At 63.9% G+C, this 57357-nt stretch carries 52 protein-coding genes, 1 tRNA gene and 1 riboswitch (2 of these 54 cut by a window edge); of the genes, 28 read left to right on the top strand and 25 right to left on the bottom strand.

What is annotated here, in order from left to right:
- The 7 genes from WD006_RS04290 to WD006_RS04260 form a co-directional block, all read right to left on the bottom strand.
- A protein-coding gene (locus WD006_RS04290; protein ID WP_029308255.1) for a 2-isopropylmalate synthase crosses the window boundary here: on the bottom strand, positions 1 to 962 show its 5' portion. Its footprint begins 580 nt before the window's first position; only the first 962 of its 1542 coding nucleotides appear in the window; the start codon lies at positions 960 to 962; the stop codon falls past the left edge of the window.
- A 309-nt stretch (positions 963 to 1271) separates the two neighbouring features.
- Entirely contained in the window at positions 1272 to 1772 is a 501-nt protein-coding gene (gene lysM / locus WD006_RS04285; RefSeq protein WP_029308256.1) for a peptidoglycan-binding protein LysM, read from the bottom strand.
- Positions 1773 to 1860: 88 nt separating this feature from the next.
- Complete coding sequence (pssA, locus tag WD006_RS04280) at positions 1861 to 2754, bottom strand: CDP-diacylglycerol--serine O-phosphatidyltransferase (protein WP_008643331.1); 894 nt, start codon at positions 2752 to 2754, stop codon at positions 1861 to 1863.
- 25 nt (positions 2755 to 2779) lie between these two features.
- Complete coding sequence (locus tag WD006_RS04275; protein WP_029308257.1) at positions 2780 to 3433, bottom strand: phosphatidylserine decarboxylase; 654 nt, start codon at positions 3431 to 3433, stop codon at positions 2780 to 2782.
- A gap of 212 nt (positions 3434 to 3645) precedes the next feature.
- Positions 3646 to 4662, bottom strand: coding sequence for a ketol-acid reductoisomerase (gene ilvC / locus WD006_RS04270; RefSeq protein WP_011515738.1), 1017 nt, complete (start codon positions 4660 to 4662; stop codon positions 3646 to 3648).
- Between the two features lie 137 nt (positions 4663 to 4799).
- Positions 4800 to 5291 carry an acetolactate synthase small subunit gene (gene ilvN / locus WD006_RS04265; protein ID WP_008643328.1) on the bottom strand — a complete coding sequence of 164 codons (492 nt, stop codon included), beginning with the start codon at positions 5289 to 5291 and terminating at the stop codon, positions 4800 to 4802.
- Complete coding sequence (locus tag WD006_RS04260) at positions 5291 to 7054, bottom strand: acetolactate synthase 3 catalytic subunit (RefSeq protein WP_008643327.1); 1764 nt, start codon at positions 7052 to 7054, stop codon at positions 5291 to 5293. Before WD006_RS04260 ends, ilvN begins: the two co-directional genes overlap by 1 nt.
- A gap of 378 nt (positions 7055 to 7432) precedes the next feature.
- Here WD006_RS04260 and WD006_RS04255 point away from each other — a divergent pair, with 378 nt between their 5' ends.
- From WD006_RS04255 to WD006_RS04220, 8 genes are all read left to right on the top strand, one after another.
- On the top strand, positions 7433 to 7999 hold the full coding sequence (locus WD006_RS04255; RefSeq protein ID WP_011515736.1) for an RNA polymerase sigma factor: 567 nt from the start codon (positions 7433 to 7435) through the stop codon (positions 7997 to 7999).
- Positions 7996 to 8433, top strand: coding sequence for a DUF3619 family protein (locus tag WD006_RS04250; RefSeq protein WP_011515735.1), 438 nt, complete (start codon positions 7996 to 7998; stop codon positions 8431 to 8433). Before WD006_RS04255 ends, WD006_RS04250 begins: the two co-directional genes overlap by 4 nt.
- A 3-nt stretch (positions 8434 to 8436) precedes the next feature.
- Positions 8437 to 9243, top strand: coding sequence for a DUF3106 domain-containing protein (locus WD006_RS04245; protein WP_011515734.1), 807 nt, complete (start codon positions 8437 to 8439; stop codon positions 9241 to 9243).
- Between the two features lie 95 nt (positions 9244 to 9338).
- Positions 9339 to 9884, top strand: coding sequence for an RDD family protein (locus tag WD006_RS04240; RefSeq protein WP_011515733.1), 546 nt, complete (start codon positions 9339 to 9341; stop codon positions 9882 to 9884).
- Complete coding sequence (locus WD006_RS04235; RefSeq protein ID WP_011515732.1) at positions 9881 to 10915, top strand: esterase/lipase family protein; 1035 nt, start codon at positions 9881 to 9883, stop codon at positions 10913 to 10915. The genes WD006_RS04240 and WD006_RS04235 overlap by 4 nt, the downstream gene beginning before the upstream one ends.
- A gap of 72 nt (positions 10916 to 10987) precedes the next feature.
- On the top strand, positions 10988 to 12025 hold the full coding sequence (locus tag WD006_RS04230) for a UDP-2,3-diacylglucosamine diphosphatase (protein WP_029308259.1): 1038 nt from the start codon (positions 10988 to 10990) through the stop codon (positions 12023 to 12025).
- 99 nt (positions 12026 to 12124) lie between these two features.
- Entirely contained in the window at positions 12125 to 13243 is a 1119-nt protein-coding gene (locus tag WD006_RS04225; RefSeq protein ID WP_011515730.1) for a glycosyltransferase family 4 protein, read from the top strand.
- The gene (locus tag WD006_RS04220; protein ID WP_080672710.1) at positions 13170 to 13667 is read left to right on the top strand and encodes a diacylglycerol kinase; all 498 of its coding nucleotides are present in this window, start codon (positions 13170 to 13172) and stop codon (positions 13665 to 13667) included. Before WD006_RS04225 ends, WD006_RS04220 begins: the two co-directional genes overlap by 74 nt.
- 59 nt (positions 13668 to 13726) lie before the next feature.
- On the opposite strand, the gene WD006_RS04215 is transcribed toward WD006_RS04220, so the two are convergent.
- From WD006_RS04215 to WD006_RS04185, 7 genes are all read right to left on the bottom strand, one after another.
- Positions 13727 to 14311, bottom strand: coding sequence for a TIGR00730 family Rossman fold protein (locus WD006_RS04215; protein ID WP_011515728.1), 585 nt, complete (start codon positions 14309 to 14311; stop codon positions 13727 to 13729).
- Entirely contained in the window at positions 14308 to 15018 is a 711-nt protein-coding gene (locus tag WD006_RS04210; RefSeq protein ID WP_011515727.1) for a TetR/AcrR family transcriptional regulator, read from the bottom strand. The genes WD006_RS04215 and WD006_RS04210 overlap by 4 nt, the downstream gene beginning before the upstream one ends.
- A gap of 101 nt (positions 15019 to 15119) precedes the next feature.
- Positions 15120 to 15722 carry a DUF924 family protein gene (locus WD006_RS04205; protein WP_011515726.1) on the bottom strand — a complete coding sequence of 201 codons (603 nt, stop codon included), beginning with the start codon at positions 15720 to 15722 and terminating at the stop codon, positions 15120 to 15122.
- Positions 15709 to 16152: a group II truncated hemoglobin gene (locus WD006_RS04200; RefSeq protein WP_011515725.1), complete on the bottom strand. Its 444-nt coding sequence runs from the start codon at positions 16150 to 16152 to the stop codon at positions 15709 to 15711. The genes WD006_RS04205 and WD006_RS04200 overlap by 14 nt, the downstream gene beginning before the upstream one ends.
- A 15-nt stretch (positions 16153 to 16167) precedes the next feature.
- Complete coding sequence (locus WD006_RS04195; protein ID WP_029308262.1) at positions 16168 to 18723, bottom strand: ABC transporter permease; 2556 nt, start codon at positions 18721 to 18723, stop codon at positions 16168 to 16170.
- 57 nt (positions 18724 to 18780) lie between these two features.
- On the bottom strand, positions 18781 to 19377 hold the full coding sequence (locus tag WD006_RS04190) for a DUF4126 domain-containing protein (RefSeq protein WP_011515723.1): 597 nt from the start codon (positions 19375 to 19377) through the stop codon (positions 18781 to 18783).
- Positions 19378 to 19473: 96 nt separating this feature from the next.
- Complete coding sequence (locus tag WD006_RS04185) at positions 19474 to 20571, bottom strand: substrate-binding domain-containing protein (RefSeq protein ID WP_011515722.1); 1098 nt, start codon at positions 20569 to 20571, stop codon at positions 19474 to 19476.
- Between the two features lie 142 nt (positions 20572 to 20713).
- On the opposite strand from WD006_RS04185, the gene WD006_RS04180 reads away from it, so the two are divergent.
- Positions 20714 to 21568, top strand: a complete 855-nt coding sequence (locus WD006_RS04180) for an extracellular solute-binding protein (protein WP_011515721.1) — start codon at positions 20714 to 20716, stop codon at positions 21566 to 21568.
- 64 nt (positions 21569 to 21632) lie between these two features.
- Here the strand turns inward: WD006_RS04180 and WD006_RS04175 are convergent, their stop codons facing one another.
- Positions 21633 to 22583, bottom strand: a complete 951-nt coding sequence (locus tag WD006_RS04175) for a LysR substrate-binding domain-containing protein (RefSeq protein WP_011515720.1) — start codon at positions 22581 to 22583, stop codon at positions 21633 to 21635.
- A 277-nt stretch (positions 22584 to 22860) separates the two neighbouring features.
- Here WD006_RS04175 and xdhA point away from each other — a divergent pair, with 277 nt between their 5' ends.
- From xdhA to WD006_RS04140, 7 genes are all read left to right on the top strand, one after another.
- Positions 22861 to 24357: a xanthine dehydrogenase small subunit gene (xdhA, locus tag WD006_RS04170; RefSeq protein WP_029308263.1), complete on the top strand. Its 1497-nt coding sequence runs from the start codon at positions 22861 to 22863 to the stop codon at positions 24355 to 24357.
- An 11-nt stretch (positions 24358 to 24368) separates the two neighbouring features.
- The gene (gene xdhB, locus WD006_RS04165; protein ID WP_011515718.1) at positions 24369 to 26720 is read left to right on the top strand and encodes a xanthine dehydrogenase molybdopterin binding subunit; all 2352 of its coding nucleotides are present in this window, start codon (positions 24369 to 24371) and stop codon (positions 26718 to 26720) included.
- A 19-nt stretch (positions 26721 to 26739) separates the two neighbouring features.
- Complete coding sequence (gene xdhC / locus WD006_RS04160) at positions 26740 to 27735, top strand: xanthine dehydrogenase accessory protein XdhC (protein ID WP_029308264.1); 996 nt, start codon at positions 26740 to 26742, stop codon at positions 27733 to 27735.
- A 44-nt stretch (positions 27736 to 27779) separates the two neighbouring features.
- Positions 27780 to 28844, top strand: coding sequence for an adenosine deaminase (locus tag WD006_RS04155; protein ID WP_011515716.1), 1065 nt, complete (start codon positions 27780 to 27782; stop codon positions 28842 to 28844).
- Between the two features lie 83 nt (positions 28845 to 28927).
- The gene (guaD, locus tag WD006_RS04150; protein WP_029308265.1) at positions 28928 to 30262 is read left to right on the top strand and encodes a guanine deaminase; all 1335 of its coding nucleotides are present in this window, start codon (positions 28928 to 28930) and stop codon (positions 30260 to 30262) included.
- 210 nt (positions 30263 to 30472) lie between these two features.
- Entirely contained in the window at positions 30473 to 31654 is a 1182-nt protein-coding gene (locus WD006_RS04145) for a fatty acid desaturase (protein WP_029308266.1), read from the top strand.
- A 91-nt stretch (positions 31655 to 31745) separates the two neighbouring features.
- A riboswitch (yybP-ykoY riboswitch) is annotated at positions 31746 to 31968 on the top strand.
- A gap of 28 nt (positions 31969 to 31996) precedes the next feature.
- On the top strand, positions 31997 to 32572 hold the full coding sequence (locus WD006_RS04140; protein WP_017512374.1) for a TMEM165/GDT1 family protein: 576 nt from the start codon (positions 31997 to 31999) through the stop codon (positions 32570 to 32572).
- A gap of 166 nt (positions 32573 to 32738) precedes the next feature.
- Here WD006_RS04140 and WD006_RS04135 read toward each other — a convergent pair whose 3' ends face one another.
- Positions 32739 to 33947, bottom strand: coding sequence for a urate hydroxylase PuuD (locus WD006_RS04135; protein ID WP_011515712.1), 1209 nt, complete (start codon positions 33945 to 33947; stop codon positions 32739 to 32741).
- A gap of 31 nt (positions 33948 to 33978) precedes the next feature.
- Entirely contained in the window at positions 33979 to 34332 is a 354-nt protein-coding gene (uraH, locus tag WD006_RS04130; protein ID WP_011515711.1) for a hydroxyisourate hydrolase, read from the bottom strand.
- A gap of 343 nt (positions 34333 to 34675) precedes the next feature.
- On the opposite strand from uraH, the gene WD006_RS04125 reads away from it, so the two are divergent.
- The 6 genes from WD006_RS04125 to WD006_RS04100 all read left to right on the top strand — a co-directional run bounded on the left by WD006_RS04125 (position 34676) and on the right by WD006_RS04100 (position 40450).
- Complete coding sequence (locus WD006_RS04125) at positions 34676 to 35419, top strand: GntR family transcriptional regulator (protein WP_011515710.1); 744 nt, start codon at positions 34676 to 34678, stop codon at positions 35417 to 35419.
- Between the two features lie 211 nt (positions 35420 to 35630).
- Positions 35631 to 37037 carry a nucleobase:cation symporter-2 family protein gene (locus WD006_RS04120; RefSeq protein WP_011515709.1) on the top strand — a complete coding sequence of 469 codons (1407 nt, stop codon included), beginning with the start codon at positions 35631 to 35633 and terminating at the stop codon, positions 37035 to 37037.
- 181 nt (positions 37038 to 37218) lie between these two features.
- On the top strand, positions 37219 to 38163 hold the full coding sequence (gene puuE / locus WD006_RS04115) for an allantoinase PuuE (RefSeq protein ID WP_008649761.1): 945 nt from the start codon (positions 37219 to 37221) through the stop codon (positions 38161 to 38163).
- Positions 38160 to 38681: a 2-oxo-4-hydroxy-4-carboxy-5-ureidoimidazoline decarboxylase gene (gene uraD / locus WD006_RS04110; protein ID WP_011515708.1), complete on the top strand. Its 522-nt coding sequence runs from the start codon at positions 38160 to 38162 to the stop codon at positions 38679 to 38681. Before puuE ends, uraD begins: the two co-directional genes overlap by 4 nt.
- Positions 38682 to 38877: 196 nt before the next feature.
- On the top strand, positions 38878 to 39963 hold the full coding sequence (locus WD006_RS04105) for a porin (protein WP_011515707.1): 1086 nt from the start codon (positions 38878 to 38880) through the stop codon (positions 39961 to 39963).
- Between the two features lie 241 nt (positions 39964 to 40204).
- On the top strand, positions 40205 to 40450 hold the full coding sequence (locus tag WD006_RS04100) for a hypothetical protein (RefSeq protein ID WP_011515706.1): 246 nt from the start codon (positions 40205 to 40207) through the stop codon (positions 40448 to 40450).
- A gap of 152 nt (positions 40451 to 40602) precedes the next feature.
- Here the strand turns inward: WD006_RS04100 and WD006_RS04095 are convergent, their stop codons facing one another.
- On the bottom strand, positions 40603 to 42924 hold the full coding sequence (locus WD006_RS04095; RefSeq protein WP_011515705.1) for an NADP-dependent malic enzyme: 2322 nt from the start codon (positions 42922 to 42924) through the stop codon (positions 40603 to 40605).
- Between the two features lie 187 nt (positions 42925 to 43111).
- Positions 43112 to 43723, bottom strand: a complete 612-nt coding sequence (locus WD006_RS04090) for a DUF4136 domain-containing protein (RefSeq protein ID WP_029308267.1) — start codon at positions 43721 to 43723, stop codon at positions 43112 to 43114.
- A 246-nt stretch (positions 43724 to 43969) separates the two neighbouring features.
- On the opposite strand from WD006_RS04090, the gene pepN reads away from it, so the two are divergent.
- The 3 genes from pepN to WD006_RS04075 all read left to right on the top strand — a co-directional run bounded on the left by pepN (position 43970) and on the right by WD006_RS04075 (position 48172).
- Entirely contained in the window at positions 43970 to 46663 is a 2694-nt protein-coding gene (gene pepN, locus WD006_RS04085; protein WP_029308268.1) for an aminopeptidase N, read from the top strand.
- Between the two features lie 66 nt (positions 46664 to 46729).
- Positions 46730 to 47746, top strand: coding sequence for a class 1 fructose-bisphosphatase (locus tag WD006_RS04080; RefSeq protein ID WP_008649749.1), 1017 nt, complete (start codon positions 46730 to 46732; stop codon positions 47744 to 47746).
- 350 nt (positions 47747 to 48096) lie between these two features.
- Positions 48097 to 48172: transfer RNA gene (locus WD006_RS04075), tRNA-Thr, on the top strand.
- A gap of 184 nt (positions 48173 to 48356) precedes the next feature.
- Here the strand turns inward: WD006_RS04075 and WD006_RS04070 are convergent.
- From WD006_RS04070 to WD006_RS04060, 3 genes are all read right to left on the bottom strand, one after another.
- Positions 48357 to 48545: a hypothetical protein gene (locus WD006_RS04070; RefSeq protein WP_158664381.1), complete on the bottom strand. Its 189-nt coding sequence runs from the start codon at positions 48543 to 48545 to the stop codon at positions 48357 to 48359.
- A 36-nt stretch (positions 48546 to 48581) separates the two neighbouring features.
- The gene (locus tag WD006_RS04065) at positions 48582 to 48995 is read right to left on the bottom strand and encodes a response regulator transcription factor (protein WP_011515700.1); all 414 of its coding nucleotides are present in this window, start codon (positions 48993 to 48995) and stop codon (positions 48582 to 48584) included.
- Positions 48996 to 49233: 238 nt separating this feature from the next.
- The gene (locus WD006_RS04060) at positions 49234 to 50859 is read right to left on the bottom strand and encodes a DUF342 domain-containing protein (RefSeq protein ID WP_375198997.1); all 1626 of its coding nucleotides are present in this window, start codon (positions 50857 to 50859) and stop codon (positions 49234 to 49236) included.
- A gap of 216 nt (positions 50860 to 51075) precedes the next feature.
- Between WD006_RS04060 and WD006_RS04055 the strand changes: the two genes are divergently transcribed.
- Positions 51076 to 51906, top strand: a complete 831-nt coding sequence (locus tag WD006_RS04055; protein ID WP_029308270.1) for a class I SAM-dependent methyltransferase — start codon at positions 51076 to 51078, stop codon at positions 51904 to 51906.
- 48 nt (positions 51907 to 51954) lie between these two features.
- Here the strand turns inward: WD006_RS04055 and WD006_RS04050 are convergent, their stop codons facing one another.
- Genes WD006_RS04050 through WD006_RS04040 form a run of 3 tightly spaced genes read right to left on the bottom strand, consistent with a single transcriptional unit; the run spans position 51955 to position 54567 of the window.
- The gene (locus tag WD006_RS04050; protein ID WP_011515697.1) at positions 51955 to 52548 is read right to left on the bottom strand and encodes a DUF1415 domain-containing protein; all 594 of its coding nucleotides are present in this window, start codon (positions 52546 to 52548) and stop codon (positions 51955 to 51957) included.
- The gene (locus WD006_RS04045) at positions 52545 to 54164 is read right to left on the bottom strand and encodes an NAD(P)/FAD-dependent oxidoreductase (protein ID WP_029308271.1); all 1620 of its coding nucleotides are present in this window, start codon (positions 54162 to 54164) and stop codon (positions 52545 to 52547) included. Before WD006_RS04045 ends, WD006_RS04050 begins: the two co-directional genes overlap by 4 nt.
- Positions 54148 to 54567: a hypothetical protein gene (locus WD006_RS04040; RefSeq protein WP_029308272.1), complete on the bottom strand. Its 420-nt coding sequence runs from the start codon at positions 54565 to 54567 to the stop codon at positions 54148 to 54150. The genes WD006_RS04045 and WD006_RS04040 overlap by 17 nt, the downstream gene beginning before the upstream one ends.
- 178 nt (positions 54568 to 54745) lie before the next feature.
- Between WD006_RS04040 and WD006_RS04035 the strand changes: the two genes are divergently transcribed.
- Together WD006_RS04035 and WD006_RS04030 are read left to right on the top strand one after the other, a co-directional pair.
- The gene (locus WD006_RS04035) at positions 54746 to 56233 is read left to right on the top strand and encodes a PLP-dependent aminotransferase family protein (protein WP_227874071.1); all 1488 of its coding nucleotides are present in this window, start codon (positions 54746 to 54748) and stop codon (positions 56231 to 56233) included.
- 114 nt (positions 56234 to 56347) lie between these two features.
- On the top strand, positions 56348 to 57357 hold the 5' portion of the coding sequence (locus WD006_RS04030) for a sensor domain-containing diguanylate cyclase (RefSeq protein WP_017513105.1). It continues 469 nt past the right edge of the window; the window shows 1010 of its 1479 coding nt (coding positions 1-1010); it begins with the start codon at positions 56348 to 56350; its stop codon lies beyond the right edge, outside the window.

The raw sequence follows: 57357 nt of genomic DNA, 5'->3' as shown, positions 1-57357 counted from the left end.
CCCACATCCTCGGCGCGCATGATCTCGTAGGTATCGCGCGCCTTGAGCACGCCATCCTGGTGAATGCCGGATGCATGGGCAAACGCGTTAGCGCCCACCACGGCCTTGTTCGGCTGCACGACGAAGCCGGTAATCTGCGACACAAGCTTTGAGGCCGGCACGATCTGGGTCGTGTCGATGTCCACATCCATGTTGAAATAGTCACGGCGCGTCTTCACGGCCATCACTACTTCTTCCAGGCTGGTGTTACCCGCGCGTTCGCCAAGGCCGTTGATCGTGCACTCGATCTGGCGCGCGCCGCCGAGCTTCACGGCAGCCAGGGAGTTCGCCACGGCCATGCCGAGGTCATTGTGGCAATGCACCGACCATACGGCCTTGTCCGAGTTCGGAATGCGCTCGCGCACCGAGCGGATCAACTCGGCATAGCCTTCTGGCACGGCATAGCCCACGGTGTCGGGCAGGTTGATCGTGGTGGCGCCCTCGGCGATCACGCCTTCGAGCACGCGGCACAGGAAGTCCATGTCCGAGCGGCTGCCATCCTCCGGCGAGAACTCGATGTCGTCCGTGAACTGGCGCGCGAAGCGCACGGCCAGACGTGCCTGCTCATAAACCTGGTCCGGCGTCATGCGCAGCTTCTTTTCCATGTGCAGCGCCGAGGTGGCGATGAACGTGTGGATACGGAACGAGTTTGCCGGCTTGAGCGCCTCGGCGGCACGAGCGATGTCCTTGTCATTGGCACGGGCCAACGAGCAGATCGTCGAATCCTTGACCACCTGGGCGATCGAGCGGATGGCCTCGAAGTCACCATTGGAGCTTGCCGCAAAACCGGCCTCGATCACGTCGACCTTCAGGCGTTCAAGCTGACGCGCAATGCGAATCTTCTCTTCGCGGGTCATGGACGCGCCGGGCGACTGCTCGCCGTCACGCAAGGTGGTGTCGAAAATGATGAGTTTGTCAGACATTTTGTGGAGCTCCTGGGCTGTACCCTGTTGTGCCGTGCTGTCCCGATCTCAATCTTGCTGCCGGACAATCGCGTCAGAATGCAAAACGCCCCGGCGTGCAACGATGCAGGCCGGGGCGTTCGAAAGAATCCTGGTGATTCCGCGTTAAGGCGATTGGTGACCCTTAGCGCGCGCGCAACCCGACCTGATGGCCTAGTAGGCCACCTAGAATGGTGCGAGCGATTAGGGTCTGGCGCGAAATCATGTCGGCGACTATATCCGGTTTGGCGCGTGTGTGCAACCGCATCATTCCCGATATCTGCCAGCGACTCACTTCGGCGGAATCCGCAGTTTCTGACCAGGGTAGATCTTGTCCGGGTTCGACAACATCGGCTTGTTGGCCTCGAAGATCTTGTTGTATTCGGCGCCGTTGCCATAGGCGGCCTGGGAGATCGCCCAGAGCGTGTCGCCCTTCACGACGGTGTGCCATTGTGACTCGTCCGATTCGACGTTGACAGACATCTTGTCCTCGACCGAATCCACGCCTTCCACGTTGCCGCAGCACAGAATGATCTTCTCGCGCGTTGCCTGGTCAGGCGCCACGCCAAAGACCGTGACCTTGCCCTGCGAGCCGTCAACCGTGACTGTCAGCCCCGTCGCGGACAGTCCCATCTGCGCGATATAAGCCTCGATGGCATCGCCAGCCGCACGGTTGGCGGCATCGACCTTGTCCGTCGACGGATCGGCCACAGCCGCATCCTGGGCCGCCTTGGCCTCTCCCTTGCCGAACAGCTTCTCTCCCGCTTCCTTGATGAAGTCAAACATGCCCATGATGTGCTCCTGAGGGTGGGTGAAACGTACAACGCACAGACTACAGAAAAGCAAAGGCGCCCGAAAGCGCCTTTATTCCTACGTTGGATCAGTTGCCGCCTGAGCCGTTGCCCGGCGCGCGCGACTTGTCGACGCCGCCACGCTGACCGTGCAGCGTTCGCCATGCCCAAAGCAGGTAACCTGAAATCGCATAGGCGACGAACAGGCCAAACAGTGCCACGGGTGGATCGGAAGAAACGACCACGAACAGCACGAGTACCAGCACCATCATGCCGAACGGCACGCGATAGCGCACATCCAGTGCCTTACCGCTGTAGAACGGCGCATTGGACACCATCGACAAGCCGGCATAGAGCGTGATGCCGAATGCGACCCACGGCATCCAGAGCTCCTTGACGGGCAGCTTGTTGTCGATCGCCAGCCAGACAAAGCCCGCCACCAACGCCGCGGCAGCCGGGCTCGGCAGCCCCTGGAAGAAGCGCTTGTCGACCACGCCAATATTGGCATTGAAGCGCGCCAGTCGTAGCGCCGCGCAAGTGCAGTAGACAAAGGCGGCAATCCAGCCCCACTTGCCCAGGTCATGCAGGATCCACTCATACATGACCAGAGCCGGCGCCACGCCGAACGACGTCATGTCCGACAGCGAATCGTACTGTTCGCCAAACGCGCTCTGCGTGTTCGTGATGCGGGCCACGCGGCCATCCATGCCATCGAGCACCATCGCCGCAAAGATTGCGATGGCCGCCACGTCGAAGCGCATGTTCATCGCCTGCACGATCGCAAAGAAGCCTGCGAACAATGCAGCGGTGGTAAAGGCGTTGGGCAGCAGATAAATGCCACGACGGCGCGGACGCACGTACTCCAGATCGTGCTCGTCCGGGTCATACGCATTGTCGTTGCGCAATTGGTTACGGCGAAACGGACGCAGGTGCGTCACGTTACCGTTGTTGACGCGCTTGTTGCGTCGATTGAAGGCACCCATTCAGTGTCCCCTGTAGCAGGCGCGCTTACGCCCGCACATCCAGATCAGCCAGCACGGTCGCCGACGCCGAAACTTTCTCGCCAATCGTCACGCGCGGACGGGCATCCGTGGGCAGGTACACATCCACCCGCGAACCGAAACGGATAAAGCCGTAGCGCTGACCACGCGACAGCATGTCGCCCACATTGATGTAGCACAGGATACGGCGCGCCACCAGGCCAGCCACCTGTACCAGCGTCACCACCTGGCCATCCGACGCACGGCGGATCACGACGGCATTGCGCTCGTTCTCCATCGATGCCTTGTCGAGATCGGCATTGACGAACTTGCCGGGAAAATACTCGAGCTTCTCCACCTTGCCATCGAGCGACGAGCGGTTCGAGTGCACGTTGAACACATTCATGAACACGCTGATCTTCAGTGCCTCGCGGCCCGCGTACGGGTCTTGCGTTTTCTCAACCACGACAATGCGGCCATCGGCAGGCGCCAGGATTGCGTTTGGCGCAGACGGAATCGGCCGAGGCGGATCGCGAAAGAACTGAAGCACGAACAGCGTGACGATCCACAGCGGCAGAGCGCCCCAGAAGCCCGCGCTGATATGCACCAGCACCGAGACAATGAATGCGCCGGCCAGGAATGGCCAGCCTTCACGGGCGATCAGCGGATGAGGATAATTCATGCAGAAGATGTTCGGTGATTTCCGTGGGCAGGAAGCGCCGCGAAGGAAAGATAAGAAAAAAGATCAGGCCTGGGCCTGAAAAGCCCGACAAGGATAGCAAAAAGCCGCCCGGCCCCCGCCAGAATGTCTCCTGCAACACAGGATCTGGCGGAAAGCCCGGCGGCTTCCAGGGTGCGCAGGACGCCACGGCGCCCTGCTTCGCCCGGTACTGCTTAGTTCTTCGACTGGTCAACCAGCTTGTTCTTGGCGATCCACGGCATCATCGCGCGCAGCTTGCCGCCCACTTCCTCGATCTGGTGCTCGGCGGTCAGGCGACGGCGCGAGATCAGCGTCGGGGCGCCAGCCTTGTTCTCGAGCAGGAAGCTCTTGGCGTATTCGCCGGTCTGGATGTCCTTCAGGCACTGCTTCATGGCCTTCTTGGTCTCTTCGGTCACCACGCGCGGGCCGGTGACGTACTCACCATACTCGGCGTTGTTCGAGATCGAGTAGTTCATGTTGGCGATGCCGCCTTCGTAGATCAGGTCGACGATCAGCTTCAGCTCGTGCAGGCACTCGAAGTAGGCCATTTCCGGAGCGTAGCCGGCTTCCACCAGCGTTTCGAAGCCAGCCTTGATCAGCTCGACGGTACCGCCGCACAGCACGGCTTGCTCGCCGAACAGGTCGGTTTCGGTTTCTTCGCGGAAGTTGGTCTCGATGATGCCGGCGCGGCCGCCGCCGTTGGCGGTAGCGTACGACAGAGCGATGTCACGGGCAGCGCCGGACTTGTTCTGATGCACGGCGATCAGGTGCGGCACGCCGCCACCTTGCGCGTACGTCGAACGCACGGTGTGGCCCGGGGCCTTCGGGGCGATCATGATCACGTCCAGGTCGGCACGCGGGATCACGGCGCCGTAGTGCACGTTGAAGCCGTGGGCGAAGGCCAGCGCGGCGCCTTCCTTGATGTTGGCGTGCACTTCGTTCTTGTACACGTCGGCGATCTGCTCGTCCGGCAGCAGGATCATGACCACGTCAGCGCCCTTCACTGCCTCGGCCACTTCCTTGACCTGCAGGCCGGCGTTCACGGCCTTGTTCCACGACGCGCCGCTCTTGCGCAGACCAACGGTCACGTTCACGCCCGAATCCTTCAGGTTCAGCGCGTGGGCGTGGCCTTGCGAGCCGTAGCCGATGATGGTGACGTTCTTGCCCTTGATGAGGGAGAGGTCGGCGTCCTTGTCGTAAAACACTTTCATGATGGTTCCTTCAATTTCTCAAAATCTGCTTATTGGGTGGCGGCGAAGCGCGCGTTTGCCAATTCTGGACTGAGCGCGCTGCGCTGCTTCGGGATACTGCGTGTCGGCTTTTGGCCGGTAGCTGCCGGGGGCGCCGGTCAGACCTTCAGGATGCGCTCGCCGCGGCCGATTCCCGAACCGCCGGTACGGACGGTTTCCAGGATCGCGGTGCGGTCGATGGCATCGAGGAACGCATCCAGCTTGCCGCCGTTGCCGGTCAGCTCGATGGTGTACGTCTTTTCGGTCACGTCGATGATGCGGCCACGGAAAATGTCGGCGGTGCGCTTCATTTCCTCGCGCTCCTTGCCTACGGCACGCACCTTCACGAGCATCAGCTCGCGCTCGATGTGCGCGCCTTCGGTCAGGTCCACCACTTTGACCACTTCCACCAGACGGTTCAGGTGCTTGGTGATCTGCTCGATCACGTCGTCCGAACCGGTGGTGACGATGGTCATCCGCGACAGCGACGCGTCTTCGGTGGGTGCCACCGTCAGCGTCTCGATGTTGTATCCACGTGCCGAAAACAGGCCCACCACGCGCGACAGCGCGCCGGGTTCATTCTCCAGCAGGACCGAGATGATGTGTCGCATTACAGGTCCTCCGCGCCAAGCAGCATTTCGGAGATACCCTTGCCAGCCTGAACCATTGGCCACACGTTTTCAGTGGGGTCGGTCTGGAAGTCCAGGAACACGGTACGGTCCTTGAGTCGGAAAGCCTCGCGCAACGCGGGTTCCACATCGGAGCTCTTCTCGATGCGCATCCCCACGTGGCCATAGGCTTCGGCGAGTTTGACGAAGTCGGGCAATGCCTGCATGTAGGAATGCGAGTAACGATTGTCGTACTCGATTTCCTGCCACTGGCGCACCATGCCCAGATATCCGTTGTTCAGCGAGCAGATCTTGACCGGGGTGTCGTACTGCAGGCAGGTCGACAGTTCCTGGATACACATCTGGATCGAGCCTTCACCAGTGATGGTGACGACTTCCTTGTCCGGGAATGCCTTCTTGATGCCCATTGCGTACGGCAGACCCACGCCCATCGTGCCGAGGCCACCGGAATTGATCCAGCGACGCGGCTCGTTGAACTTGTAGAACTGCGCGGCCCACATCTGGTGCTGGCCCACGTCGGAGCAGATGAATGCGTCGCCGTGCGTCAGTTCCCAGATCTTTTCCACCACGTACTGCGGCTTGATGATCTCGGAACTGCGGTCGTACTTGAGGCAGTCCACCGAGCGCCACTTCTCGATCTGTTCCCACCACTTGGCCAGAGCCTCGCGCTTGGGCTTGATATCGCTCGTCTTGATCTGGGAAATCAGTTCCTGCAGCACGTCCTTGACGTTGCCAACGATGGGAATGTCCACCTTGACGCGCTTCGAGATCGACGACGGGTCGATGTCGATGTGGATGATCTTGCGGGCCTGCGCAGTGAAGTGCGACGGGTTGCCGATCACGCGGTCATCGAATCGGGCGCCGATGGCAATCAGCACGTCGCAGTTCTGCATGGCCATGTTGGCCTCGTACGTGCCGTGCATGCCGAGCATGCCAACGAACTGCTTGCTCGTGCCGGGGAACGCGCCCAGGCCCATCAGCGTATTGGTGACCGGATGACCGGTGAGCGCGGCCAGCTCGCGCAGCTCTTCGCTTGCGTTGGCCAGCACCACGCCACCGCCCGAATAGATGTACGGGCGCTCGGCCGATTGCAGCAACGCCACGGCCTTGCGGATCTGACCCGAATGGCCCTTGTTCACCGGGCTGTACGAGCGCATGTCAATCGACTTCGGATACTCGTACTTGCAGCTGTTGCGCGACACGTCCTTCGGGATATCGACCACCACAGGGCCGGGACGGCCGGTGGCGGCAATGAAGAACGCCTTCTTGATCGTGGCGGCCAGGTCACGCACGTCCTTCACGAGGAAGTTGTGCTTGACGATCGGGCGCGTAATGCCAACGGTGTCGCATTCCTGGAATGCATCCTGACCGATCGCGTGAGTCGGCACGTTGCCGGTGATCACCACCATCGGAATCGAATCCAGATAGGCCGTAGCGATGCCGGTCACGGCATTGGTCACGCCCGGACCCGAGGTCACCAGCGCAACGCCCACCTTGCCGGTCGCACGGGCGTACCCGTCAGCGGCATGGACGGCGGCCTGCTCGTGGCGCACCAGGATATGTTCGAATTTGGTTTGCTTGTGGAGCTCGTCGTAGATATAGAGCACTGCGCCGCCGGGATAACCCCAGACGTATTCGACGCCTTCTTCGGCAAGTGCGTTGACGAGGATTTCCGCTCCGATCATTTCGCGAGCGGAGGATGAATTGCTATCGGCGTGGGAAAATTCCGCGCTGGGCATGTTCATTTCAGTCCTTTGCAATTTTCGGCAAAAAATTGTTTGGATGCTCTCTGCCGGGCTTTTGGCTCGGGTTCAAGCGGTGCGCGTCTGCATGAGAAGACCGCCTCATAAGCGGTCCGATGAGACAACCACTGATGTCGTGAACCATCGATGATACTGCAATGCACCACGGCGGTCTATGGGCAATTCACATCAAATTGCAGGAACCATGCGGCGGCGGCACAACGGCCGGTGACTGGTTGATTGCGATGATGTCTGCACTTGCATACAGCAGTGGCAGAGTCCATGTGTTTTTTGCTAGCATCGCAGACATTTTAGAAGTGTCGCAGGACTTAGGCGGCACATTCGGCCCGGCCCCCGCGCCCAACTGCTGTATTTGCCTGCATGGCCACCGATCAGGAACTCTCCGACTTTCTCGCCAGCGTGGAACGACGCGCCTTCAAGCAGGCCGTGTTCGCCGTGCGGGACGACGAAGCCGCGCTGGACATCGTGCAGGACGCCATGATCAAGCTGGCGGAGAAATACGGCGACAAATCTGCCGCAGAACTCCCGCCTCTGTTCCAGCGCATCCTCCAGAACACAATCCACGACTGGTTCCGTCGCCAGAAGGTGCGCAACACTTGGGTGACGCTTTTTTCGAACCTGCGCGACGAGCGCGAGGGCGACGATAGCGACCTGCTCGACACATTGGAGGCCCAAGCCGGCACCGAGATGGCAGAAAGCAGCGCCGACAAGGTCGAACGCGCGCAGGTCATGCATATCATCGAGCAGGAAATCCAGCGTCTGCCCACGCGTCAACGCGAGGCTTTCCTGATGCGTTACTGGGAGGATATGGACGTAGCCGAAACAGCAGCCGTGATGGGCTGTTCCGAGGGCAGCGTCAAGACGCACTGTTCCCGTGCAACGCATACTCTGGCGCAAGCCTTGCGCGCGCGGGGGGTCCGACTATGAGCAGAAACGAACGAGATATCCAGGAACGGCGCTTCGCCCACGAGATTCGCCTGGCACTTGATGCCTCGGCGGATGCACTGTCGCCGGACGTTGCCGAACGGCTCGCCGCCGCGCGGCGCATGGCGCTTGCCGCGAAGAAAGCCGAAGTGCGGGTACATGTGCCGCAACTTGCCCTGCCGGGCGGCCATCACGGCTACGCCTTCGAGGAAGAAGACGACACGCCACTGCACCGTGCCGGTGCATGGCTGCGCAAGCTCGCGCTCGTCTGGACGCTGGTGGCGCTCGGCGCCGGACTCATCGGCATCTACCACTGGCAGCAGCAGAAGCGCGTCGAGGAACTCGCCGACGTGGATACGGCGATGCTGCTCGACGACCTGCCTCCGACGGCATACGCGGATCAGGGCTTCCACGTGTACCTGAAGCGCGGGCAATAAGACATGGCCCGCGCAAGACACCTCGCCGACGCCTTTCACCGCCGGGTTGCCAGACTATGGGCTGCCGGCCCCGCCGTCGCTGCACTTGTCGCTGCGCTCTGCGGCGGCTTTGCCACATCGGCGGTGCAAGCGCAGAACCCTGCCGCCAGCCAGCCGGCCGCGCCGCATCCGATCACCAATGCACACCCGACCTGGCTCGAGCTGTCGCCCGCGCACCAGCAGGCGCTCGCTCCACTCCAGCCGATCTGGGAAACACTACCGGAACTGAATCGGCACAAGTGGGAACGCATCGCCGAACGCTATCCGAAGCTCAAGCCCGAGGAACAGAAACGCCTGCAGGAGCGGATGACCGAATGGGTCAAGCTGACCCCGCAGCAACGCCGCCTGGCTCGCGAAAATTACCAGATCACGCGCACGCTGCCGCCTGAGACGAAGGCAGAGGCGTGGGATCGGTACCAGCAGCTTCCGGAAGAACAGAAAAAGAAGCTGGCCGCAGCCGAGAAGGTGCCGCGCCGGCCCGGGACCGTGAGCGCGCTGCCATCGGGCAAGCGCCCGCCGGCCGATACCAGCCGACAGCTCCGACCTGAGAAAAAGGCCGCCAGCGGCGCGGCAGCCGTAGCCGGCCCGGCATCCGCGGCCCAGGCTACCCCGGCGCCGTCGTCGGCATCGGCTGCGGCGGTCGCCGCGGCTTCCGCCCCCACCGCGCCCGCCGCCACGACACCCGCGCCGGCGACCCCGCCCGCGCTTTCGCCTCCCGTGACCGGCGAAGCGGCCACCACCTTCGACACCACCGACACCCCGCGCCAGTAACGGCCAGCCGTCTCGCGCTGACCGCCAGACCGCGCCTGAGCCGTCGCGCTCGACGTGTTTGGCATAATGGCCGCTTATCGCTCACGCCTTGCGCCATGCCAGCTGCCACGCCTGCCATTTCTCCCCAGCCCGCTTCCAATTCGATGCCGCGCACACCGCCGCTGCGCCGCCGCCTGCTTTGCATGCTCTACGAAGGCGTATTGCTGTTCGGCGTGCTAATGGCCGCCAGCGCGGTGTACATCCTTGCACGGCCGTTGTTGCAACAGGTCGGGCTCGACCGCCCATACGTCGATCAGGCCTGGATGTTCCTCGTCCTGGCCTTCTATTTCTCCTGGTTCTGGCAGCGGAACGGCCAGACCCTGGCCATGCAGACCTGGCGCATCCGGCTCGAAACAGCGGCCGGTACCCCGCCCCGGTGGCCGCAAAGCCTGTTTCGCTTCGCACTGGCATGGCTGTGGCTGCCTCCGGCCGCCACGGTCGGCCATGCGCTCGGGCTGACCAAGGGTCCGTTCATTGGCGTACTGGCGATTGGCCTGCTGATCTGGATCTCGTTGGCCTGGCTCGACCCGCGCCGGCAGTTTCTTCATGACCGTCTGGCCGGCACCCGGCTAGTCGACCTGCGGCCCGCATCGAAACCATGAGCCTGACGGCCGCCGCGCTGCGCCGCATCGCTGTCGTCGTGCAGGCGGCAGCAGTCGGCGGGCTCGCGGCGGCACTAGCCGCCGGGGCGGACTGGTCCTGGCCTGCAGCGCTTCTGGCCAGCATCGCGGGCGCATTGGTCGCCTTCGGCATCGGCGTCGCGATCGCCTTTCTAGTGACCCGGGCCGGGCTCGCCATTCCCGATTCGGCCCGGCCGCAGCGGCCTGACGACATTCCTGCCCCAGGGCCGCTGAGCTGGCGCCACGCGATGTCGTGCTACCTGGCCGAGTGCCGCGCGATCCTGCGGATGTTCGACTGGTTGCAGCCATTCCGTTCGCGGCTGACATTCGCGCAGCCAACCGATCCGCTACCTGATACCCCCACTGTGTTACTGGTCCACGGCTATGGCTGCAATCACGCGGTCTGGCTCGACCTGGCTCCTGCGCTCGCCGGCGCCGGCTACCGTTGCGAGGGCATCGACCTGACGCCGGTGCTCGGCGATATCGACGACTACGCCGCCGCCCTGCTCGCACGAATGCGCGACCTCCGTGCGCGCACCGGCCACCCCCCGCTGTTGGTCTGCCACAGCATGGGCGGGCTGGCAGCCCGCGCGGCACAGGTAATGGCCGATGCAGCAGGAGAATCCGTGCCATGCGCCGGCATCGTGACGCTTGGCAGCCCGCATCGCGGCTGCCCGCTGGCCACCTTCGGCGCTGGAACGAACGCCCGTCAGATGCGTTGGGCCAGCCCATGGCTGACGAACCTGGCCGAGGCGGAGAGCCCCGCGATGCGCGGTCGCATGATCTCGGTCTTCAGCTGGCACGACTCGATCGCGGGCCCCGCCGACACGGCCTGGCTCGAGGGCGCGCGCCATATCCCATTGAGCGGGATCGGGCACGTCTCGCTGCTGCGCGATCCACGCGCGGTGCAGGCCACGCTGGATGGCCTCGCGACACTGCGAAAACAACCCGCTGCGACATCGGACTCAGCCCTATCGTTGCCCCACGGAAACGCCTCGGCAAGGTTCATGTGACATTCATGTTTCCGTCACGGCTCCGTCATGGCGCACTGGCTCAATGCAGCCATCGCCGATACCGGGGCCGCCATGATTCCATCCATCCGATTCGCCCGCGGACGTCTGACGAATGTCGCGCTGCGACTGCGCGGCAAGCCTGACGCCACGCTACCGCTGTCAGCCGCGCTCGCGGCATTCATGCCGACACCGGCCGACCTGACCGCCGCGTCTTCCCGCAACACTAGCAACACCGGCGACATCAGCGATCCGTCCCGAGACACCCAACGCGCCCCCAACGAACCCAGTTCCACACCCACGCCGCCCGTGGAACATCCCACGCACCGCTACCGCGCGATCTGGCTGTCCGACATCCATTTGGGCACGCCGGGTTGCCAGGCTACATACCTGCTCGACTTCCTCAAACACAACGAATCTGACGTGCTCTATCTCGTCGGCGACATCATCGACGGCTGGCAGCTTCGTCGTGGCTGGTACTGGCCTCGGAGCCACAACGATGTCGTGCAGAAGCTGCTGCGCAAGGCACGCAAGGGCACCGACGTCATCTACGTGCCGGGCAATCACGACGAAGTGGCGCGCCAGTTCGACGGCATGGCATTCGGCGATATCACGGTGCGCGAAGACGCGGTCCACGTGACCGCCACCGGCAAACGCCTGTGGGTCGTGCATGGCGACCTGTTCGACGGCGTGGTGCAACACGCGAAGTGGCTGGCCTACCTGGGCGATTCGGCGTACACGATGATCCTCGCGCTGAACCGCCACTTCAACCGCGTGCGTGCGCGGCTCGGGTTCGATTACTGGTCGATCTCGCAATACCTGAAGCATCAGGTCAAGAACGCGGTGAGCTACATCAACTCGTTCGAGCACGCGATGGTCGACGAAGCCCGCCGGCGCGGTTGCGACGGCGTGGTCTGCGGCCACATCCACAAGGCCGAGATCCGCGATGTCGATGGCCAGCTCTACTGCAACGACGGTGATTGGGTGGAAAGCCTGTCCGCCCTCGTGGAGACCATGGAAGGCGAACTGAAGATCGTCTACTGGACCACGCTGCTCGATTCACCGATCCCCGCAGGCCGCCGCCGTCGTCGCACGGCCGAATTGGCTGCCTGATCCTTGCCTTACCACCCGCCCCCGGCAGTCGCGCCTTTGCATGGATGGCGCGCGATGCCCGCTCGTCACAACAACAACGCACCTGAGCAAGGAGATTCGATGAGAGTCCTGATTGTCACCGACGCCTGGGAACCACAGGTCAACGGCGTGGTGCGCACGCTGAAATCCACCCGCCGCGAGCTCGAAGCCATGGGTCACACCGTGGACCTGATCACGCCGCTCGAATTCCAGACGATCCCCTGCCCGACCTATCCCGAGATCCGGCTGTCGCTGCTGCCCTCGGGCAAGGTGCGCCGGCGCATCGACACGTTCCGTCCCGACGCACTCCATATCGCCACCGAAGGGCCACTTGGCCTGGCCGCGCGCCGCTACGCGATGCAGCACGACCTGCCGTTCACCACGGCCTATCACACGCGCTTTCCGGAGTATGTGCAGGCGCGCTTCGGCATTCCGCTGGCGTGGACCTACCGCTTTCTGCGCTGGTTCCATGGCTCCGCGCGCGCAGTGATGGCGCCGACGCCCGTGGTGCTCAAGGATCTGCAGGATTACGGCATCACGAACGGCGTACTGTGGACGCGCGGCGTCGATCTCGATGTTTTCACCGCGCAACGGGCGAACGTCCTGAACACCGCGCATCCGATCTTCCTCTACGTGGGCCGCGTGGCGGTGGAAAAGAACGTCGAGGCATTCCTGCAGCTCGACCTGCCGGGTTCGAAGTGGGTGGTGGGCGACGGCCCCGCGCTGGCCGGCCTTAAGGCGCGCTATCCGTCAGCGAACTACCTCGGCGTACTCAAGCAGCCCGAGTTGGCAAAGGTGTATGCTTCAGCAGATGTCTTCGTGTTTCCGAGCCGCACCGATACGTTCGGACTGGTCCTGCTCGAAGCATTGGCAAGCGGGCTGCCGGTGGCGGCCTACCCTGTCACCGGGCCGATCGACGTGCTCGGCAACAGCCCGGCCGGCGTGATGCACGAAGACCTGAGAGAGGCCTGCCTGGAAGCCCTGCGCATCGACCGCGCAACGGCACGTGCCCACGCGGAGAAGTTCTCGTGGCGCGCCGCATCCGAGCAGTTCCTCACCCATTTGCGTCCGCTGCCAACAGGCACGGGCGGAACCGACAATTCAGCGCCCCCAGTCGCCCCAGATCATGGCCAAGCCTCATCACACGCTACCGCCCGATCCGTCGCTGCACCGGCCGACGGCCGCTCACATGGCGGCTGAAGTCGAGTCCGAGTATTCGATCGCCAGCAATCCACACAAAGGAAATCGGGGGCTGACGCGCGCCTGGCACGCGGCAATCAACTCGGCATCGGGGTTGCGCTATGCGATTCTGGAAGAAAGCGCGTTCCGTCAGGAACTGACGCTGGTGGTGATCCTCACGCCGTGCGCGTTCATCATTCCGGCAACGGTCGTCGAACGCGTGATGCTGCTGGGCACGCTGCTGCTGGTGCTGATCGTGGAACTGCTCAACTCGAGCGTGGAAGCCGCGATCGACCGGATCTCGCTGGAACGGCACAGCCTGTCCAAACGCGCCAAGGACTTCGGCAGCGCGGCGGTGATGCTGGCGTTGATCCTCTGTGGCGGCACGTGGGCCGCCATCGCGGGACCGCACGTGGTGCGGTGGGTGGGGATGCTGTTCAACTGATCAGCCAGATCGGCCAACCGCCCAGTCGCCCAGTCGCCCAGCATCCCGGGAGCGGAGGGTCAGGCCTTCTCGCGGCCTTCCTGCCACTTGTCGACGTGCACACGCGGCGCCGCCGCCAGGCGGGCGAGCATATCCTCCGGCTCGGTGGACACGTGCAGCATGTCCGCATGAACCTGCTTCAGGAAGCCCTCGCTTACGGCGTGATTCAGAAACCCGAGCATGCCGTCGTAGAACCCCGCCACGTTGAGCAGGCCAACAGGCTTGTCGTGGTAGCCGAGCTGCGCCCACGTGAACGTTTCAAACAGCTCTTCGAACGTGCCCACGCCGCCGGGCATGGCGATGAACGCATCGGCGCGATCCGCCATCATCTGCTTGCGCTCGTGCATGTTGCGCACGATGTGAAGCTCGGTCAGGCCTCGATGGCCGACCTCCTTCTGCATCAGCGCTTCTGGAATGATGCCGATGGCGGCACCGCCGTGCGCCATAACGCTATCGGCCACGATGCCCATCAGGCCCACATTGCCCCCGCCATAGACCAGGGCCAGACCCCGCTCCGCCATGGCTTGCCCAAGCGCTCGCGCTGCTTCCGCGTACTCGGGTCGAAAACCTGGGCTCGACCCGCAATAAACACAAACCGACTTCACTTTCTGTCCTTTTCAAGCTTTGCGGCATCCGCTGCGGCCTTCTCCGCCGCGTACTCGCGCGCAAGCTGGTCGAATGCCTCGCGCGCCTTGCCACGCAGGTACGGCGCGAGAATCGAGAAGATGTGATAGCTCGACCCATGCAGATAGCCGCGAATCTGTTCGGGGTCGTTGTACTGGCGCGGGTGCTGCACGAACTGGAACGACAGCCAGTACGTGGCGATCACGACAATGTTGGTGCAGATCGCGTCCACCTGTTCCGGCGTGGCGTCCATGTCGCCATCTTCCTGGAACTGGCGGCAGATCTCGAGCGCGAAGCGCTTCTTCTGATCGACGATGCGCTTGAAGTTGGTCTCCAGCATCCGGTTGCGCGCCAGCAGGTCGTTGATGTCGCGATACAGGAAACGGTAGTTCCACAGAAACTCGGACATGTACTGCAGATAGCCCCAGCTCTCCCCCAATGTGGCCTTGTGGTCTTCCGGCATTTTGAGGCGACGCTCCATCTCCTGCTCGAAGCGCACGAAGATGGAATTGATGATGTCGTCCTTGTTGCGGAAGTGGTAGTAGAGATTGCCAGGACTGATTTCCATGGCTTCCGCAATCGTCGTCGTGGTGACGTTGGGCTCGCCAAGTTCATTGAACAGGCGCAGCGAGACGTCGAGAATGCGATCCCGGGTACGACGGGGACCGGCTTGCGGTTTGGCTTCCATGGGCGTTGGAACGACTTTGTATCGGCAGAGTTGCGATTATAAGCATAGCGTCCGAGGCCTCCCCCGGGCGTGCGGCGAGAACCGCACCTACGCGTCGATGCTCAGAATGACGAGCCCGGCTGTTTCAGATACGCGGCTTCCGCATCCGAATTCACCCGGCCCAGCACGGCGTTGCGGTGCGGGAAGCGGCCGAAGCGCGCGATGACGTCGCGATGCTTCTCGGCCCACTCCACCACATCGACTTTCCCGCCACTGTCGTCGCGCAGGGCCATCATTTCCCGCACCGCGATGTCCTGCGCATCCAGCGATTCCGCATGCTCGAACGGCAAGTAGCAGAACATGCGGTGCCACGGCGTGGGCAACTGGCGGCCCCAACCAAGGTCCAGCATCCGGCGGGCCGCCGCGAGTGCCTTGCCATCGGTGGCGAAGCTGCGTGGATCGCCGCGAAACATATTGCGCGGGAACTGGTCGAGTAGCACGATCCGGGCGCAAGCGCCCTCCGGCGTCACGAACCAGTCGTCCTCGGCTCCGTCATGCGCGGCCTGCCAGTACGACAGGAAGCGCGCCCGGACCGTGGTATCGAAGCTCACGCACTTGGTGAACCATTCGCGCCGCGAAATGTTCCATTCCGGCGCACCTGGCAAGCCGAACCAGAAATCGAGCACGGCCTGCGCGGCCGCCGGCATCCGGTTATCGCTGGACATTGCGCATCCAGTCCGCAGTCTGGAAAAGCGCCTGCATCAGCCGCATCTGCAGATCTTCCGACAGCCCCACGTCCTGCATCGCCAGTGCCATGCAACGCATCCACTGGTCACGCTCGCTGGTGCCAATCTCGAACGGCAAATGGCGCGCGCGCAGGCGGGGATGGCCGAAGCGCTCGATAAAGTAGTTCGGCCCGCCCAGCCAACCACACAGGAACCAGAACAGCTTGTCGCGCGAACCCTCCAGCGAGGGCGGATGCAGCGCGCGCAGGCCGGCGAACTCCGTCTCCAGGTCCATCAGGTCGTAGAAACGATCAACCAGTTCGCGCACGCGCGCCTCGCCGCCGATCAGTTCGTACGCGGTAATCTGTTCCCGCTGCTCCTCGGGCTGGTTGGACTGCCCGTCGGGCGGGTTGGTGGATTCGGTGCTCATGGCGATACAGGGAAATCAGACGTCGCGCAGCGTCGCCAGCGCCGGTTGCCGCAATACCTCGCGCAATCCGAGCCAGCCGCCCGCAAAAGCGCAGATCATGCCAGAAACCACGCCGACCGGTACGATCCAGATGTTGAATCGGTACGGGAAATCGAACACGTACTGCGACAGGCCCCAACCCACCCCGATAGCGCCGACGCTGGCCAGCAGCCCCGCCAGTCCGCCGACCACGAGGAATTCCGCGTACTGGGTCTGTCGTACCAGCGCCGCCGACGCACCCAGCGCCTTGAGCAGCCCGGCATCGCGCTTGCGCTCGTCACGCGCGCCGGATAACGCCGCATAGAGCACGGTCACGCCGGCCAGCAGCGTGAAGACGAACAGAAACTCCACGGCGGCGATTACCTGGTCCAGGACCTGCTGGATCTGCCGCAGGATCAAGTCGGTATTCACCACTGTGATGTTCGGGAATGCAGCGGCAAGCTGATTGCCAAGCGCGGCCTTGGCGGGCGGCAGATGGAACGCGGTGATGTAGGTCTCGGGCAGACCCTGCATCTTGGCCGTCGGCAGAATCACGAAGAAATTCACGCGCATCGAGCCCCAGTCGAGCTTACGCAGCGACGTGACGGGTGCCTCGACGGTCTGTCCGGCCACGTCGAACCGCAACGTGTCGCCAAGCTGGATATGTAGCGTCTTGGCGATGCCCTCTTCCACCGACGCGCCACCTTCGTCCCAGCGGCCCGAGGTGACTTGATTGCCTTCGGGAAGCTGGTCCATGTACGACAGGTTGAACTCGCGCTCCACCAGATTGCGCGCGCGTCCCTCCGGGTAGCTCTCGGCCTGGACCGGCCGGCTGCCGATCTGCGTCAGGCGGCCGCGCACCATCGGATAGAGCAGATCTTCCACGCCATCCTTTGCCAGCATCGCCTGCAGCGGATCGCGCTGATCCGGCTGGATATTGATGATGAAGCGATTCGGCGCATTGGCCGGCGTGGCGTTGCGCCAGGAATCGATCAGGTCGTTGCGCGTCATACCCAGCAACAACAGCGCCATCAGCCCGACGGCAAGCGCGACGGTCTGCAGCACAGTGACGCCACGGCGGCGTTCGAGCACGGCCAGCGCGAAGCGCCAGCCGACATTGCCACGCGCGCGGCCACGCATCACACGAGATAGCAGGAGCAACAGACCCAGCGCCAGCACCGCAAACGCGATACCCGCGCCAACAAACCCACCAGCCGTGGTCACCCCGAGCTTCAGGTCACGCGCCGCCACCAGCAGCAGCGCCACGAAAGCACCGAGCCCGAGCGCATAGGCCACCCAGACGGACACGGGAGGCACGCCGATATCGCGTCGCAGCACACGCAGTGGCGCCACACGCGTCAGCGCCAGCAGCGGCGGCAATGCAAAGCCCACCAGCAGTACCAGCCCCGCGGCCACGCCGATCAGCGCGGGCACCGCCGACGGATGCGGCAACGACACCTGCAGCAGCCCACCGAGCGACATCAGCAATCCATAGTGCGCCAGATAGCCCAGCACCACGCCCACCACCGCGCCACCGAGGCCGAGCAGCGCGAATTCGATCGCGAAAGCGGTCAGGATCTCCTGGCGTGACAGGCCCAGGCACTTGTAGACCGCGCAGGCATCGGTGTGACGCTGCATGTAGCGGCGGGCGGACATCGCGATGGCCACCGCCGCGATCATCGCCGACAGCACCGCCACCAGCGACAGGAAGCGCTCGGCGCGATCGAGCGTGGCGCGCATCTGCGGCTGTCCCGATTCCAGAGACTCCACGCGCGTATTGCGCAGATGCCGGCGCTGAATTTCGTCGGTTGCCCACTTCCGATACCCCTCGCCTGCCGCATCGGAGCCCGCGACGAGCAAGCGGTATGTCACACGGCTGCCCCAGCCGATCAGCTTCGTCGCATCAAGGTCGGACAGCGGCAACAACACACGCGGCGCGAAGTTCATGAAGCCCGCGCCACGATCGAGTTCCTGCGTGAGAATCCGGTCGATATAAAACGTCTTGCTGCCGAGTTGCAGGCTGTCACCAACATGGAGGCCGAGCGCGATCAGCAGCGCTTCGTCGACCCACACCTTGCCCGGGGCGGGAATGCCCTCCGCCACCGTCTCGGCGCCGCCCGGGGCACTGGCCACCTTGAGCCGGCCGCGCAGCGGATAGTCGTCGGTCACCGCCTTCAGCGCCGCCAGCTGGCTCGGTGCTTCGGCATGCTCGGGCGCGCCTCTCACGCGCGCCGTTGCCATGCTCGGGAACGTGACGGTCTGCGCCACCCGGAGTCCGTCACGCTGCGCCCGCTCGGCGAAGGCCGCGTCGAATGGCTGGTCGGAAATCAACAGCACATCGGCCGCGATCATCTGCCGCGCGTCGCGCTCCAGGCCCAGACGCATCCGGTCCGCCAGAAAGCCCACGCTGGTCAGCGCCGCCACGGCCAGCACTAGCGCGAACAACAGCAGGGTCAGTTCCCCGGCCAGCCAGTCCCGGCGGGCCATGCGCAAGGCTTGCCGCCAGGCGGAAAAACGCGGCTGAGAAGCTTTGACGGTCGTTTCGGCAGACATCGGCGATCGGTTCAGGTTATCTATCGGTGTATCGGTGCGCTAGGGACGCTAGGGGCGCTAGGGGCGCTGGTTGTCAGCGTTGCCGCGCAGCCCGGCGTGCAGACGCCGCACGCCACGCCACAGCTTCGGCAGCAGCCATGCGGCAGTGATCAGGAACAGGACCAGCAGGATCAGGAATACCACGGGCAGGAAGAACGCCAGCAGCAGCCCGCCGGCCGTGGTGATGTCTTCGGTGAATGAGGCCACCCAGTTCGAAAATGGTTCGGGCGACACATTGATCAATGCCCGCGTGCCCGCTTTCGTCGCGTGGGCGGTGCCGGCAAGCGTGCCGCCGATCAGGCCGGCCGCCACCATCCATTGGGGATCGAGCTGGCCGAATGCGGCGGCGGCCAGGATCGCCCCGGCGGGAATGCGGATGAAGGTCTGGATGCCATCCCAGACCGTGTCGAAGCCCGGCACCTTGTCCGCGACGAACTCGGCCGCAGCCATCGCGCCGGCAATGCCGATCACCCACCAGGACTCGAGCACGTGCAGGCCTGGCGGCAGGTCGAGCCAGCCCAGACGGGCCAGTACACCTGCCGTCAGCACGGCCAGATAGAGACGAATGCCGCTGGCCCAGGACATGCCTGCGGCCAGCGCGGCGGTTTCCAGCATTGCACTCCTCGCGTTTGTCGCGGTTTATCGCTATTTGTCGCTGCGGACTTGCGAAGAGTGTAATACGCCTGCGCCCAGGCGCCTCTCAGGCCCGGCTCAAGCCCCTTCCTTGCCGTCGGGACCGTACCAGGGCAACGCCTGCTGCGGCGTCAGGATGCCAGCCGGTTCCGCCGCCGTGTATCCCGGAAGTTGCTCGATGCGCCGCGCGAAGGCCGGGTCGGCAAGCAGCGACAGCAGCGCGGTCACCCACGGCGCGGTCTGGTCGTTCTTGCGCAGCGCCAGATAGTAGGCCTCGCGGGTTAGCGGGACGAATGCCAGGCCGTGCGCTTCAGCGTTCATGCGCAGGCCGAAGGCGACCTGCGCGCGGCCCGAATGCACTGCTTCGGCGACCTTCTCATTGCTGAACTCGGGATCGTCGTACCCGGAAATCTGGTCTGGATACAACCCCTGCGTGGCCAGCAATTGATCAAACAGCATCCGCGTGCCCGAACTCCGCTGGCGGTTGATAAAGCGCGCGCCGGTGCGAGCCAGATCGCGCAGGTCGCGGATCTCGCGCGCCATGTCCGGCGCCACGATCAGGCCCTGCTCGCGCCACGCCAGCCGCACCAGCCGCACCGTGGCCGGCCGCAGCCACTTGCGCAGTGTCACATGCGCCACCGAACCAGCGATCTGGATCGGCGAGACATAAAAACCAGCCAGTTCCGACTGCCGCTCCTGCAGGCAGACCAGCCCTTCCACGCTGCCGCAGAACACGGTATCGAGTTGCAGTGGCGCCGGCGTTTCCCTGAGCGCGGCGGCCAGCGTTTCCACGGCCGGGTCGTGGCTGCCGGAGAAATGCAGCACGGTCTGAGGCCGCGCGGCCTCATCGAGATCGGTCAGGAAATCCGCCATGGCCTTCTGCACGGCCGGATCGATCGTCTCGCGCAGTCGCAGTTCGGCCCGTAGCAACCGTTCGCCGAAGCGCGTCAGCGATGCGCCACGCCCGCGCTCCATGTCGAGCATCGAGCGGCCGAGCATCTCCTCCCAAGTGCGCATCACACCCCAGGCATGACGATAGGAAAGTCCGATTTCCTGCGCCGCCCGATGGAGCGACCCCGTTTCACGCACGGCCTTGAGTAGCTGGAACACCTTGCCGTTGGCGCGGGGGTTGTCATCGGCGGCAATGACCGGGAACAGGTCAAAGCGGAAGGTCATATGTTTCGCCTTGCATATTTACGAGGTCTACAGGCTCATCGACAATCGTGTGCCTCGGTTTCCACGACGATTCGCGCATTCTCCATGAAGCATCGTCGCTATGGCAATTGTGTTTCCAAAAACATAAGAGAAGGAATTGCACATGTCTGATCGCCGTCTTCCCCACCCGATCCGCCGGCTTCGCACCTCACCCGCCATCACGGCCGCGCTGGCATTCGTTGTGCTCTCCACAGCATATGGCACAGCGAATGCCGCCGACCTGAAAATGGCCACGACCACGAGCACCGAGAATTCCGGGCTGCTCAAGTACCTGCTGCCGAAGTTCGAGCAGAAAACCGGCATCAACATGAAGGTGATCGCCGTCGGCTCGGGCAAGGCCATGAAGATGGGCGAGATGGGCGACGTGGACGTGCTGCTGGTGCACGCACGCAAGATGGAAGACGAATTCGTCGCGGCCGGCTATGGCGTCAACCGTCGGGACGTGATGTACAACGACTTCATCGTCGTCGGCCCCGCGAACGATCCGGCCAACCTGAAGGGCGGGAAGGACGTCATCGCCGGATTCAAGAGGCTGGCTGGTAGCGGCAGCAAGTTCATCTCGCGCGGCGACAATTCCGGCACCGACGTGATGGAGAAGGACTACTGGAAGAAGGCTGGCATCGAGCCCAAGGGCCAGCCGTGGTACGTCAGCGCCGGGCTCGGCATGGGCGAAGTGCTGACGATGGCCGCCCAGCTCCCGGGCTACACGCTGTCCGACCGGGCCACCTACGGCGCCTATCGAGCGAAGACCGGCCTGGCCATCGTGCTACAGGGCGACCCGCAGATGTTCAATCCGTACGGCGTGATCGCCGTGAATCCGGCCAAGCACCCCGGCATCAACTACGCCGACGCGATGAAGTTCGTCGAATGGGTCACGTCGAAGGAAGGCCAGGACGCGATTGCCAGCTACAAGGTCGAGGGCGAACAACTCTTCTTCCCCGACTACAAGGCAAAGTAACCAGGCGACGCAACCGAAGCCGGGACGGCGCGGAAGTCCCGGCATAACCACGGGGGCGCCGGACTCAGCCCGCCCCGGTGGCCTCCAGCCGTGGAAGCTGTGGCAGATCCGTCGCGACCTCGGCAATCATCCGCCGCATCCACATCACGTCCGGCGCCGCATGGCAACGCTCGTGCCAGAGCTGGTAGAAACGCATGCGCGGGAACTGCACCGGTGACGGCACCATGCGGATCGGCAGGTACTGCGCGTAATGCGCGGCAAACTGCCGGCCCGTGGTGAACACCATGTCCGTCTTCATCAGCACGTAGGGCACCAGCCCGAAGTACGGCAGCGTGACCTGGATATTCCGCTTGTAGCCCTGCTCCGCCAGCGCCTGGTCGATCATGCTGCGCTGCATCGACGCATACGGCGCCGGCGCCAGATGCGGCATTTCCAGGTAGTGGCGCAGCGTCAGCCCGTGACGCGCCAGCGGGTGCTGCGCGCCGAGCATACAGACGACCTCGTCATCGAACAGCGGCGAGATATGCAGATGCTCGGGCGGCGACAGCCAGTTGCCGACCACGATATCGAGATGGCCCTGCTCCAGCGCATCCAGAAAGTCGGTCGACTGCGTCATCGGGTGGACGAACAGCTTCGCGCCCGGCGCAAGCCGCCGCACGCGCTCGACGATATTCGGCAGGAAGAACGCGTCAAGATAGTCGGGCGCCCCAAGGTGGAACGTCCGCGTGGTGGTGGCGGGATCGAACTGCTGCGGGGGGCGGGCGATGCGATCCATCGCGGCCAGACTCTGCTCGGCCAGCAGCAGCAGTTCGCGGCCGCGCTCGGTGGGCACCATGCCGCTCTTGCCGCGCACCAGAATGGCGTCCCCGGTGATCTCGCGCAGCCGCTTGAGCGTGTTGCTGATGGCGGGCTGCGACTGGCCGAGGCGCACGGCGGTACGTGTCACGCTCTGCTCAGTCAGCAGTGTGTGAAGCACCCGCAGTAGATATGTATCGAGATGGTCGCGTCCGTGCATGGCAGGTGCCAGCCCGCCATATGGCTTGGCGTGGGTGGCGTGGGGGATGGGAACGGCGCATAGTGTAAGACAGCCACCCCCGAAACGGTCAAATCCGGCACACCGTCCGGACGATCTACGGGAAGACCCGTAGATCGCCGCCAGACGGCCCGTGGACTGGCGCGGCTCCGGCCGGGCCGCCGCCGGATGCGCGCGTTGATGGGGCATATCACATGGGCCGAATATTGCGTCAAAGGGCCAGTGCTATGTTTCCGCCATCCCCGAAAGAGAGAAGATCATGGAGACGCAAACCATCCGCTTCTACCACCGCGGCCAGGTCCAGGAAGTATCCGACGCCCCCGTGACGCGCACCCTGCTGCAGTACCTGCGCGAAGATGTCCGCTGCACCGGCACCAAGGAAGGCTGCGCCGAAGGCGACTGCGGTGCCTGCACCGTCGTGATCGGCGAGTTGCAGGACAGCGGCGACGTCGAGTTCAAGGCCGTCAACGCCTGCATCCAGTTCCTGCCCACGCTCGACGGCAAGGCCCTGATCACGGTCGAAGACCTGCGTCAGGCAGATGGTGCGCTGCACCCCGTGCAGGAAGCCATGGTCGAGTGCCACGGTTCGCAATGCGGTTTCTGCACCCCCGGCTTCGTGATGTCGCTGTGGGCGCTGTACCAGCAGCACGCCCCGGGTGGCGAGCCGCCCCCGCGCCAGACCATCTGCGACGCCCTGACCGGCAACCTTTGCCGCTGCACCGGCTATCGCCCGATCGTCGACGCCGGCCAGCGCATGATGGCCCTGCCCGCGCCGCAGGCCGACCGCATCGACCCCCGCCAGATCGCCGACACGCTGCGCAGCCTGAAGCGCGGCGAGACGTTCCACTACAACGCGCGCGGCCAGCATTTCTACGCCCCGCGCACGGCCGCCGAATTCGGCGCGATCAAGGCCGCCGAGCCGAACATCCGCATCCTGGCCGGCAGCACGGACGTCGGCCTGTGGGTAACCAAGCAGTTCCGCGAACTGGGCAACCTGCTCTACGTCGGCCAGGTGGGAGATCTGAACCAGATCGCCGAGCGCGACGGCTTCATCGAAATCGGCGCCGCCGTGACGCTGGAAAAAGCCTATGCCGCGCTGAACACCGCCCATCCGGAGCTCGAGGAACTGTGGAAGCGCTTTGCTTCCCTGCCGATCCGCAATGCCGGCACGCTGGGCGGCAACATTGCCAACGGCTCGCCGATCGGTGACTCGATGCCGGCGCTGATTGCCCTGGGCACGCAAGTCGTGCTGCAACGTGGCGACGTCCGCCGCGTGATGCCGCTCGAGGACCTGTACCTGGCCTACCAGAAGACGGCCATGGTCGAAGGCGAATTCGTCGCCGGACTGCGCGTGCCGGTGCAAGGGCCGCAGCATTTCCGCACGTACAAGCTGTCCAAGCGCTTTGACGAGGATATCTCCGCCGTGTGCGCCGCGTTTGGCATCACGGTCGAGAACGGCATAGTCACGGCGGCATGCATCGCCTTCGGCGGCATGGCCGCCACCCCGAAGCGGGCCGTGCTGGCAGAGGATGCGCTGACCGGCAAGCCCTGGAACGAGGCCACCGCGCGCGCCGGCATGGCGGCGCTGGGCCAGGACTACACGCCACTGACCGATATGCGCGCCACTGCCGACTATCGCAGCCGGGGCGCCGCCAACCTGCTCTATCGCTTCTGGCTGGAGACACGCGACAGCGCGTTGCCCGCCGCCATGGTCAACGTCCGCGCCATCGGCGCCGGTGAAACCGTGAGCGCCTGAGGAGAGCCTGCATGAACAAGCAAACCGAACCTTTCCTGCTCGACGCCAGCGTCGCCGCCGAATCGGCGCCGCAAGTGGGCATCTCGCGCCCGCATGAATCGGCCCACCTGCACGTGGCAGGCACCGCCACCTATACCGACGACATTCCCGAGCTGGCCGGCACGCTGCACGCCGCGCTCGGCATGAGCGCGCGCGCCCATGCGCGCCTGAAGTCGGTCGGTCTCGAACGCGTGCGCAAGGCGCCCGGCGTAGTGTCGGTGCTGACCGTCGACGACATTCCTGGCGCCAACGAATGCGGCCCGATCATCCATGACGACCCGATCCTGGTGAAAGACGTCGTTCAGTTCATCGGTCAGCCGATCTTCATCGTGGTAGCGACGTCGCATGACGCGGCACGCCGCGCCGCCCGTCTGGCCGACATCGAGTACGAAGACCTGCCCCCCGTGCTGTCGCCCGAGGCCGCGCACGCCGCAGGCAGCTATGTGCTGCCGCCGATGCACCTGAAGCGCGGCGAACCTGCCCGCCACATCGACGCGGCCATCCACCGCGACGCCGGCAAGATCCACCTGGGCGGTCAGGAGCAGTTCTATCTGGAAGGCCAGATCGCCTACGCCGTGCCGCGCGAGAATGACGGCATGCACGTCTGGTGTTCGACGCAACACCCGACCGAAATGCAGCATCACGTGGCCCACATGCTCGGCTGGCACGCGCATCAGGTGCTGGTGGAGTGCCGCCGCATGGGCGGTGGCTTCGGCGGCAAGGAATCGCAATCAGCCATGTTCGCCTGCTGCGCGTCGCTGGCCGCGTGGAAGCTGCTGTGTCCGGTCAAGCTGCGCCCGGACCGCGACGACGACATGATGATCACAGGCAAGCGTCACGACTTCGTGTTCGACTTCGATGTCGGCCACGATGACGCCGGCCGCATCGAAGGCGTGCGCGTGGAGATGGTGTCTCGCGCGGGCTTCTCGGCCGACCTGTCGGGTCCGGTCATGACGCGCGCGATCTGTCACTTCGACAATGCCTACTGGCTGCCGAACGTGCAGATCGACGGCTACTGCGGCAAGACCAACACGCAGAGCAACACCGCGTTCCGCGGCTTCGGTGGCCCGCAAGGCGCGTTCGCCGTGGAGTACATCCTCGACAACATCGCGCGCAACGTGGGCAAGGATTCGCTCGACGTGCGCCGCGCCAACTTCTACGGCAAGACGGACAACAACGTCACGCCGTATGGCCAGACCGTCGAAGACAACGTCATCCACGAGCTGATCGACGAACTCGTGGCGTCGAGCGAATACAAGGCCCGCCGCGCCGCCACGCGCGCGTTCAACGAGACCAGCCCGATCCTCAAGAAAGGGATCGCCATCACGCCGGTCAAGTTCGGCATCTCGTTCAACGTGGCCCACTACAACCAGGCCGGCGCGCTCGTGCACGTCTACAACGACGGTTCGGTGCTCGTGAACCACGGTGGCACGGAAATGGGCCAGGGCCTGAACACCAAGGTGGCGATGGTCGTGGCGCACGAACTCGGCATCCGCATGGAACGTGTGCGCGTGACCGCTACGGACACCAGCAAGGTAGCCAACACGTCCGCAACCGCCGCATCGACCGGCGCCGACCTGAACGGCAAGGCCGCGCAGGACGCCGCCCGCCAGATCCGCGAGCGGCTGGCCGCGTTCGCCGCCCGCAAGGCCGGCGTGCCCGTCGAAGACGTGCGCTTCGGCGACGACCTCGTGGTGGCTGGCGAGCTGCGCCAGTCGTTCGGTGATCTGGCCCGCGAAGCCTACGTGGCCCGCGTGCAGCTGTGGTCCGATGGTTTTTACACCACGCCCAAGCTGCACTGGGACCAGAAGGCGCTGCAGGGCCGCCCGTTCTATTACTACGCCTACGGCGCAGCGTGCTCGGAAGTGCTGGTCGATACGCTCACCGGCGAATGGAAGCTGCTGCGTGCCGATGCATTGCACGACGCCGGCAAGTCGCTGAACCCGGCCATCGATATCGGCCAGGTGGAAGGCGCGTTCATCCAGGGCATGGGCTGGCTGACCACAGAGGAACTGTGGTGGAACCAGAACGGCAAGCTGATGACGCACGCGCCCTCGACCTACAAGATTCCGACGATCAACGACTGCCCTGAAGAGTTCAACGTGCGGCTGTTCCAGAACCGAAACGTCGAGGACAGCATCCATCGCTCGAAGGCCGTTGGCGAGCCACCGCTACTGCTGCCGTTCTCGGTGTTCTTCGCGATCCGCGATGCGATTGCTGCGGTGGGCGACTACAAGGTCAACCCGCCGCTGCGCGCGCCCGCCACCAGCGAAGCGATCCTCGACGCCGTGGAGGCCGTGCAGGCCGCCGTGGTTTCCGCCTGACGCAATACCAGGACCGATCATGCAGGACGCCCCCCTCAAACCGTTCCGCTTCGCCGACGCCACCCGCTGGGTGCGCGCCGGCGTGCCCGTGGCGATGGTCACCATCGTCGAAGTCAAGGGTTCCGCGCCGCGCGAGGCGGGCATCCGCATGCTGGTGACGGCCGACGACCTTGTTGGCACGATCGGCGGCGGCCACCTGGAGTGGCGCGGCATGGACATCGCCCGAGAGATGATCGCAAAGGGCGAAAACGGGGAGCAGCGCCGCATCGAGCGTATTCCGCTTGGGCCCGCATTGGGTCAATGCTGCGGCGGCGTCGTGCGCCTGGCGTTTGAAGTACTGACCCATGACGATCTGGCCTGGCTCGACGCGGTGGAATCGGCCTTCGCGACCGGCAAGGCACTCGCGCGGCATGTACCGGTGACCGGAGCGGTTCGCACGGAAGCCAGCCGCGACCTGTTGCCGTCGGTGCAGCTTGCCGACGACAGCTGGATCGACACGCTGGTGCCGAACGACATGCACGTCGTGCTGTTTGGCGCAGGGCATGTCGGCCACGCGCTGGTCAAAGTGCTGGCCACGCTGCCCTGCCGCGTGCACTGGGTCGACGAACGCGACACACTCTTCCCAGCCGGCCTGCCCGAGAACGTCGAGGCCGAAGCGACCGATACGGCAGAAGCCGTGGTCGACCAGGCCCCGGCAGGCAGCTATTTCCTGGTCATGACGCACAGCCATGCGCTCGACCAGACCCTCTGCGAGCGGATCTTCCGCCGCACCGATTTCGCTTACTTCGGCCTGATCGGCTCGAAGACCAAGCGCGCGAAGTTCGAACACCGGATGGCCGAGCACGGCATCGACGCCGCGCGCTTTCCGGAAATGACATGTCCCATGGGGGTCTCCGGCATCACGGACAAGGCACCGGCTATGATTGCGGTAGCCATCGTCGCCCAACTGCTCCAGGTCCGCGACCAGCGCGCAGCCGCGCTGGCCGCCAGCCGGCGGGAGGCGGTGCATCCGTAACTGGGCAGCCGTGATCCGGCTGCCGCCATAAGACAAGAGGCCCCATGACCATCGATGCCGCGCTGGCGGACAAGATCCGCCGTACCCCCAAGGCCGAACTGCACGTGCATATCGAAGGCACGCTCGAACCCGAGCGCATCTTCAGGCTGGCCCAGCGCAACAACGTCAAGCTGGCCTATCCGGACGTGGAAGCGCTACGCGCCGCGTACGCCTTCACGGACCTGCAATCGTTTCTGGACATCTACTACGCCGGCGCCAGCGTGCTGCTGACCGAAGAAGATTTCTTCGACATGACGATGGACTACGTCAAGCGCGCCGCCGCCGACAACGTCCGCCATGCCGAGATCTTCTTCGACCCGCAGACCCACACCGCGCGTGGTGTGCCGATGGGCACGGTGATCGACGGCATCGCCGACGCACTGGCTCAGGCACGCACCGAGTACGATTTTTCGAGCAGCATGATCCTCTGCTTCCTGCGCCACCTGTCTGAGGAGGATGCGCTGGCCACGCTGGAGGCGGCACTGCCCTATCGCGACCGCTTTGTCGGCGTGGGACTGGATTCTTCGGAACGCGGCAACCCGCCCGAGAAGTTCGCGCGCGTGTTTGCCCGCGCGAAGGAACTCGGCCTGCATCTGGTGGCGCACGCTGGCGAGGAAGGCCCGCCACAGTACGTGACCGATGCACTGGACATCCTCAAGGTCGAGCGGATCGACCACGGCGTGCGCGCGATCGAGGACGAGGCGCTGGTGCAGCGCCTGGCACGTGAACGCGTGGCGCTGACTGTTTGCCCGCTGTCGAACCAGAAGCTGATGGTCCACCCCGACCTGCGCGATCACCCGATGAAGCGTCTGCTCGACGCCGGTGTGGCCGTGACGCTCCATTCGGACGACCCCGCCTATTTTGGCGGCTATATGAATGCGAACTGGGAGGCATCGTTCGACGCACTCCCGCTCGATGCGGCCGATGCCCACAAGCTCGCGCGCAACAGTTTTGAAGCGGCCTTCCTGCCGGACGTGCAGAAGGCCGAATTCCTGGCTGAAGTCGACCACTTCTGGTCGGCCACGCCCGCATCCCCGCCCGCGACGGCCAACGTGACAACCACGACCTGACCGGGCGCATTCCAAGAACGCTGGATGCTTCGCCCGTTGCAATACCGAACGGGCGAGGCACCGGCCGCCCCGAAGACATGAAGATGACGACGACTTCCCCTGCATCTGGCGCCGACAACGCCGTGACCCGCGCAATCCGCGGCCGTATCCTGCACTTCCTGCGTGACCCGCAGTTTCACGACGACGCCTATCAGTATTGGGAAGACGGCCTCATGATCGTGAAGGCCGGCCGCATCGCCGCAGTCGGCAATTACGCGGACCTGTCACGCGATATCCCGCAAGGCGCCGAAGTCGTCGACCATCGCGGCAAGCTGATCGTGCCCGGGTTCATCGACACGCACATCCACTACCCGCAGACCGACATCATCGCGTCGCCGTCGCCGGGCCTGCTGCACTGGCTGGACACCTACACGTTCCCCGAGGAGCGCCGCTTCAGCGACCCCGCCTATGCACGGGCCGTCGCCGATTTCTTCACCGACGAACTGCTGCGCAACGGCACGACCACCGCAATGGTCTGGAGCACCGTGCACGCGGCATCGGCCGACGCACTGTTCGCCGCCAGCCAGCAACGCCACATGCGGATGATCACCGGCAAGGTGCTGATGGATCGCAACTGCCCGGACTTCCTGCGCGATACAGCCGAGAGCGGCGCGCGTGAATCGGCCGACCTGATCTCGAAATGGCACAACGTCGATCGCCTGGCCTACGCGATCACGCCGCGTTTCGCACCGACTTCCACCGAGGCTCAATTGGAAGCCTGCGGCGAGTTGGCGAAGGCCCACAGCGACGTCTTCATCCAGACCCACGTGGCGGAAAACCGCGACGAGGTGAAATGGGTGGCCGAGCTGTTCCCCGATGCGCGCAGCTACCTGGACGTGTACGACCGCTACAAGCTCCTGCGCCCGGGCGCGTTCTACGGCCACGCGATCTACCTCGACGAGGATGACCGCCGCCGTCTGGCCGACAGCGGCGCGGCCGTGGCTCACTGCCCCACGTCGAACCTGTTCCTGGGCAGCGGCTTCTACGACTTCCACCAGTCGGATGCGAATCGCCTGAACGTCACGCTGGCGACGGACGTTGGCGGCGGCACGTCGTTCTCGATGTTCCGCACCATGAACGCGGCGCACAAGGTGGCGCGGATGGGCGGCTACCACCTGACGGCACTACGCATGTTCTACCTGGCCACGCGCGCCGCTGCGGAGGCGCTCGGCTGGCAGGACCGGATCGGCAGCTTCGAAGTGGGCTGCGAGGCCGACTTCGTCGTGCTGGACCCGGACGCCACCCCGCTGATTTCCCGCCGCAGCAGCCGCTCGGAAACGCTTGAAGAGCAGTTGTTCGCGTTCGCGATGCTTGGCGACGACCGGGTCATCGAGAACGTCTACATCATGGGCGAAGCCACTAGCCCGGTCGCCGCCTGATCGGACTTAGGCGGGGCATGTTTGTGTGGATCGGCCGATTCCACCCAAACATGGTCCGTCGATGTGCTTTTTTGGTCTCAATGCGAATCCGCCCTCGCGGAGCATTGACCATAATCAACACAACGGTCATCAAAGCCTTCTAGCCTGTCACGCATATAAAGTCCGCCCATCCGGGCAGACGCACATGCATACCGACTCGCCAGACCTTTGATGACTGCCCCATCTGACACCCTCTCGCCGGCCGACGCCGACGCGATCTCGCAAGCGCCGAATCACGGCACGAACCGCCCCAAACGCCCGGCCAAGAACACTCCCCTGCCGGAGCCAATCGCCTTCGAGGCCCCATTTCCGAATCGCAAGACGATCCGCAGCTGGCTGATTCCCCTCGGCGGCCGCAGCACCGCGCGCGCGCTGCTTCTGTTCGCGTTCGATTACGCGCTGTTCGCTGCCGTACTGGCCGGTGTGGTCCTGGCATCACCCTGGTGGGCCAAGGTTGGGCTCGGCGTGCTGGCCGGACTGATCATCGCGCGCCTGTTCATCATTGGGCACGATGCCTGCCACCAGAGCCTGACCGACCGTCGTGGCCTGAACAAGTGGCTGGGCCGGCTCACGTTCCTGCCGTCGCTCACGCCTTACAGCCTCTGGGAAGTCGGCCATAACGTCGTCCATCATGGTTACACGAACCTGAAGGGCTTCGACTTCGTCTGGGCGCCCTACTCGCTCGAGGAATTCCGCGCGCTGCCGCGCAGCCGCCGGATTCTGGAGCGCATCTACCGCAACGGCCTTGGCGCCGGCCTTTACTACCTGATCGAGATCTGGTGGTTCAAGCTGTTCTTCCCCAGCAAGCGCCAGATGGCGACGCGTCGCCCGATCTTCATGTGGGACTGCGCGCTCGTGGGAGCTTTCGGCGCAGTCTGGATCGGCGCGCTGGTATGGCTGGCCGTGGCCACCGGGCAATCCCCGCTGCTGCTGGTCGGCACCGGCTTCGTGCTGCCCTTCCTGATCTGGAACGCCACCGTTGGCTTCGTGCTGTACGTCCACCATACGCATACCAGCGTGGCGTGGTACGACACCAAGGCCATGTGGGCGAAGGCCCAGCCTTTCGTGTCGACGACCGTGCATCTGCGCTTTAACTTCGGCATCGGCGCGGCCCTGCATCACATCATGGAGCACACGGCCCACCACGTGGACATGAGCATCCCGCTGTACCAGCTCAAGCGCGCCCAGGCGCTGCTCGAGCACGCACTGCCGGGTCGCATCATCATCGAGAAGTTCTCGTGGCGCTGGTATTTCCATACAGCCCACCGCTGCAAGCTCTACGACTTCAAGGCGCTGTGCTGGACGGATTTTCGCGGTCGCCAAACCAGCGAAAACGCTCCGACTCCGGTCTGAGCACATCGGGAATGGCGGCGTTAGCGACATTCCCTTGAATTGACAGAAACAGCGAGACGGGTGGACTTCGGTCGCCAGTCTCGCTAAAATGCGACCTTCCATTGGGGAGTAGCCGCCCTGATCTCACCGCGCCGCGCAATGCGGCACCCGGAAGACAGGGGCGTACGTCAACAGACTTGACCAAATGCCGACATGGCAGGCGGTTATGGCGTGCGCAGCCCAGGACCTTGTGTCCAGTGCCTGGCGAGACCGATGACCTCACCCTTCTGGCCGGGCCGGGAAAGGTGTGCGTCATTGGCATCTCGCGATGCATTTGCGGCCCGGTTATTCAAACGACAAAAAATGGAATCGTTCCTCGTCTCCACAGGCATCGTCGCGCTCGCTGAAATGGGCGACAAGACGCAGTTGCTGTCGCTCGTCCTGGCTGCGCGCTACCGCAAGCCAATTCCCATCATTCTGGGCATCCTGATCGCAACGCTGGTCAATCACGGCTTTGCCGGCGCGCTCGGCGGCTGGATCACGGGCATGGTCGGCGTAGACCTGCTGCGCTGGATTCTTGGCCTCGGGTTCATTGCGATGGCCGGCTGGATGCTGATTCCGGACAAGCTCGACGACGCCGAGGAAGCCAAACCCGTCAAGGGTGCGCTCGGCATCCTGGGCACCACGATCATCGCGTTCTTCTTCGCCGAGATGGGCGACAAGACGCAGATCGCCACCGTGGCGCTAGCCGCACGCTTCCATGGCGAAGTGATTGCAGTGGTGGCCGGCACGACGTTCGGCATGATGCTCGCCAATGCCCCGGCCGTCCTGCTGGGCGACCGTTTCGCCAATAAGATGCCAATCGCCCTGGTGCACAAGATCGCCGCTGCGATCTTCCTGGTGCTGGGTCTGTTGGCGCTGTTCAACGTCGGCGGCTGAGAATCCTGACTCCCTTCGTCCGCTCAGCGGGAGTGGGGAGCAGCAATTCAGATCCAGAAATAAAAAAACGGGGCCTAAGCCCCGCTCAAACCCTCGCCGGTCCGGAACAGCCAGCTGCAGACTGCACAGCCTCCGGACCGTCGATCACCGATGCTCGGTCAAAAAATCAGTTGGTGGTTTTCGCGCCGCCTTCGAACCATTGGCCAAGCAGCGCGCGCTCATCGTCCGTGATCTGCGTGACGTTGCCCAGCGGCATTGCCTTCTGCTGCACGGCCTGTTGATAGATCAGCTGAGCGTGCGCCTTGATGCCATCGGCGGAGTCCAGCTTGATCCCCTTGGCAGCGGTCGGCATCATCTTCGGCTGCTCGGCGTGGCACTGCACGCAACGCGTGTTGATGATTTCCTGAACCTTCACAAAGCTCACGGCATTGGCGGCGTCACCGGCAGCATTGCTGGCAACTTGCGGACGCGGCTGCGGCGCGATCATGAATGCCACTACGCCCAGGCAGGCCACGCCGGCGGTCGGCCATGCGAAGTTGATCTTGCCCTTGTGCTTCAGGATGAAGAACTGGCGAATCAGCACGCCGGCCAGCATCACCATGATCAGCACGAGCCAGTTGTTCTTGGCCGCGTACGTCATGCTGTAGTGGTTCGACAGCATTGCGAACAGCACCGGCAACGTGAAGTACGTGTTGTGCACGCTACGCTGCTTGCCGCGCTTGCCGTGGATCGGATCCACCGGCTGGCCGGCCTTCAGCGACGCCACCACCTTGCGCTGGCCCGGGATGATCCAGAACAGCACGTTGGCACTCATGATCGTCGCGATCATCGCACCGGTCAGCAGGAATGCCGCGCGGCCCGAGAAGATATGGCACGCCACGAACGCGGCGACTGCCACATAGACCGCCACCAGAATGCCTACGGTACGGTCGCTCTTGCCGAAGATACGGCAGATCGAGTCGTAGACCACCCAGCCAAGCACGAGGTATGACACGGCAAAGCCAACGGCGGCGCCGGGCGACATGTCGTACACATTCTTGTCGATCAGGAACGTGCTCGCGTTGAACAGATACAGCACCACCAGCAGCGCAAAGCCGCTCATCCACGTCGAATACGACTCCCAGTAGAACCAGTGCAGGTTCTCCGGCAGGCTCTTCGGCGCGGTCAGGTACTTCTGCGGGTTGTAGAAGCCACCGCCGTGCACGGCCCAGAGTTCACCGTCGACACCCTTGTCCTTGAGGTCGCTGGCCGTGGGGCGCGTCAGGCTGTTGTCCAGCCAGACGAAGTAGAACGACGAACCGATCCAGGCAATCGCTGTGATCACGTGGAGCCAACGCAAGAGCAAATTGGCCCAGTCGAGAATATAGCCTTCCATGACTTGTCTCCTTTATTCCCGTCCGCCTTGATCAGCTGCCGCGGTAGGTCGAGTACGACCACGGCGACACCAGCAGCGGCACGTGGTAGTGCGCGGCGGTATCGGCAATGCCGAAGCGCAGCGTCACCACATCCAGGAATGCCGGTTCGGGCAGTTTGACGCCCTGGGCACGGAAATAGTCGCCGGCGCCGAACTCGAGTTCGTAGACGCCCGCTACGAGGTCGGCGCCTTCCAGCAGCGGCTGGTCGCAACGGCCATCGTGATTCGTCGTGACCTTCTTCAGGGTCTCACGACGATTGTCGACAATTTTATGGAGAGTGATCGACATTGCGGCGCCAGGCGTCCCGGCTGCCGTGTCGAGAACGTGAGTGGTCAAGCGTCCCATCCTGTTCTTCCTTTGGGGTGTGGGTTGTGAGGGGCGCCGCTGCCTTCACTAGCACCATTTTGAGGAATGGTGCCCGCTCGGTACGTGTTTCAACGCATCCCGGCGCTGGATTGGTGCGAGGCGACAATGCGCCCGCGCCATCCTGATGACAACTCGGTATATACCCGTAGTTGTCGAAAACCTGAGGCGGTTTTGTTGACAATGGTGCTTGCATATCCAAATAATTGTCAACAATTTTTAGATCTGCACGGCCGCATGATCGGTATCAAGGCGCGTGATGTCGGTTTGATAACCACTCGCTACGATCGCCGACCATCGCCACCTTGCATTGCGAGTGACCAGGATGTCCAAGAATCTCAAGCTTATTGCCGCGGCCGACGCCCTGCCGGCGCTCACCGACAACAAACCGGCCCGCAAGGGCTCCGTCGAGGAGCGCATGTATCACGAGATCTATGACGCGATCATGGAGCACCGGCTGCCTCCCCGGACCAAGCTGACCGAGCATTCGCTTTGCGAGATCTATGCCACGGCCCGTCATACGGTACGCAAGGTGCTGTCGCGCCTGGCCGCCGACGGCATGGTCGATCTGGAGCCGAATCGCGGCGCGTTCATCGCCAGCCCGTCCACGGACGAGGCGCACGACATGTTCGAACTGCGCCAGATGCTGGAGCGCGCCGTGCTCGATAAGCTCGCCTCCCTGCCCAACGTGCGCACCGTGATCGCCCCGCTGCGCAAGATGGTCAATGACGAGCGCCAGGCCTTCCTGACGCACGAGCGCCCACGCTGGATCCGCCTCTCGGCCGAGTTCCACACCGCGCTGGCCGAACTGTCCGGCAACCAGTTGCTCGTGACGATGATGCGCCGACTGGTGTCGCGCACCACGCTGATGATTGCCAGCGTGGAGTCGCCGGGCCACAACGCCTGCTCGTTCGACGAGCACGACGAAATCCTCGATGCACTGGAACAGGGCGACGCCGCCCTGGCCCAGACGCGCATGGCGCACCACCTTGGCGCCTGCGCGGAACGCGTTCAGCCGGATGAGCCCGGCAACTTCGATCTTCGCAGTGTGCTGGGCCGCTCCACCTAGCGCAATGTTCCCGCCGCCGGGCAACAGCCACCCCCTGTTGCCGATCTAGAACCAGCGGTCTCATCTGCCGAAAGACGCCCAACTAGAGGCCAGGCACGAGACCGGACAAGAGTCATCGACGGAAGTCCACCAAAAAGAGACACCGGCGAATGGCCAGGACAAAAACCCGGCGCGCGTTCCCATCCAAATCCAAAGGAGAGGAGACACACCCATGAATTCCGCAAGCACCACGGTCCCCACGGATCTCACAAACGAGCGGTTGCCCTCCGGGCGATTGCTTGCCCTGGGCCTGCAGCACGTGCTGGTGATGTATGCCGGCACGGTTGCGGTTCCGCTGATCGTCGGCGGTGCGCTCAAGCTTCCCAAGGATCAACTCGCGTTCCTGATCAACGCCGACCTGTTCGCGGCTGGCCTGGCCACGCTGATCCAGGCCTTCGGCTTCTGGAAATTCGGCATCCGCATGCCGGTGATGATGGGTGTCACGTTCGCGTCGGTGGCGCCGATGATCGCCATCGGCAACGATCCCAACGTCGGGCTGCTCGGCATCTACGGCGCGGTAATCGCGTCCGGTATCTTCGGCATATTGATCGCGCCGATGATGGGCCGGATGCTGGGACTGTTCCCGCCCGTGGTAACCGGCACGGTGATCACGCTGATTGGCGTGTCGCTGATGCGGGTGGGTATCAACTGGGCCGGTGGCGGGCAGCCGACCACGCGCGCCGTGATCGACGGCGTGGCAAAGGAAGTGCCCAACCTCGCTTACGGTGACCTCAGCAACCTGGCCATCGCGGGCCTGGTGCTCGCCGTCATCCTGCTGCTGAGCAAATACGGTCGTGGCCTGGTGGCCAACTGCGCGGTGCTGCTCGGCATCATCATCGGCACGCTGGTGGCGATGGCATTGGGCAAGGTCTCGTTCGAAGGCCTCAACGAAGCCAGCTACGTCGCCGTGATCACCCCACTGCATTTCGGCATCCCGAAGTTCGAACTCACCGCCATCCTCTCGATGTGCATCGTGATGCTGATCACGCTGGTAGAGTCGACTGGCATGTTCCTGGCCCTGTCCGACATCACCGGCCGCAAGCTCAGCCGTGACGACCTGACCGCCGGCCTGCGCGCAGACGGCCTGGGCACCGTGATCGGCGGTATCTTCAACACCTTCCCGTACACGTCGTTCTCGCAGAACGTTGGCCTGGTCACGGTGACCGGCGTGCGCTCGCGCTACGTCGCCGCGGCGGGTGGCTTGATCCTGATCGCGTTCGGCCTGTTCCCGAAGATGGCCCACGTGGTGGCCTCGGTGCCGCAGTTCGTGCTGGGTGGCGCAGGTATCGTGATGTTCGGCATGGTGGCCGCCACCGGCATCCGCATCCTCGGTTCGTGTGATTTCAATCGCAACCGCCACAACCTCTTCATCGTTGCGATCTCGATCGGCTTCGGCATGATCCCGACGCTGTCGCCGACGCTGTTCCAGTACCTGCCCAAGTGGACCGACCCATTCACCCACAGCGGCATCGTGCTGGGCACCATCGTCGCCGTAGCGCTGAACCTGTTCTTCAACGGTATCCAGTCGGCCGAGGAAGCCATGCGCAATGCCGCCGCGAACTCGCACGGCACGGAGTGATTCCGAACAATTCAACTACAACAATCAATAGCGACAATCCGACGCCGACAATCGATACCGGTCGACGTCAGATTGCCAAGCCCTACGGGAGCGTTTCTGGCATACGCCTTGCGTAAGTCCGGTCGCTTCGATGCATGGCTCCCGCAGGACGGGCAGTTTCTCCTGAAGCAGAAATAAAGAGATGACACACGATAACTATCCACGCGATCTCATTGGCTACGGCGCGCAGCCACCGCACGCCCGCTGGCCGGGCGGCGCGCGCATCGCGCTGCAGTTCGTGCTCAATTACGAGGAAGGCGGTGAGAACTGCGTGCTGCACGGCGACGCGGCATCCGAGCAGTTCCTGTCCGAGATCGTTGGTGCCGCCGCCTATCCGGCGCGACACATGAGCATGGAGGGCATCTACGAATACGGCTCGCGCGCCGGCGTCTGGCGCCTGCTGCGCGAGTTCGAGCAACGCAAGCTGCCGCTGACGGTCTTCGGCGTGTCGATGGCGCTGCAGCGCCATCCGGAACTGACCCGCGCGTTCGTCGAACTCGGTCACGAGATCGCCTGCCACGGCTACCGCTGGATTCACTACCAGGGCATCGACGAAGCCATCGAGCGCGAGCACATGCGCATCGGCATGGAGATCATCAAGGAGCTGACCGGCGAGATGCCGCTGGGCTGGTACACCGGCCGCGACAGCCCCAACACGCGCCGGCTGGTGGTCGAGCACGGCGGGCTGCTCTATGACGCCGACTACTACGGCGACGACCTGCCCTTCTGGACCGATGTGGAAATCACGGGTGGCCAGAAGAAGCCCCATCTGGTGGTGCCGTACACACTCGACACCAACGACATGCGCTTCGCCACGCCCCAGGGCTTCAACACGGGCGAGCAGTTCTTCCAGTATCTGAAGGATGCCTTCGACGTGCTCTACGCCGAAGGCGATCCGCAGGGCCAGGACCGCCCGAAGATGCTGTCGATCGGCATGCATTGCCGCTTGCTGGGCCGCCCGGGACGTTTCCGCGCGCTGCAGCGATTCCTGGATTACGTGCAGTCTCACGACAAGGTGTGGATCTGCAGGCGTGTCGATATCGCCCGCCACTGGATTGAAACCCACCCCTATCGGAGCCACGCATGAGCCAGACCACCTACACGATCGCCCAACTCAACACGATGCCCGAGGCCGAATTCATCGCGGTCCTCGGCGGCATCTACGAACACTCCCCCTGGTTCGCCGAAACGGCGGCGCGCAAGCGCCCCTTCGCCAATACGGCGGAACTGGCGTCGGCCCTGCGCGGCGCCGTGGATGCCGCGGGCCAGGAAGCGCAACTCAAGCTCGTGCGCGCTCACCCGGAACTGGCGGGCAAGGCCGCGGTGCGCGGCGAACTGACGGCGGAATCCACGCGCGAGCAGGCTGGCGCCGGACTCGATCAGTGCACGCCCGAGGAATTCCAGCGCCTGCAGGGACTGAACGAAGCCTACAACCGGAAGTTCGGCTTCCCGTTCATCCTCGCGGTCCGCGGCTATGACCGGCACGGCATCATCGACGCTTTTGCAAGGCGCCTGGAAAACGCCCCGGAGGTCGAGTTGCAAACTTGCATCAACCAGATTCATCGGATTGCGCAGTTCCGTCTGAACGACTTAGTATCCGCCTGACCAAAAAAAGCACATCGAAAAAAGAGAGAGAAATCAGGAGCGTTCAGCAGCAGATCGAGCATCACTGTGAGACAAGAACGTGCCAGGCGGCGCCGATTCCAGCGCGCCGCCCAGGCACGGAACTAGAGAGAACCCAGCAGGTTCCAGCACACAGGCAAGCGTTCTGAGCAGCATTACAACCACGGAGGTCTTAAACATGAAGAAGCAGTACAAGCCGGCTCTCAAGCTGGCGGCGATCGCAGCCACCCTTTTCTCCGGCGCGGCCATGGCCCAGTCCAGCGTGACGCTGTACGGCATGGCCGATGCTTTCATCGGAGGCGTCAAGAATCCGGGCTCGGGCGACCGCGCCTACGTAGTCAACTCGGGTGGCATGCAAACCTCGTACTGGGGCATCAAGGGTACCGAGGACCTGGGCATGGGCACGAAGGCCATCTTCGACCTGAACGGCTTCTTCCGCCCCGACACCGGTAGCATGGGCCGCTTCACCGGCGACTCGATGTTCAGCCGCAATGCCTTCGTCGGCCTGACGAACGAAACCTACGGCACGCTGAAGATCGGCCGCAACACGACGCCGTACTTCGTGTCGACGATCCTGTTCAACCCGCTGGTCGACTCGTACACGTTCAGCCCGATGATCTTCCACACGTACTTCCCGACGCCTCAAAACGTTGGCGGCGTGTCCGATCCGGGCATCCTGGGCGATTCGGGCTGGAACAACTCGCTGCTGTACTCGACGCCGAACTTCGGTGGCCTGACCGCGAACTTCATCTACGGCTTTGGCGAATCGCCCGGTAACAACGGCAAGAACAAGTGGGGCGGCAACCTGACCTACTTCTCCGGCAACTTCGCGGCGACGCTGGCATTCCAGCAGGTCAAGTTCGACGTTGCTCCGTTTGACCCGCAGAATGCCAATCTCGCGGGCCTCGACAAGCAGTCCGCCGTCCAGGCTGGCGTGACGTACGACTTCAAGATCGTCAAGGCCTTCCTGCAAGGCCAGTACATCAAGACCAACTTCAACACGAGCACCAATGGCGGCGACATCAAGCACATCGACGGCCAGGCCGGCGTCGCGGTGCCGGTTGGCGCAGGCAATATCCTGGCGTCGTACACCTACGGCCGCGTGCTGAACGAAGTTGCTGGCATCAAGCGCAATACGTTCGCCGTCGCCTACGACTACAACCTGTCGAAGCGCACCGACGTCTACGGTGCCTACTACTACGACAAGGTGTCGGGCGTCGAGCACGGCGACACCTTCGGTGTCGGCGTTCGCCACCGCTTCTGATCCCGGAAAATTCCGCCGGATCAATGGTTGTAAAGCCCGCCTCCGGCGGGCTTTTTTGTTGCGTGCCCCCATGACACAGGCGTCACAATGCTGCGCCGCATTGCAACAAGGCGCAATCAAAGCAGGATGGGAAGCCACTGCTCCATAGGCGGATTCAATTGGCAAGCCCTTCGTCCGCTGCCTAGATTAGTTTCCCGGCCTCTGTGCTGGGCCACGTAAACAGGAACGAATGAGGTGACGCATGCGGCGCTATGTGAAATCCCGGTCGGAACTGATGGCCATCCTGAGCCAGTGCCTGGACAACAATCCGGAGTGCGGCGAGGTTGAGTTGCACGCAATGCGCGTGCATCAGCCGGACCATACGGGTTGCAACTGGAGCGCCGAGGTGGATTTTCGCCAGGAGACCTTCACCGATCTGGCACAGCAGATGGCCGCGGCCCGTTCGATCATCGTGGTGATGCGGGAGCAGTACAACGTGCTGCAGTAGAGAGTAGTAGGCAAGACAGGGCACGACCCGTGCGTACTGACCCGCCGACGCGCTGACACTCCGGCAGACGTGCCAGCGCACCGACAATGAAACAGGGCCGCTTTCGCGGCCCTGTTTCTTTTTGCTTCCGGCAGATATTCAGATCGTGAACATCAGCGGGTGGCGTTGCACTCCGCCACGGCCACGGCCGTCATGTTGACGATACGGCGCGTGGTCGCCTGCGGATTCAGGATGTGCACCGGCTTGGCTGCGCCCAGCAGGATCGGACCCACCGTCACGCCCTGGCCGCCCGTGATCTTGAGCAGATTGAACGCGATGTTGGCGGCGTCCAGCGTCGGCATCACCAGCAGATTGGCGCTGCCGGCCAGCTTGGTGCCCGGCAGGAAATGACGGCGCACGTCTTCGACCAGTGCCGCATCGCCCTGCATCTCGCCTTCCACTTCGAGCTGCGGTGCCACGCGGGCCAGGATCTCGGCCGCGTCGCGCATCTTGCGCGCCGACGGGCGGTTCGACGAACCGAACATCGAGTGCGACATCATCGCCACCTTCGGGTGCAGGCCGAAGCGTGCGATTTCCTCGGCCGCAAGCTGCGTAATGGCAGCCAGTTCCTCGGCGCTCGGATCATCATTGACGAACGTGTCCGTGATAAACAGCGTGTACTTTTCGAGCATCAGCGCGTTCATGGCCGCGAACACCTTGGCGCCCGGCGCCAGGCCGATCACGTCGCGCACGTGTTCCAGATGCGCCTCGAACCGGCCCACCGTGCCGCACAACAGTGCATCGGCATCACCCATGTGCATCAGCATCGTGCCGATCAGCGTATTCGAACGACGCAGCGCCACCTTGGCCATGTCCGGCGTCACGCCGTCGCGACCGCGCAGCGCGTGGTACTCCTCGTGATAGGCGCGATAACGCGGATCATCCTCGGGGTTGATCAGTTCGAAATCGACGCCCGGGCGCAGACGCAGGCCCGCCTTGTCGATACGCATCTGGATCACGTGCGGGCGACCGATCAGGATCGGGCGGGCCAGACCTTCGTCCACCACACCCTGCACCGCACGCAGCACACGCTCTTCTTCGCCCTCTGCGTAGGCGACGCGTTTCGGCGCGGCCTTGGCGGCCGTGAACACCGGCTTCATGATCATGCCGGTGTGGTACACGTAGCTGGTCAGTTGCTGGCGGTAGGCTTCAAGGTCCTTGATCGGGCGCGTGGCCACGCCGGATTCCTCGGCGGCCTTGGCAACGGCCGGTGCAATCTTCTCGATCAGGCGCTGGTCGAACGGCGTCGGGATGATGTAGTCCGGGCCGAACTTCAGTTCACGACCACCGTAGGCTGCGGCCACGGCATCGTTCAGTTCGGCTTCGGCCAGCTCGGCGATCGCCTTCACGCAGGCCAGCTTCATCGCTTCGGTGATCTTCGTGGCGCCGCAATCGAGCGCGCCGCGGAAGATGTACGGGAAGCAGAGCACGTTGTTGACCTGGTTCGGATAGTCCGAACGGCCCGTGGCGATGATGCAGTCCGGACGCGCGGCCTTGGCCACTTCCGGGCGGATTTCCGGCTCCGGGTTGGCCAGCGCCAGGATGATCGGACGGTCGGCCATGGTCTTGACCATGTCACCGGTCAGCACGCCCGCGGTCGAGCAACCCAGGAACACGTCCGCATCCTTGACGATGTCGGCCAGCGTGCGGGCCGACGTGTCCTGCGCGTAGCGAGCCTTGTTGGCCTCCATGTTCGCGTCGCGGCCCTGGAAGATCACGCCCTTCGAGTCGACCACGTAGATGTTCTCGCGGTTCACGCCCAGGCTGACCATCGTATCCAGGCACGCGATTGCGGCGGCGCCCGCGCCCGAGACGGCCAGCTTGACCTTCGCGATGTCCTTGCCTACCACCTTCAGGCCGTTCAGCAGCGCCGCGGTCGAGATGATCGCCGTGCCGTGCTGATCGTCGTGGAAGACGGGGATGTTCATGCGCTCGCGCAGCTTCTGCTCGATGTAGAAGCACTCGGGAGCCTTGATGTCCTCGAGGTTCACGCCACCAAGCGTCGGCTCCAGCGCCGCTACGATCTCGACGATCTTGTCCGGGTCGCGTGCATCGAGTTCGATGTCGAACACGTCGATGCCGGCGAATTTCTTGAACAGGCAGCCCTTGCCTTCCATCACGGGCTTGCCGGCCAGCGGACCGATGTCGCCCAGGCCCAACACGGCGGTACCGTTGGTCACCACGGCCACGAGGTTGGCGCGCGAGGTGTACTCGGCGGCCATCGCGGGGTCCTTGTGGATTTCTTCGCAGGCGTAGGCCACGCCCGGGGAGTAGGCCAGCGACAGGTCACGCTGATTGGACAGGGCCTTGGTGGCCGTTACCTGGATCTTGCCCTTGGTCGGGCTGCGGTGGTATTCCAGCGCAGCCAGGCGCAGTTGCGCTTCGGGACTATTGGGGGCATGTTGCGGTGCATCACCGGTGGTCTTGCTGCTCATTCTCTGCTCGTCCGGGTAAAGGCGGGAAAAAATCGAGGAGCCATTCTAGCCCAGCCGCCACGCGGCGGCAGGGCTTTGGCACGCCCGATTGGAAGATTTTGCCGCCACCGGACGCAAAACTCCTTTTACCGTACGGTAGCCAATACCTTTCGCCCCCGCCGGCGAAAGGATATTGCGCGGCGCCGTGCTACTTCTTGTCCTTGTCGACCTCCAGCGTCACGCGACGCGGCCGCCCGCTCTCGGCCGGGAAGTCCGCAAACGCGCTGCGGATCATGTAGGGCATCACCGCCGCCGGATTACCACTCTCGGTCGTATTGGTGGCAGTGACCTGGTAGACGCGCTTGCCGCTGGCTGCATCCTTGAAATAGACGCGCACGTTCGAATAGGTCACGGGCACGTCGCGTATCACGGTCTGGGGCGGCCAGTAGCCGGGGCCCCATCCCCAGGGGCCATAGGGTCGATACCCGCCATAAGGGCCCCAGTACGGCCCCCAAGGTCCGTACCAGGGGTCGGGGTAGACGGTCTCCGCCACCTGGGCAATCCCGGGCGCGGCGTCGTAGTCCATCGTCACCAGATAGCGTGCCTGGCCCGCCGGGCGCTGCTCGAAGCCAAGTCCGGACAAGGTGTCTGCCAGCCACTGCTCGAAGGTCTGGCGCTCAAGTTGCTCTTCCTGCTGCGACGTGTGTTCGAACGCGTAGGTACGCGGCGCATCGTTCTGCCATCCGGCCTGCCGGAACGCGGTGACCTCGGTGGTCACCGTGGTGGCGCATCCCGCCAGCCAGAGCGAGCCCAGCGCCATCAGCGCCCAAAAGGCGCCTCGTCTTCCCCACTTCGTCACTGCTTTCCCTGATGCACGCATTCCCTGATACCTCGTTCTTCCTGATTTGGTTGCATTTCCTCAGACAGGAACAGCCCTTTTGAATTCCCACGCCGCATCTGGCATCCCGCATTGCCCGAACCCCTTGGCTACAATGAGGGCTTCGAGGGCCGTCGCAATCTTCAGCACGCCGCCCGCCCCCCGGTCACTCCGAAGACAGGATTCCCCATGCTGCGCACCGATACGCCCGTCACCGTCTATCGCAAGGACTATACTCCGCCCGCTTTCGCCATCGACCACGTGGATCTCGTGCTCGACCTCGATCCGCAGCGTACCGTCGTCACCAGCACGCTGAAGATCCAGCGCACCGGCACGGCCGACGCGCCGCTGGTTCTGGCCGGCGAGGAGCTGGAACTGGTTGGCGTGCGCCTCGATGGCCAGCCGTTCTCCGGCGTCAGGCAGGACGGCGACTCGCTGACCCTGACTGGCCTGCCGGGAGCTGGCACGCTGGAAATCACCACGGCCTGCAATCCCGCCGCCAATACCACGCTGTCCGGCCTGTACGTCTCCAACGGCAACTTCTTCACCCAGTGCGAAGCCGAGGGCTTTCGCCGCATCACGTATTTCCTGGATCGCCCGGATGTGATGACGACCTACCGCGTTACGCTGCGCGCCGATCGCGCCGCTAGCCCGGTACTGCTTTCGAACGGCAACCTGCTCTCGCAACGCGATCTGCCGGATGGCAAACACGAAGCCGTCTGGGAAGACCCGTTCCGCAAGCCGTCATACCTGTTCGCGCTCGTGGCCGGCAAGCTCGAGCGCATCGAGCAAACCATCGTTTCGGCATCGGGCAAGCAAAAGCTGCTGCAAGTCTGGGTCGAGCCGCAGGACCTGGACAAGACGCGTCACGCGATGGACTCGCTGGTTCACGCGATCCGCTGGGACGAGCAGCGCTTCGGCCTGGAACTTGACCTCGACCGTTTCATGATCGTCGCCGTGGGCGACTTCAACATGGGGGCGATGGAAAACAAGGGCCTGAACATCTTCAACACCAAGTATGTGCTGGCCAACGCCCAGACCGCGACGGATGTCGACTTCGCCAATATCGAATCGGTGGTGGCCCACGAGTACTTCCATAACTGGACCGGCAACCGCGTGACCTGCCGCGACTGGTTCCAGTTGTCGCTCAAGGAAGGCCTGACCGTGTTCCGCGACCAGGAATTCTCGGCCGACATGATGGGCTCGGAATCGGGCCGCGCGGTCAAGCGCATCGAGGATGTGCGCGTGCTGCGCCAGGTGCAGTTCCCCGAGGATGCGGGTCCGATGGCCCACCCGGTGCGCCCGGACAGCTACGAGGAAATCAACAACTTCTACACGGTCACGGTCTACGAGAAAGGCGCCGAAGTCGTGCGGATGTACCAGACTCTGCTTGGCCGTGACGGCTTCCGCAAGGGGATGGACCTGTACTTCCAGCGTCATGACGGCCAGGCGGTGACATGCGACGACTTCCGCGCGGCGATGGCTGACGCGAACGGCCGCGACCTGAAGCAGTTCGGCCTCTGGTACAGCCAGGCTGGCACGCCCGTGGTCACGGTCAAGACCGCGTGGGACGGCGCCTCCGGCACGCTGACGCTGACGTTGTCGCAGCGCTGCCCGAAGGTCGGCATCGAAACGCGCGCTGGCATGCCGGACAAGCAACCGTTCCACATCCCGTTCGCGCTCGGCCTGATCGACGCGGAAGGCAATGACCTGCCGCTGCAACGCGAAGGGGAACCCAAGGCAGGCGCGAGCACGCGCGTGCTCGATTTCACGCAGGCCGAGCAGACCTTCCGCTTCATCAACCTGCCTCGCGGTGGCAAGGCGCCATTGCCCTCGCTGCTGCGTAATTTCTCGGCACCAGTCGTTGTCGATTACGAATACAGCGATGCGGAACTGACATTTCTTCTCTCGCACGACACCGACGCATTCAACCGCTGGGAAGCCGGCCAACGCCTGGCCACGCGCGCGCTACTGCATCTGGTGGCCGACGTCCAGGCCAATCGTGAACTGAAGCTCGACCCGGCGCTGGTGTCGGCGTTCCGCAGCGTGCTCACCGATGGCGCGCTGAATCCCGCCTTCCGCGAACAGGCACTGATGCTCCCCGCGGAGGCCTATCTGGCCGAACGCATGGGCGTGGCCGACCCGACGGCGATTCACCGCGCACGTCTGTTCCTGCGCGAAGGCCTGGCGCGCACGCTCAAGGCCGAATGGCTGGCCGCATACGAGGCCAACGCGACACCGGGCGAATACAGCCCCGATGCCGACTCGATGGCCCGTCGCGCGCTGCGCAATCTCGCGCTCGGCTATCTGGCCGACAGCGGAGACGCCGACATGCAGGCACTTGCGGACCGCCACTACCAGCAGAGCGACAACATGACAGACCGCTTCGCCGCGCTGTCTGCGCTGGTCAACAGCTTCGCACCGGGCCGCGAACACGCGCTGGCCGATTTCTACGAGCGCTTCGAGGACGACGCGCTGGTCATCGACAAGTGGTTCTCGCTGCAGGGAATGCAGCGCGGCGAAGTTGGCCCGCACGCGGGCAAGCGCACCATTGATACCGTGCGCGCGCTGATGCAGCATCCGGCCTTCAATCTGCGCAACCCGAATCGCGCCCGTTCGCTGATCTTCAGCTTCTGCTCGGGCAACCCAGCGCAGTTCCACGCCGAGGACGGCTCGGGCTACGCATTCTGGGCCGACCAGGTACTGGCGCTGGATGCGATCAACCCGCAGGTGGCCGCGCGCCTGGCACGCGTCATGGACCGCTGGCAGAAGTACGAGATGCCGCTGCGCGAACGGATGCGCGCGGCGCTGGAACGCGTGGCCGCCTCGTCGACGCTGTCGCGCGATGTGCGCGAGATCGTCAGCAAGGCCCTGTCGGCCTGACCCGGAAAGTGGCATGTCCGCAGCGGCACACATGTAGAATTGCGGCCATCCAAGGAGAACCCCACCATGACACGCATCAGCCTCACCCGCTATCTGGTCGAGGAGCAGCGCAAGCACAACACGATCGAGCCGGAACTCCGGCTGCTGATCGAAGTGGTCGCGCGCGCCTGCAAGGCCATTTCCAACGCCGTCAGCAAGGGCGCCCTCGCGGGTGTGCTCGGCTCGGCCGGCACCGGCAACGTTCAGGGCGAAACGCAGCAGAAGCTCGATGTGATCGCCAATGAGGTGCTGCTCGACGCCAATGAATGGGGTGGCCATCTGGCTGCCATGGCGTCCGAGGAAATGGACTCGTTCTACGAGATCCCGAACCGCTACCCGAAGGGCGAATACCTGCTGCTGTTCGATCCGCTCGACGGCTCGTCGAACATCGACGTGAACGTGTCGATCGGCACGATCTTCTCGGTCCTGCACATGCACAAGCCCGGTCAGACCGTAACCGAGCATGACTTCATGCAGCCGGGCACCCAGCAGGTGGCAGCCGGCTATGCCGTGTATGGCCCGCAGACCACGCTGGTGCTGACCGTCGGCAATGGCGTGCACATGTTCACGCTGGACCGCGAGGCAGGCAGCTTCGTGCTAACCCAGTCCGATGTGATGATCCCGGAAGACACCAAGGAATTCGCGATCAACATGTCCAACATGCGCCACTGGGCTCCGCCCGTGCGCCGCTACATCGACGAGTGCCTGGCCGGCGACGAAGGTCCGCGCGGCAAGAACTTCAACATGCGCTGGATCGCCTCGATGGTGGCCGACGTGCACCGCATCCTGACACGCGGCGGCGTCTTCATGTATCCGTGGGACAAGCGCGAGCCCGAGAAACCGGGCAAGCTGCGCCTGATGTATGAAGCCAATCCGATGGCGTTCCTGGTCGAGCAGGCGGGCGGCGCGGCTACCAATGGCCAGCAGCGCATTCTGGACGTGGAGCCGACCAAGCTCCACCAGCGCGTATCGGTCATCCTCGGTTCGAAGAATGAAGTCGAGCGCGTCACGCGGTATCACCAGGAAGACGCCGCCAAGGCGTAACGGGTAGATCCGGTTTCGACAAGCACAGGGCGCCTCGGCGCCCTGTCTGCTTTGCTGAAGCCAACAGCCGCACGGCAATCCGTAAAAAAGCGGCAGGCTTTGCCCGTTTTTTCACCCGCGACGAGAGCGCCACTCGTGCGATGATTGCCATCGGTCGCCCACGGCCGCGGCTGGCAACACCCACCGAACAGGGACTGCCACGGCGGAACGTTGAAAAAAGTCGCACCGGGGGCTTCACAAAATAAAAAGTCGCTGATATTATTGCGGGCTCTATCCGATTCGATCGATTCGCAAGCAACAGCGCAAATCGAGACCAAGCGGTAGAACAGGTTTCGCAAGTTTAAGGTTTCGCCGGTGTAGCTCAGTTGGTAGAGCAGCGCATTCGTAATGCGAAGGTCGTAGGTTCGACTCCTATCTCCGGCACCACTTGAAAGTAGAAAGGGCAACCCTCACGGGTTGCCCTTTTTGCTTTGCAGTCGACAGATAACTTGGGCACGACGACGCCCATATAGTCCCTAGCTGCCACATCGCCCCCCCCTCTATTTGTCCCCCGATCTGCGCTGAACTACCCCAGCCTGACTGGAACGACCTACGTGCAATAGCAGTCGCGTCATCCCCAGATGATCGCCGAGCGGTAGGCCGCCTCCCCCATCGCCGCCCCGGCAATGTCGGCGGCGAAATGGAGCATCTCCCGCGCATCGACACTCATGCCTGAAAAACAACGCCGAGCTGGGCCGAAGGCAACAGGCCTCGCGCACGACGAGCAGCACTGCATCGTCACCGCCATCGAAATCTGCATAGATACGCGAGACCTCACAGTCCGCAAGCCTGCCGACTATCGATGCGATCCGAACATGGAGTCATCCATCAGAGCATTGACCGCGACATCGGGGTCTCCGAGCATACGCATGAGCACCGCTTCCATCCGTTCGATCGAGGCCGACTTCGGCAGATGCTCCTGCACACCACACGCTCGCAGCGACGACGGCACATGCATCCATATGTTGTCCGACAGCAGCAGGATGCGCGCATTAGGCAGTGCCTGGTGCAGGCGCCGCAGCAGATACCAGTTGTCGAAGGCGTCCACTGTCATGCCGTAGATGACCAGCACGTCTTCCAGACTATGCGCGAACAGCAGGATCCCCTCAGGATCAATACTCTCCACCGGGCCGATGCCTGGCATACGTTCAAGCAGGCGTTGCATACCCAGCCTGGTCAGTGGATGGCTCTCAATCACGATCGCGCCCATGGTGTGCTCCTGTGCTCCGCTGTTTGTCTGCGGAGACACATGGCGCAAACGTCGTGCCAGCGGTGGTGCGCACCGGACGACAGTACGGCGTGGCGGCAATGCGTTACCGGAGGCGGGATGGCGGGCGATCACGCCAGAGCGGCCAAGGTCGGCGACGTTACGACTCGCGTAACGTGTCACGTTCCCCGTAACGCGCTGCGTCCGTTTGGAAACAAGAACGGGAGGTGCGCCATCCGCGTCAGTTCACGGCGATGCGGTCGTCCACCACGCGTATCTGGCCGCCCGGCTTGTCTTCCATGACTTTGAGCACCTTGTGGCCGACCTGCAGCGTCACGCCGCCGTGGATATGCCGGCCCACCGCGATCTCCGCCTGCTCGGACGGCTTCATCTGCTCGGCCAGGTGGGCGATCTCCGCGTCGAGTTCGAACAGGTCGCGATTGATCCTGTACATCGTGGCACGCGCCTTCTCGCGAATGTCCCCCGTGGCGCGTTCGGGGTGCTTGGCAAAGAACGCCACAAGTTGCTGGAGTTTGCACTGCTCCTCGACGATCTTGCCGCGCCGGACTTCCAGCTCCGCCTTCTGCTCGTCGGCAAGCGGGTTGAGTCCGACCTGCACCGTCGTGGCGGTACCCGCCGGCGCGCCCAGGGTCCCAGTGCTGACACTCTGCATCGCCCGCGTACGCCCGCCGCTGATGCTGCCTGGCGCGGTCGGCGCGCCAACCACCCCCCGTTCGCCCGCGGAGACGTCGCTCTGCCGAATCCCGCTCTCCACGATTACCTCGGCCACCGCCTCGACGATCGCATTCTGGATGAAGCGCGCATGAACGGAGCCCTTGCTGCGCACGCTGGCAATCTCACTCGGGGCGCCACCGCTCGCGGTTTCTGCCTTGCCGATGATGCCGCCCTTGACGATCACATCGCCGCCGGCCTGCACGCTGGCGGCTTCGATCGTCCCCTGCACAACCACATCACCGGTGACACGTACCGACATGCCGGTGCGGATATCGCCCGACACGCGGAGCGAGCCATCGAAATTGACGTTGCCGGAATGCAGGTCGACGGCATCGACGTCGACCACCGGACTGACGATCACACCATGTGGCAACACCCGGGGCGAGCCTGCGATCACGGCGATCAACAGCAGTGGATCATTCGGATCGGTTGCCACGCCGGTCAGATCGGACGCGTAGGGCGTATCCACCACAGGGTCGGCCGGAATCGGCTTGCCAAGCACATCCATGCCGTCCTTGCCCGATCTGGCCGGCGTGCGGCGCATCAGCGCGGTACCCGGGTTGACGAGCAGGAGACTACCGAGATCGCGCAGGTCGACACGCTCGTCCTCGTTCTCCGCCAGGACAGGCCTGCGGGGCTGGACGAGGCTCTCGAAGCGTGCTGTCTCGCCCTGCAGGGGCGCCACGCCGCGCGCAATCTCGCGCCCCTCGCAGCTACCGGCCTCCAGCGCAACGCCGATCGCCGCGCTGTCGAGCAAGGCCACCACCCCCATCGAAGCCGCGGCGGCGGCAATCTCTTCGGCCGTGATTGGCCGGCCGCCTTCCGGGCTCACCAGCGTCAGCAACAGCCGCAGCTTGTCGGCCGTGATTTCGAGTTCGAATTCGCCATCCAGAACGCTGCCGATCACTGCGTCAATCTCGCGATCGGTCAGTTGGCATTGCGTCAGGAAGCCCCTCACGGCAGCGGCGTCCAGCCGCGCGCCCTGCCAGCCGTGCTCCGCCAGGCAAGCTTCCAGGGAAGCGTCCAGACTGGCGCGATCGGGCGGCAAGTGGCCCGCGTCCGGTGTAAAGCAAGCCCTGACCTGGCTCCCAGGCTGGCTGAGTTCCAGGCGCAACCCCGCGTCGGCTGTCATGTGTCCCCGCCTCTATGCTGCATGTCGCAACAGCCGGCCTGGGCCCATCGCCCGGGGACTTTCCGCAAAGACCCACCGAATCCGTCGCCAACTGTGCTTGTCGTCGATCCATGTTCAACGGCGCCGGCGGTGTGAACTTGAGCCCACAAAAGTAGGGGGTGCGCAATTTCGGTAAACTAGCGCCCTCCGATGTCCCCGCCCCAAGGCACCACCCCGATGTCCAGCACCTACGAAGTCCGTCCCGGCCAGTCAATCGAACTGCTCAAGGAACTCCACATCCTGACGCGTGACGGCAAGATGAATCAGGACAGCCGCCGCAAGCTCAAGCAGGTCTATCACCTGTACCAGTTCATCGAGCCACTGCTGCGCGAGGTAAAGGACGAAAAAGGCACGGTCTCGTTGGTGGACCACGGCGCGGGCAAGTCGTATCTCGGGTTCATCCTCTTCGATCTCTTTTTCAAGGACCTGAAGGACAGCTCACACATCTACGGCATCGAGACCCGCGAAGAACTGGTGACCAGCTCGAAGGCGCTGGCCAGCCGCCTGGGCTTCGGTGGGATGTCGTTCCTGAACCTCTCCGTGGCCGATTCGATCACGTCGCCCGCATTGCCGCAGACCATCGACGTCGTGACGGCCCTGCACGCGTGCAATACGGCCACTGACGATGCGATCCACTTCGCGCTGGCCAAGCAGGCGCGGCACATCGTGCTGGTGCCCTGCTGCCAGGCCGAGGTCGCGAGCGTGCTGCGCAAGCACAAAGGCAAGTTGCTGGCCGGCAATCCGCTGACGGAAATCTGGCGCCACCCACTGCACACGCGAGAGTTCGGCAGCCAGGTCACCAACGTGCTGCGCTGCCTGCAGCTTGAAGCGCACGGCTACCAGGTCAGCGTGACGGAGCTGGTGGGCTGGGAACACTCGATGAAGAACGAACTGATCATCGCCCAGTACAAGGATTTGCCGCGCCGCCGTCCCGCGGAGCGCTTGCACAATGTGCTGGAATCGCTCGGCCTGGAAGAACTGAACGAGCGATTCTTCACCACGCCCTGATCCGGACCACGGCCGGAGGACGCATCGGAGACCGCGCCCGAGATCAAGTCAGAGATCGCTTTTGCCAGCCATCCATTCGAGCCAGCCTGCATGGCCGAGCCGGCGCATCGTTTCCATATTGCGCTCGTAGATGTCCTCCGCCTCCGGGAACGCTTCGGCAGCACGCGCGATGCTGTCTTCACGGAGCAGATGCAGGATCGGATATGGCGCGCGATTCGTGAAGTTCTCGATGTCGTCGGGCTCGGTGCCTTCGAACTGGTAGTGCGGATGGAAACTCGCAATCTGCAACGTACCCTCGAGCTTCAGGCTACGCAGCAGGCGATCGGCGAAATACAGGAAGTCGTTGTAGGCCAGGAAGTCGCCCAGCGCGTGCGGCATGATCAGCAGAATCGTGTCGATCTGTTCCGGATCGGACGTTTCCAGCAGGCGTAGCTCGCGCTCGAGATCGTCCAGCACGTCCTCGTCGCGCGTCGCGTCGCTGATCACGTAGCGGACCTGATCCTTGACGTACACGCTCTTGGCAAACGGGCAGAGGTTCAGGCCGATCACCGCGCGCGCCAACCAGTGGCGCACGTTCTCGATGATGCCATCGTTATCGGCAGGATTCGCCGGCCTGGCCTGATCGGTCGTGTTCACGCTCATGCGTTCGCGATGCTCAAAGCCACGGCCTCGGCGACTTCGATGCCGTCGATCGCCGCCGAGTAGATTCCCCCGGCATAACCGGCACCTTCGCCGGCGGGATAGAGCCCCTTCACGTTGATGCTCTGATAGTTCTCCCGATCACGGCGAATCCGCAGCGGAGAAGACGTGCGCGTCTCCACGCCGGTCAGCACCGCATCGTGCATCGCAAACCCTGCGATCTTCTTGTCGATCTCGGGCAGCGCCTCGCGGATCGCGTCGATGACATAGTCTGGCAGCGCCGTGCTCAGGTCGGTCGGGGTCACACCCGGTTTGTACGACGGCTCCACCGAGCCGAGCGCCGTCGAGGCACGCCCGGCGATGAAGTCGCCAACCAGTTGCCCCGGCGCGCGATAGTCGCTGCCGCCCAGCGCGAACGCGCGCTCTTCCCACTTGCGCTGGAATGCGATCCCGGCCAGCGGGCCACCCGGGAAGTCCTCGTCGGGCGTGATCCCTACGACGATACCGGCATTGGCATTGCGCTCGGCGCGATAGTACTGGCTCATCCCGTTGGTCACGAGCCGGCCCGGCTCGGACGCGGCGGCCACCACGGTGCCGCCCGGGCACATGCAGAAGCTGTACACCGCGCGGCCATTGCTGGCGTGGTGAACCACCTTGTAGTCGGCAGCGCCCAGCAGCTTGTTACCGGCGAACTTGCCGAAGCGGCTGCGGTTGATCAAGCCTTGCGGATGCTCGATGCGGAAGCCCAGCGAGAACGGCTTGGCCTCCATGAAGACGCCACGCTCATGCAGCATCTCGAACGTGTCGCGCGCGCTGTGGCCCACAGCCAGGATGACGTGGTCACAAGGCAGATAGTCGCCAGTGGACAGTTTCAGCCCGCGCACCTGGCCGTTCTCAATATCGACATCGTCCACGCGCGTCTCGAAGCGGATCTCCGCGCCCAGCGACAGCATCTCCGCGCGCATCTTCTCGACCATGCTCACCAGCCGGAACGTGCCGATGTGCGGCCGCGCCTTGTACAGGATGTCCTCGGGCGCGCCGGCGCGCACGAACTCGTTGAGCACCTTGCGGCCGTAGTGCTTCGGATCCTTGATCTGGCTGTAGAGCTTGCCGTCGGAGAACGTGCCCGCGCCGCCTTCGCCGAACTGCACGTTCGACTCGGGGTTCAGCACGCTCTTGCGCCAGAGTCCGAACGTGTCCTTGGTTCGCTCGCGTACTTCCTTGCCGCGCTCGAGAATGATCGGGCGGAAGCCCATCTGCGCCAGGATCAGGCCGGCAAGCAGGCCGCATGGGCCCAGGCCAATCACCACCGGTCGCGACTTCGGCCCGCCCTCGGGTGCGCGGGCAACGAAGTGGTAGGCCATGTCCGGCGTCACGCTCCAGTTCGGTTTGCGAGCCATCCGCTTCAGGGCGGCGGCCTCGTCCTTTACCTCGATATCGATGATGTAGGTCAGCTTGATATCGTCGCGCTTACGCGCGTCATGCGCGCGGCGAAAGACGGTAAAACCGATGAGCCCGTCGCCCTTGACGCCGATCTGCGGGAGATGGCTGCGCACGGCGGCATCCAGGTCGCTTTCGGTATGGTCGAGCGGGAGTTTGACTTCACTGAGACGTAGCATGGGGTACCGATGGTTCTGTGGCCTTGATGTCTGGTGGCCGGGAGTTACCCAGCAGGAAGCCAGAACGGCCGAAGCGGGATTTTATCAGCCGCCACCATCCTGGGCGCGGCGCCGGCACCATGATTCGACAGTGCGCGGGCCCCTTCGCGGCCAGGCAGGTCCAACCTGTGACTTGGATCACTAGCACGCCCCCGGAATGCAGCGTGTACGCGGCCTGGCTGATATCGCTGGCCAGCCAGCACGGCGCGGTGGTCACGACAATGCACCCGCCCTCGACGTGCACGATCGTGCCGGCTGGCAGGTGCTCGAAAAAGCACTGGCCGGCAGCCAGCCGGATGGTGCGGGAAACGGGTCCGGGAAATTCGGTCGGTTCGGTCGGTTCGGCGGGCTTGATGAATGACATGGCGTGGCTCCTGGGTCGCAAAATCATGCAAACAAGGCTACCGAGCCGCCAGCCTTGCCAACAGGCACAAGCCATCGCAAGCGCAACCAGAACAGATGTCAAACTTGCGCCCTGTTACGATACAGAGACACCGCATCTGTATCTGTTCCACTTCGCCCCATCGCGCGAAGATGCCCCCATGACCGCCAACCTCGCCGCCAACCTCGCCGCCAGCCCTGCCCCCGCCGCATCGCCTCAATCCTCCGCCCCGCTCTACCAGCAGGTGGCTGGCCATTATCGGCAGGCGATTTCGGTGGGCACGCTGGCGCCGGGTGACCGGATGCCGTCCGTGCGTTCGCTGATGGGGCTGCACGACGTGAGCCTGTCCACGGCGCTCCAGGCCTGCCGCGAGCTTGAGGCGGCCGGCCTGCTCGAAGCGCGGCCGCGCTCGGGCTATTTCGTGCGTGCTCCTGCGCGGCCCTCGCTGGCCCCAATCGAAGAACCGGCCACCGGATTGCCGGATCCCGCGCAGTACGTCGGCATCCACCAGCGCATCTCCGCAATCCTGGCGCGCGGCCAGCATTACCGGATCAACTTCGGCGGTGCCTGCGGGGCGCCGGAGCTGTATCCGGCGGCCGCGTTGCGCAATGCCGCCACGCGGGCACTGCGGCGATACCCAATGCTCTTTGGCAGTTCGGTCGACTTCGACGGCCACCCCGCGTTTCGCGCGGCATTGGCCAGGCACGCGTTGCGCGCGCGGATCAACGTCGCGCCCGAGGACATTGTGGTCACACACGGCTGCACCGAAGCCCTGACGCTGGCCCTGCGGGCCGTGGCGAACCCGGGCGATGTCATCGCCGTGGAATCACCGACGTACTACGGCCTGCTGCAGATTCTCGAAAGCCTGGGAATGCGCGCGCTCGAGATTCCTTGCAGCCCGCAGACCGGCATGTCGCTCGAAGCGCTGGATCTGGCCGCCCAGACCTACGACAACATCAAGGCCGTCTGCGTGGTGCCGAACCTGCAGAATCCGCTCGGCTGCGTCATGCCGGACACACACAAACAGCGCCTGGTGAACTGGTGCGCCACACGCGGTCTCACGCTGATCGAAGACGACTGCTGCTCGGCCACCTTCGACGACGAAGTGCCGCTGACGGCCGCCAAGGCATGGGACACCACGGGCTCCGTGATCTACTGCGGGTCGCTCCATAAGATCCTGGCGCCCGGAATGCGGCTCGGCTGGATCACGGCGGGCAAGTGGCAGGCGCGCGTGGAGATGCTCAAGTTCGGCCTGTCGCGCCCGAACGAGATGCTGACGCAGATCGCCGTGGCCGAGTTCATGGGCACGGGGGCATTCGAGCGTCACCTGCGTCGCCTGCGCACCCAGTTGCGAACCCAGCGCGAATGGATGGCCCAGAGAATCGCGACCACCTTCCCGTCAGGCACCCGCCTGACGCTGCCGCGCGGTGGGCTGCATCTCTGGGTGGAAATGCCCCAGTCGATCTCGTCGGAAGCGGTCTTCGAACAGGCGCTGGCCGAGGGCATCCGGGTGATGCCGGGCGCCATGTTCTCGAACTCGAATCGCTTCAATCACTACCTGCGGCTGAACTGCGGCATTCCTCGATCTCCGGAAATCGAGCGCGCGCTCGATACCGTGGCGGGTGTGGTTCGGCGCATAGCCACCTGAACGTGGCGCCGATGCCGACGCCGGCATCGTTCTTGCGAGATTTCTTCCCCGATTCGGGCACGCTCGCCTATCCTATTGCGCGATACGCCGAACACAAAAAATGGGGAGAAAAAATTGGCGCAAGGACCCGCCGCTTCGCGGCTCGACGATGACTATCGAACGCTGTTCCAGCTAGCGCCCGTTTCGCTGTGGCTGGAGGATTTCAGCGCGGTGCGGCAGGCCTTCACGCAGTTGCGGGCCGATGGCGTCACCAATCTGCGCCGCCACCTGCGCGACAACCCCTCGGAAGTGGCACGGTGCTCTTCTCTGATTCGCGTGCTCGACGTCAACCGCCGGACGCTGGACCTCTTCCGCGCCGCCGATCTGGATACGCTGGTTGCCAACCTCCACACCGTGTTTCGCGACGACATGTTCGATCAACACGTCGAGGAACTCGGACAACTGTGGGACGGCGACAATCGTTTCTCGAGCCAGACCGTCAACTACACGCTCGACGGCGAACGGCTCGACATCCGTCTGGAGGCCCGCGTCATGCCTGGGCACGAGGACGACTGGTCGCGTGTGCTGCTGTCGATCGAGGACATCACGGCCCGCGTGCGCAATGAACGTGACCTGCGCCGGGCCCAGCAGTACGCCGTGGGCCTGTTCGAGCATTCGCCAGTATCGCTCTGGGTAGAAGATTTCAGCGTGGTCAAGATGCTGCTCGACGAAGTCCGCGCGGCAGGGATCACGGATTTCCGCACGTTCCTGAACGTGCACCCCGATTTCGTCTCGCGCTGCATGCAGGAGATCCGCGTGCTCGACGTCAACCAGCAGACGCTGGCGATGTTCGGCGCACCCAGCAAGGAAATCCTGCTTTCGCGACTCGGCGACGTGTTTCGCGACGACATGCGCATCCACTTTGCCGAGCAACTGGTCGACCTCTGGCATGAAAAGCTGTGGCAGCAACGCGAAGTCATCAACTACGCGCTGGACGGCCGCCCGGTGGACGTGTTCATGCAGTGGTCGGTATTTCCGGGGCGAGAGGCTGACTGGGACCAGGTGCTGGTGTCGCTGACCGACATCACGGCACGCAAGAAGGCCGAAGCCTACGTCGAGTTCCTCGGCAAGCACGATGTGCTGAC

This window comes from Cupriavidus sp. Met-2, assembly GCF_049843575.1.
In the GTDB taxonomy this organism is placed as follows: Bacteria; Pseudomonadota; Gammaproteobacteria; order Burkholderiales; family Burkholderiaceae; genus Cupriavidus; species Cupriavidus metallidurans.
The sequence above is the reverse complement of the archived record's forward strand: the minus strand, read 5'-3'. Positions and strand labels throughout refer to the sequence as shown.

Bases quoted from the DNA above. Each gene is read 5' to 3' on its own strand.
- lysM (WP_029308256.1), bottom strand. From the start codon at position 1,772: ATGGGCATGTTTGACTTCATCAAGGAAGCGGGAGAGAAGCTGTTCGGC.
- pssA (WP_008643331.1), bottom strand. From the start codon at position 2,754: ATGGGTGCCTTCAATCGACGCAACAAGCGCGTCAACAACGGTAACGTG.
- WD006_RS04275 (WP_029308257.1), bottom strand. From the start codon at position 3,433: ATGAATTATCCTCATCCGCTGATCGCCCGTGAAGGCTGGCCATTCCTG.
- ilvC (WP_011515738.1), bottom strand. From the start codon at position 4,662: ATGAAAGTGTTTTACGACAAGGACGCCGACCTCTCCCTCATCAAGGGC.
- ilvN (WP_008643328.1), bottom strand. From the start codon at position 5,291: ATGCGACACATCATCTCGGTCCTGCTGGAGAATGAACCCGGCGCGCTG.
- WD006_RS04260 (WP_008643327.1), bottom strand. From the start codon at position 7,054: ATGAACATGCCCAGCGCGGAATTTTCCCACGCCGATAGCAATTCATCC.
- WD006_RS04255 (WP_011515736.1), top strand. From the start codon at position 7,433: ATGGCCACCGATCAGGAACTCTCCGACTTTCTCGCCAGCGTGGAACGA.
- WD006_RS04250 (WP_011515735.1), top strand. From the start codon at position 7,996: ATGAGCAGAAACGAACGAGATATCCAGGAACGGCGCTTCGCCCACGAG.
- WD006_RS04245 (WP_011515734.1), top strand. From the start codon at position 8,437: ATGGCCCGCGCAAGACACCTCGCCGACGCCTTTCACCGCCGGGTTGCC.
- WD006_RS04240 (WP_011515733.1), top strand. From the start codon at position 9,339: ATGCCAGCTGCCACGCCTGCCATTTCTCCCCAGCCCGCTTCCAATTCG.
- WD006_RS04235 (WP_011515732.1), top strand. From the start codon at position 9,881: ATGAGCCTGACGGCCGCCGCGCTGCGCCGCATCGCTGTCGTCGTGCAG.
- WD006_RS04230 (WP_029308259.1), top strand. From the start codon at position 10,988: ATGATTCCATCCATCCGATTCGCCCGCGGACGTCTGACGAATGTCGCG.
- WD006_RS04225 (WP_011515730.1), top strand. From the start codon at position 12,125: ATGAGAGTCCTGATTGTCACCGACGCCTGGGAACCACAGGTCAACGGC.
- WD006_RS04220 (WP_080672710.1), top strand. From the start codon at position 13,170: ATGGCCAAGCCTCATCACACGCTACCGCCCGATCCGTCGCTGCACCGG.
- WD006_RS04210 (WP_011515727.1), bottom strand. From the start codon at position 15,018: ATGGAAGCCAAACCGCAAGCCGGTCCCCGTCGTACCCGGGATCGCATT.
- WD006_RS04205 (WP_011515726.1), bottom strand. From the start codon at position 15,722: ATGTCCAGCGATAACCGGATGCCGGCGGCCGCGCAGGCCGTGCTCGAT.
- WD006_RS04200 (WP_011515725.1), bottom strand. From the start codon at position 16,152: ATGAGCACCGAATCCACCAACCCGCCCGACGGGCAGTCCAACCAGCCC.
- WD006_RS04195 (WP_029308262.1), bottom strand. From the start codon at position 18,723: ATGTCTGCCGAAACGACCGTCAAAGCTTCTCAGCCGCGTTTTTCCGCC.
- WD006_RS04190 (WP_011515723.1), bottom strand. From the start codon at position 19,377: ATGCTGGAAACCGCCGCGCTGGCCGCAGGCATGTCCTGGGCCAGCGGC.
- WD006_RS04185 (WP_011515722.1), bottom strand. From the start codon at position 20,571: ATGACCTTCCGCTTTGACCTGTTCCCGGTCATTGCCGCCGATGACAAC.
- WD006_RS04180 (WP_011515721.1), top strand. From the start codon at position 20,714: ATGTCTGATCGCCGTCTTCCCCACCCGATCCGCCGGCTTCGCACCTCA.
- WD006_RS04175 (WP_011515720.1), bottom strand. From the start codon at position 22,583: ATGCACGGACGCGACCATCTCGATACATATCTACTGCGGGTGCTTCAC.
- xdhA (WP_029308263.1), top strand. From the start codon at position 22,861: ATGGAGACGCAAACCATCCGCTTCTACCACCGCGGCCAGGTCCAGGAA.
- xdhB (WP_011515718.1), top strand. From the start codon at position 24,369: ATGAACAAGCAAACCGAACCTTTCCTGCTCGACGCCAGCGTCGCCGCC.
- xdhC (WP_029308264.1), top strand. From the start codon at position 26,740: ATGCAGGACGCCCCCCTCAAACCGTTCCGCTTCGCCGACGCCACCCGC.
- WD006_RS04155 (WP_011515716.1), top strand. From the start codon at position 27,780: ATGACCATCGATGCCGCGCTGGCGGACAAGATCCGCCGTACCCCCAAG.
- guaD (WP_029308265.1), top strand. From the start codon at position 28,928: ATGACGACGACTTCCCCTGCATCTGGCGCCGACAACGCCGTGACCCGC.
- WD006_RS04145 (WP_029308266.1), top strand. From the start codon at position 30,473: ATGACTGCCCCATCTGACACCCTCTCGCCGGCCGACGCCGACGCGATC.
- WD006_RS04140 (WP_017512374.1), top strand. From the start codon at position 31,997: ATGGAATCGTTCCTCGTCTCCACAGGCATCGTCGCGCTCGCTGAAATG.
- WD006_RS04135 (WP_011515712.1), bottom strand. From the start codon at position 33,947: ATGGAAGGCTATATTCTCGACTGGGCCAATTTGCTCTTGCGTTGGCTC.
- uraH (WP_011515711.1), bottom strand. From the start codon at position 34,332: ATGGGACGCTTGACCACTCACGTTCTCGACACGGCAGCCGGGACGCCT.
- WD006_RS04125 (WP_011515710.1), top strand. From the start codon at position 34,676: ATGTCCAAGAATCTCAAGCTTATTGCCGCGGCCGACGCCCTGCCGGCG.
- WD006_RS04120 (WP_011515709.1), top strand. From the start codon at position 35,631: ATGAATTCCGCAAGCACCACGGTCCCCACGGATCTCACAAACGAGCGG.
- puuE (WP_008649761.1), top strand. From the start codon at position 37,219: ATGACACACGATAACTATCCACGCGATCTCATTGGCTACGGCGCGCAG.
- uraD (WP_011515708.1), top strand. From the start codon at position 38,160: ATGAGCCAGACCACCTACACGATCGCCCAACTCAACACGATGCCCGAG.
- WD006_RS04105 (WP_011515707.1), top strand. From the start codon at position 38,878: ATGAAGAAGCAGTACAAGCCGGCTCTCAAGCTGGCGGCGATCGCAGCC.
- WD006_RS04100 (WP_011515706.1), top strand. From the start codon at position 40,205: ATGCGGCGCTATGTGAAATCCCGGTCGGAACTGATGGCCATCCTGAGC.
- WD006_RS04095 (WP_011515705.1), bottom strand. From the start codon at position 42,924: ATGAGCAGCAAGACCACCGGTGATGCACCGCAACATGCCCCCAATAGT.
- WD006_RS04090 (WP_029308267.1), bottom strand. From the start codon at position 43,723: ATGGCGCTGGGCTCGCTCTGGCTGGCGGGATGCGCCACCACGGTGACC.
- pepN (WP_029308268.1), top strand. From the start codon at position 43,970: ATGCTGCGCACCGATACGCCCGTCACCGTCTATCGCAAGGACTATACT.
- WD006_RS04080 (WP_008649749.1), top strand. From the start codon at position 46,730: ATGACACGCATCAGCCTCACCCGCTATCTGGTCGAGGAGCAGCGCAAG.
- WD006_RS04070 (WP_158664381.1), bottom strand. From the start codon at position 48,545: ATGCAGATTTCGATGGCGGTGACGATGCAGTGCTGCTCGTCGTGCGCG.
- WD006_RS04065 (WP_011515700.1), bottom strand. From the start codon at position 48,995: ATGGGCGCGATCGTGATTGAGAGCCATCCACTGACCAGGCTGGGTATG.
- WD006_RS04060 (WP_375198997.1), bottom strand. From the start codon at position 50,859: ATGACAGCCGACGCGGGGTTGCGCCTGGAACTCAGCCAGCCTGGGAGC.
- WD006_RS04055 (WP_029308270.1), top strand. From the start codon at position 51,076: ATGTCCAGCACCTACGAAGTCCGTCCCGGCCAGTCAATCGAACTGCTC.
- WD006_RS04050 (WP_011515697.1), bottom strand. From the start codon at position 52,548: ATGAGCGTGAACACGACCGATCAGGCCAGGCCGGCGAATCCTGCCGAT.
- WD006_RS04045 (WP_029308271.1), bottom strand. From the start codon at position 54,164: ATGCTACGTCTCAGTGAAGTCAAACTCCCGCTCGACCATACCGAAAGC.
- WD006_RS04040 (WP_029308272.1), bottom strand. From the start codon at position 54,567: ATGTCATTCATCAAGCCCGCCGAACCGACCGAACCGACCGAATTTCCC.
- WD006_RS04035 (WP_227874071.1), top strand. From the start codon at position 54,746: ATGACCGCCAACCTCGCCGCCAACCTCGCCGCCAGCCCTGCCCCCGCC.